At 50.9% G+C, this 57,671-nt stretch carries 47 protein-coding genes and 1 pseudogene; 42 read left to right on the top strand and 6 right to left on the bottom strand.

The features are described from left to right. Positions 1-116 precede the first annotated feature (116 nt). The 15 genes from DXB00_RS02845 to DXB00_RS16595 all read left to right on the top strand — a co-directional run bounded on the left by DXB00_RS02845 (position 117) and on the right by DXB00_RS16595 (position 16,860). A complete protein-coding gene (locus DXB00_RS02845) occupies positions 117-1,058 on the top strand; it encodes a magnesium transporter CorA family protein (protein WP_116704996.1) in 942 nt (313 codons plus the stop codon). Positions 1,059-1,146: 88 nt separating this feature from the next. Continuing rightward, positions 1,147-1,854: a DUF4830 domain-containing protein gene (locus DXB00_RS16950; protein ID WP_243107144.1), complete on the top strand. Its 708-nt coding sequence runs from the start codon at positions 1,147-1,149 to the stop codon at positions 1,852-1,854. Beyond that, the gene (locus tag DXB00_RS02830) at positions 1,815-2,534 is read left to right on the top strand and encodes a pseudouridine synthase (protein ID WP_118728976.1); all 720 of its coding nucleotides are present in this window, start codon (positions 1,815-1,817) and stop codon (positions 2,532-2,534) included. Before DXB00_RS16950 ends, DXB00_RS02830 begins: the two co-directional genes overlap by 40 nt. Before the next feature lie 224 nt (positions 2,535-2,758). Continuing rightward, positions 2,759-3,850, top strand: a complete 1,092-nt coding sequence (locus DXB00_RS02825; RefSeq protein WP_117554966.1) for a PucR family transcriptional regulator — start codon at positions 2,759-2,761, stop codon at positions 3,848-3,850. A 208-nt stretch (positions 3,851-4,058) separates the two neighbouring features. Continuing rightward, complete coding sequence (gene ftsE / locus DXB00_RS02820) at positions 4,059-4,739, top strand: cell division ATP-binding protein FtsE (protein ID WP_110436343.1); 681 nt, start codon at positions 4,059-4,061, stop codon at positions 4,737-4,739. Next, positions 4,736-5,623 (top strand): permease-like cell division protein FtsX, encoded by an 888-nt coding sequence (gene ftsX / locus DXB00_RS02815; protein WP_118360337.1) that lies wholly within the window; start codon positions 4,736-4,738, stop codon positions 5,621-5,623. The genes ftsE and ftsX overlap by 4 nt, the downstream gene beginning before the upstream one ends. Positions 5,624-5,652: 29 nt before the next feature. Continuing rightward, positions 5,653-6,897, top strand: coding sequence for a murein hydrolase activator EnvC family protein (locus DXB00_RS17615; RefSeq protein ID WP_119214489.1), 1,245 nt, complete (start codon positions 5,653-5,655; stop codon positions 6,895-6,897). 61 nt (positions 6,898-6,958) lie between these two features. Beyond that, positions 6,959-8,122: a S41 family peptidase gene (locus DXB00_RS02805; RefSeq protein ID WP_118728973.1), complete on the top strand. Its 1,164-nt coding sequence runs from the start codon at positions 6,959-6,961 to the stop codon at positions 8,120-8,122. A gap of 130 nt (positions 8,123-8,252) precedes the next feature. Then, positions 8,253-8,726 carry a transcription elongation factor GreA gene (gene greA, locus DXB00_RS02800; RefSeq protein ID WP_117489347.1) on the top strand — a complete coding sequence of 158 codons (474 nt, stop codon included), beginning with the start codon at positions 8,253-8,255 and terminating at the stop codon, positions 8,724-8,726. Between the two features lie 55 nt (positions 8,727-8,781). Beyond that, positions 8,782-10,287 carry a lysine--tRNA ligase gene (gene lysS, locus DXB00_RS02795; protein WP_199677250.1) on the top strand — a complete coding sequence of 502 codons (1,506 nt, stop codon included), beginning with the start codon at positions 8,782-8,784 and terminating at the stop codon, positions 10,285-10,287. Positions 10,288-10,970: 683 nt separating this feature from the next. Further along, positions 10,971-11,297 carry a hypothetical protein gene (locus DXB00_RS02785; protein WP_119214488.1) on the top strand — a complete coding sequence of 109 codons (327 nt, stop codon included), beginning with the start codon at positions 10,971-10,973 and terminating at the stop codon, positions 11,295-11,297. Between the two features lie 68 nt (positions 11,298-11,365). Further along, positions 11,366-12,193 carry a ParA family protein gene (locus DXB00_RS02780; protein WP_119214487.1) on the top strand — a complete coding sequence of 276 codons (828 nt, stop codon included), beginning with the start codon at positions 11,366-11,368 and terminating at the stop codon, positions 12,191-12,193. Next, positions 12,147-13,085 (top strand): ParB/RepB/Spo0J family partition protein, encoded by a 939-nt coding sequence (locus tag DXB00_RS02775; protein ID WP_119214486.1) that lies wholly within the window; start codon positions 12,147-12,149, stop codon positions 13,083-13,085. The genes DXB00_RS02780 and DXB00_RS02775 overlap by 47 nt, the downstream gene beginning before the upstream one ends. Positions 13,086-16,011: 2,926 nt before the next feature. After that, positions 16,012-16,602, top strand: a complete 591-nt coding sequence (locus DXB00_RS16940) for an S-layer homology domain-containing protein (RefSeq protein WP_243107142.1) — start codon at positions 16,012-16,014, stop codon at positions 16,600-16,602. Positions 16,603-16,710: 108 nt separating this feature from the next. After that, entirely contained in the window at positions 16,711-16,860 is a 150-nt protein-coding gene (locus DXB00_RS16595) for a hypothetical protein (protein ID WP_199677249.1), read from the top strand. A gap of 194 nt (positions 16,861-17,054) precedes the next feature. Here DXB00_RS16595 and DXB00_RS02765 read toward each other — a convergent pair whose 3' ends face one another. Next, complete coding sequence (locus DXB00_RS02765) at positions 17,055-17,666, bottom strand: stalk domain-containing protein (protein ID WP_119214485.1); 612 nt, start codon at positions 17,664-17,666, stop codon at positions 17,055-17,057. A gap of 120 nt (positions 17,667-17,786) precedes the next feature. On the opposite strand from DXB00_RS02765, the gene DXB00_RS02760 reads away from it, so the two are divergent. From DXB00_RS02760 to DXB00_RS02720, 8 genes and pseudogenes are all read left to right on the top strand, one after another. Then, on the top strand, positions 17,787-18,506 hold the full coding sequence (locus DXB00_RS02760) for a hypothetical protein (protein ID WP_199697247.1): 720 nt from the start codon (positions 17,787-17,789) through the stop codon (positions 18,504-18,506). After that, the gene (locus DXB00_RS02755; protein WP_119214484.1) at positions 18,503-19,054 is read left to right on the top strand and encodes a hypothetical protein; all 552 of its coding nucleotides are present in this window, start codon (positions 18,503-18,505) and stop codon (positions 19,052-19,054) included. Before DXB00_RS02760 ends, DXB00_RS02755 begins: the two co-directional genes overlap by 4 nt. Positions 19,055-19,068: 14 nt before the next feature. Then, positions 19,069-19,521 carry an HTH domain-containing protein gene (locus tag DXB00_RS02750; protein ID WP_119214483.1) on the top strand — a complete coding sequence of 151 codons (453 nt, stop codon included), beginning with the start codon at positions 19,069-19,071 and terminating at the stop codon, positions 19,519-19,521. Between the two features lie 2,119 nt (positions 19,522-21,640). Next, positions 21,641-27,101, top strand: a pseudogene (locus DXB00_RS02740) (helicase-related protein). A 12-nt stretch (positions 27,102-27,113) separates the two neighbouring features. Next, entirely contained in the window at positions 27,114-27,608 is a 495-nt protein-coding gene (locus DXB00_RS02735; protein WP_118285600.1) for a hypothetical protein, read from the top strand. Positions 27,609-27,694: 86 nt separating this feature from the next. After that, complete coding sequence (locus tag DXB00_RS02730; protein WP_118285599.1) at positions 27,695-28,024, top strand: DUF3848 domain-containing protein; 330 nt, start codon at positions 27,695-27,697, stop codon at positions 28,022-28,024. Next, positions 28,024-28,851 (top strand): DUF3991 domain-containing protein, encoded by an 828-nt coding sequence (locus tag DXB00_RS02725; RefSeq protein ID WP_330427910.1) that lies wholly within the window; start codon positions 28,024-28,026, stop codon positions 28,849-28,851. The genes DXB00_RS02730 and DXB00_RS02725 overlap by 1 nt, the downstream gene beginning before the upstream one ends. Before the next feature lie 103 nt (positions 28,852-28,954). Continuing rightward, complete coding sequence (locus DXB00_RS02720) at positions 28,955-29,686, top strand: DUF3846 domain-containing protein (protein WP_118285597.1); 732 nt, start codon at positions 28,955-28,957, stop codon at positions 29,684-29,686. Between the two features lie 180 nt (positions 29,687-29,866). Here DXB00_RS02720 and DXB00_RS02715 read toward each other — a convergent pair whose 3' ends face one another. Both DXB00_RS02715 and DXB00_RS02710 read right to left on the bottom strand, forming a co-directional pair. Further along, positions 29,867-30,586, bottom strand: a complete 720-nt coding sequence (locus DXB00_RS02715) for a Fic/DOC family protein (RefSeq protein WP_110436359.1) — start codon at positions 30,584-30,586, stop codon at positions 29,867-29,869. Beyond that, positions 30,579-30,782: an antitoxin VbhA family protein gene (locus DXB00_RS02710; protein ID WP_110436360.1), complete on the bottom strand. Its 204-nt coding sequence runs from the start codon at positions 30,780-30,782 to the stop codon at positions 30,579-30,581. The genes DXB00_RS02715 and DXB00_RS02710 overlap by 8 nt, the downstream gene beginning before the upstream one ends. A gap of 55 nt (positions 30,783-30,837) precedes the next feature. Here DXB00_RS02710 and DXB00_RS02705 point away from each other — a divergent pair, with 55 nt between their 5' ends. From DXB00_RS02705 to DXB00_RS02620, 19 genes are all read left to right on the top strand, one after another. Continuing rightward, positions 30,838-31,161, top strand: a complete 324-nt coding sequence (locus DXB00_RS02705) for a plasmid mobilization protein (RefSeq protein ID WP_118285596.1) — start codon at positions 30,838-30,840, stop codon at positions 31,159-31,161. A gap of 1 nt (position 31,162) precedes the next feature. After that, complete coding sequence (locus tag DXB00_RS02700; protein ID WP_243107141.1) at positions 31,163-32,131, top strand: relaxase/mobilization nuclease domain-containing protein; 969 nt, start codon at positions 31,163-31,165, stop codon at positions 32,129-32,131. Next, positions 32,128-32,580 (top strand): DUF1682 domain-containing protein, encoded by a 453-nt coding sequence (locus DXB00_RS16935; protein WP_243023503.1) that lies wholly within the window; start codon positions 32,128-32,130, stop codon positions 32,578-32,580. Before DXB00_RS02700 ends, DXB00_RS16935 begins: the two co-directional genes overlap by 4 nt. Further along, positions 32,522-33,301, top strand: a complete 780-nt coding sequence (locus tag DXB00_RS02695) for a PcfB family protein (RefSeq protein ID WP_110436363.1) — start codon at positions 32,522-32,524, stop codon at positions 33,299-33,301. Before DXB00_RS16935 ends, DXB00_RS02695 begins: the two co-directional genes overlap by 59 nt. Before the next feature lie 2 nt (positions 33,302-33,303). Next, complete coding sequence (locus DXB00_RS02690; RefSeq protein ID WP_243022613.1) at positions 33,304-34,191, top strand: ArdC-like ssDNA-binding domain-containing protein; 888 nt, start codon at positions 33,304-33,306, stop codon at positions 34,189-34,191. A gap of 5 nt (positions 34,192-34,196) precedes the next feature. Next, positions 34,197-34,388 (top strand): hypothetical protein, encoded by a 192-nt coding sequence (locus tag DXB00_RS02685; RefSeq protein ID WP_110436364.1) that lies wholly within the window; start codon positions 34,197-34,199, stop codon positions 34,386-34,388. Next, positions 34,375-36,195, top strand: coding sequence for a VirD4-like conjugal transfer protein, CD1115 family (locus tag DXB00_RS02680; protein WP_118728971.1), 1,821 nt, complete (start codon positions 34,375-34,377; stop codon positions 36,193-36,195). The genes DXB00_RS02685 and DXB00_RS02680 overlap by 14 nt, the downstream gene beginning before the upstream one ends. Further along, a complete protein-coding gene (locus DXB00_RS02675) occupies positions 36,185-36,526 on the top strand; it encodes a glutamyl-tRNA amidotransferase (RefSeq protein WP_110436366.1) in 342 nt (113 codons plus the stop codon). Before DXB00_RS02680 ends, DXB00_RS02675 begins: the two co-directional genes overlap by 11 nt. Positions 36,527-36,586: 60 nt before the next feature. Beyond that, entirely contained in the window at positions 36,587-37,423 is an 837-nt protein-coding gene (locus tag DXB00_RS02670) for a hypothetical protein (RefSeq protein WP_110436367.1), read from the top strand. Positions 37,424-37,436: 13 nt separating this feature from the next. Beyond that, a complete protein-coding gene (locus tag DXB00_RS02665) occupies positions 37,437-37,802 on the top strand; it encodes a PrgI family protein (RefSeq protein WP_118285593.1) in 366 nt (121 codons plus the stop codon). Further along, positions 37,795-40,134 (top strand): VirB4-like conjugal transfer ATPase, CD1110 family, encoded by a 2,340-nt coding sequence (locus DXB00_RS02660; RefSeq protein ID WP_118684101.1) that lies wholly within the window; start codon positions 37,795-37,797, stop codon positions 40,132-40,134. Before DXB00_RS02665 ends, DXB00_RS02660 begins: the two co-directional genes overlap by 8 nt. A gap of 36 nt (positions 40,135-40,170) precedes the next feature. Then, a complete protein-coding gene (locus DXB00_RS02655) occupies positions 40,171-40,779 on the top strand; it encodes a hypothetical protein (RefSeq protein WP_147358396.1) in 609 nt (202 codons plus the stop codon). 269 nt (positions 40,780-41,048) lie between these two features. Next, a complete protein-coding gene (locus DXB00_RS18095) occupies positions 41,049-42,023 on the top strand; it encodes a CHAP domain-containing protein (RefSeq protein WP_442861359.1) in 975 nt (324 codons plus the stop codon). A gap of 158 nt (positions 42,024-42,181) precedes the next feature. After that, on the top strand, positions 42,182-42,412 hold the full coding sequence (locus DXB00_RS02645; protein WP_118285591.1) for an LLM class flavin-dependent oxidoreductase: 231 nt from the start codon (positions 42,182-42,184) through the stop codon (positions 42,410-42,412). Further along, the gene (locus DXB00_RS02640; RefSeq protein WP_199677244.1) at positions 42,391-43,020 is read left to right on the top strand and encodes a recombinase family protein; all 630 of its coding nucleotides are present in this window, start codon (positions 42,391-42,393) and stop codon (positions 43,018-43,020) included. Before DXB00_RS02645 ends, DXB00_RS02640 begins: the two co-directional genes overlap by 22 nt. Positions 43,021-43,321: 301 nt before the next feature. Continuing rightward, positions 43,322-46,192, top strand: a complete 2,871-nt coding sequence (locus tag DXB00_RS02635; RefSeq protein WP_158574424.1) for an S-layer homology domain-containing protein — start codon at positions 43,322-43,324, stop codon at positions 46,190-46,192. 13 nt (positions 46,193-46,205) lie between these two features. Further along, complete coding sequence (locus tag DXB00_RS02630) at positions 46,206-49,781, top strand: S-layer homology domain-containing protein (protein WP_119214481.1); 3,576 nt, start codon at positions 46,206-46,208, stop codon at positions 49,779-49,781. 58 nt (positions 49,782-49,839) lie between these two features. After that, on the top strand, positions 49,840-53,010 hold the full coding sequence (locus tag DXB00_RS02625) for an S-layer homology domain-containing protein (protein ID WP_119214480.1): 3,171 nt from the start codon (positions 49,840-49,842) through the stop codon (positions 53,008-53,010). A 325-nt stretch (positions 53,011-53,335) separates the two neighbouring features. Further along, a complete protein-coding gene (locus tag DXB00_RS02620; protein ID WP_119214479.1) occupies positions 53,336-55,132 on the top strand; it encodes a sensor domain-containing diguanylate cyclase in 1,797 nt (598 codons plus the stop codon). 427 nt (positions 55,133-55,559) lie between these two features. Here DXB00_RS02620 and DXB00_RS02615 read toward each other — a convergent pair whose 3' ends face one another. The 3 genes from DXB00_RS02615 to DXB00_RS16775 all read right to left on the bottom strand — a co-directional run. Continuing rightward, complete coding sequence (locus DXB00_RS02615) at positions 55,560-56,744, bottom strand: tyrosine-type recombinase/integrase (RefSeq protein WP_118285582.1); 1,185 nt, start codon at positions 56,742-56,744, stop codon at positions 55,560-55,562. 82 nt (positions 56,745-56,826) lie between these two features. Further along, positions 56,827-57,018 carry a helix-turn-helix domain-containing protein gene (locus DXB00_RS16255; protein WP_158574641.1) on the bottom strand — a complete coding sequence of 64 codons (192 nt, stop codon included), beginning with the start codon at positions 57,016-57,018 and terminating at the stop codon, positions 56,827-56,829. A 420-nt stretch (positions 57,019-57,438) separates the two neighbouring features. Continuing rightward, positions 57,439-57,671: hypothetical protein (locus tag DXB00_RS16775; protein ID WP_207665891.1), on the bottom strand; the 233-nt coding region annotated here is incomplete at its 5' end.

The following is a 57,671-nucleotide window of genomic DNA, read 5'->3' as shown; positions in this document are numbered from 1 at the left end:
ATGAAATCCATATTAAAGGAGAGTGATCACCGTGAGTACGGACCCTGGAAGTAGACAGATGAATATTACTCGCGGTGGCATTTTCGAGGAGTGCCGCTGCTGAAAGGCGGTATAATATGGTTGAATTTTTCAAAACGGTGGACGGCCGCATCACAGAAGTGAGCGAATTCACCGAGGGCTGCTGGGTCAACATGGTGCATCCTAGCTCGGACGAGCTGGAGCAGATCGCGCAGGCGGCTCAGGTTGAGGAAGAGTTTGTTCGCGCGGCGCTCGACCCAGAGGAAAGCTCGCGTGTCGATACCGAGGACGAGCAGCTTCTCATGATCGTCGATATCCCGATGGTGGAGAAAAGCTCGGTCGAGGACGGCGGACAGATGTTCACCACCATTCCTATGGGTATTGTTGTAGCGCAGAATGCGGTCATCACGGTTTGTCTGGAGGACAGCATCATCTTGCGCTCCATCGCGGAAGGCGCGGTAAAGGGCGTGCATACCTCACTCAAGACGCGCTTTGTGTTCCAGATTCTGCTCCGCATCGCGGGCCGGTTCCTGAAAAACCTGCGTATGATCGAGCGCGACTTTACCCGCATCGAGAAGCGTCTGTACGACTCCCTCAAAAATGAGGAGCTCATCCAGCTGCTCGGCCTGAGTAAATCGCTGGTTTACTTCTCCTCGTCCCTCAAGGGCAACGAGGTTACGATGGAAAAGGTGCTGCGCGGCCGCGTGCTCAAGCTGTATGAGGACGACCGCGACATTCTGGAGGACGCGCTGATCGAGGTCCGTCAGGCCATTGAGATGGCGAATATCTATTCCAACATTATGGCGGGCACGATGGATGCTTATGCTTCTGTCGTTTCCAACAATCTGAATATTATCATGAAGGTTTTGACCATCCTGACCATCATCATGACGATTCCGAATATTGTGTTCGGCTTCTTCGGTATGAATATCGGTGAAGGACGGATACCGGGCGACTGGGTCTGGTGGATGCCGCTGGCTATTACAGTGGTCGGCTGCTTCTTTGCATGGTGGATGCTGAAGAAGAAAAATCTGGACTGATACAAGCTGCGCTTCCGAGAAATACTCGGAGGCGTTCTTTTTGCCTTCTGTACACATAGGATAAAGTAAAAGCAGGAGGGACAATGCCATGATCGTTTTTGCGGCAAAGGTATCGGTGAGGAAAATCGTAGTGGGCGTGCTGGCGGTCGGGCTGGTGCTGGTCGGCGCGGCAGCACTGCTGCCGAAAACGGCAGAGGCGGATACCGCGGTCAGCGCTGAAGGTGCAGCGCTCAGTGCAAAGCTGAAAACGAACGAGGACCGGGTAGCTCTGCTGACCGCCTGCGGATGGTCGGTGGAGAACGAACCGGTCGGCACACAGGAGGTGCAGATACCCGACACCTCGACGAGGTATATGAGCAGTACAACGCTATTCAGCAGGCGCAGGGACTGGATCTTACGCCGTATCAGGCAAACGCGCCACGCTGTATACCTACGCGCTGACCGCCTATCCTACCGGAGAGCAGGGCGTGACCGCCAACCTTTTGGTGCGCAGCAACCGCCTGATCGCAGCGGATATCACATCCGCGCAGACGGATGGATTTGTGCATGGCCTGCTGGATATGCCGCAGACCTGACAGTGGTTGACAATGACTTTCGGAAATTGCATAACTGTGCAATTCAACGAAAAAGTTATCATAGGTTTATGGTATCTATTGGTAACTTTCGGGGGATTGCACTTTTTTTGCATTTAGCTATTGTGCAATTTGCGAAAAAGTGTTATCCTTATAAAAGAAATGTATTGGCGGAGGGGACAAAATGCCACAGATGCGATTGGACAAATTGCTGTCCCACCTGAACTGCGGCAGCCGCAAGGAAGTGCAGGCACTCATTCGTGCGGGACGCGTCTCGGTGGACGGCACCGTGCAGAAGGATCCGGCGTTTAAGGTCGATCCCGACCGGTCGCAGACGGCGGTGGATGGCACCGTGCAGCGCTACCGCGCACAGCGGTACTATATGCTCAACAAGCCGATGGGTGTTATCACGGCAAGCCGCGATGAGCGTCACGATACCGTGCTTGAGCTGTTTCCGGCCGAGCTGCGACGCGGCCTGTTTGCGGTGGGAAGGCTGGACAAGGACACCGAGGGACTGCTGCTCATCACGGACGACGGCGCGCTCAGCCATGCGCTGATGAGTCCGAACCGCCATGTCGAAAAGGAGTACGAGGCGGTCGTGGACGGCGCACTGGCAGCGGATGCAGTCTTGCGTTTTGAACAGGGCATGACCCTGCGGGACGGCACGGAATGCAAGTCGGCGAAGCTGGAAATCCTCGAGACCGAGCCGGAGCTGCGCGTGCATGTGACGCTTAAAGAGGGCAAATACCATCAGGTCAAGCGCATGATCGCGGCAGTCGGCGGTACGGTAACGGCGCTCAAACGCCTGCGGCTGGGTGGTCTCTGGCTGGATAAAATACTCGCGCCCGGCGAATTTCGGGAACTGACACAGGAGGAATTGGAAAAACTTACCTCGCAAACTTGAAAAACTTAAAAAATCTACAAATTTTTTTGAGTTTTTTGTACAAAAATGCGCGGACATGTGATATAATGACTTAAAATGTATAGGGAACTTTTGGCGTTCTTGTGAAGAATGTCATAGGCAGAATCACCATTAGCGGTGAGAACACCATAAAGAGTAAGCGTTTCGGCGAACGGATGCGGAGTAAAGCGCCGGGGCGCGTGAAAAAGACGGGAAAGGTGATGGAAATGGCTTCGAGATTGTTCCAGTCGATTGTTTTGCAGATGAAGGATACGGTGGATCGTACGATCGGCATTGTTGACGCAAGCGGTGCGGTCGTAGCATGTACCGATCTGCCTCGTATCGGTGAAATGCGGGAGGAAGCAATCACTGAGCTGGGCTTCGCCGGCGAGATCGTTCGTTTCGGCGGTTATACTTATCATACAACGGGCGACCGTGCGTCGCGTCTGGAATACGCTGTATTCGTACAGGGCGAGGACGAACTGGCGCGCAGTATCTGTTCGCTGGTTGCGGTTTCGATCAACAATATCAAGACGCTGTATGACGAAAAGCACGACAAGGCTACCTTCGTAAAGAATATCATTCTGGATAATATCCTGCCGGGCGATATTTATATCAAGTCCCGCGAGCTGCACTTCGGCAACGATGTGCCGCGCGTGGTATTCCTCGTGCGCCAGCAGGCGCCGGCTGATGTTGCCGCGATCGACGTGGTAAACGGCATGTTCCCGGACAAGCAGAAGGATTTCGTGCTGCATATCTCCGAGACGGACATCGTTGTTGTCAAGGAGGTCAAGGCAGGCAGTGAGATCAAGGATCTGGTCAAGCTGGCAGGCTCTATCGAGGAGACGCTGCTCAGCGAGCTGTCGGTCAAGTGCCTGATCGGCATCGGCTCGGTATCCTCTCAGATGAAGGATATCGCAAAGTCCTTCAAGGAGGCTACGACCGCAATCGAGGTCGGTGCGGTATTCGACACCGAGAAGAACATCATCAGCTTCGAGAATCTGGGCATTGGCCGTCTGATCTATCAGCTGCCGATCACGCTGTGTGAGATGTTCCTGTCCGAAGTATTCCGCAAGGGCTCGATCGACTCGCTCGATCAGGAGACGCTGTTCACGATTCAGAAGTTCTTCGAGAACAACCTGAACGTGTCCGAGACGTCGCGCAAGCTGTTCGTACACCGCAATACGCTGGTGTACCGCCTTGAGAAGATCAAAAAGCTGACCGGTCTGGATCTGCGTGAGTTCGATCACGCGATCGTATTTAAGGTAGCGCTCATGGTTCGAAAATACCTTGCAAGCCGCGAAGAAGGTACCAGATAATCGCTGTCTGTTCATAAAATCTACACAGAAAAAGCGTAAATTGTGCAATAATGCCACAGTTTGTCGGCTTGCACATAAACATGATATCTGTTATAATAGACAAAGGTGTATATGTTTACACCTTTGTCTTTTTTGTTTGCTAGAAGGCGAAAATGCCCAATCCGGGGCATTCGCACGCCTTCTGCGTTGGCACCGAGGAGGATTGCCTGTGATACGAATGAGTGAAGCCACCGTGGTTTACGAAAACGGGACCCGGGCGGTGAACAAGGCGAGTCTGCGTGTAGACGAGGGAGAATTTGTCTTTCTGGTCGGCGCGTCCGGCTCGGGTAAAACCACGATCATCAAGCTGCTGACCGGTGAGGTTCGGCCGAGCGAAGGCCGCGTTATCGTCAACAACTACGATATCGGCAGAATGAAAAAGCGGCAGATTCCGTATCTGCGCCGTACATTGGGCGTTGTCTATCAGGATTTCCGCCTGATCAACACCAAAACCGTTTACGAGAACGTCGCATTTGCCATGCGCGCCATCGGTGCCAAGGGCAAGGCCATCAAGCAGCGCGTGCCGTATGTGCTCGATCTGGTCGGCCTGGCCGACAAGGCGCACGAGAAGCCGATGAATCTTTCCGGCGGTGAGCAGCAGCGTGTCGCAATCGCGCGTGCGCTGGTCAACAACCCGCGCCTTATCATCGCGGACGAGCCGACCGGCAACCTTGATCCTGCGCGTTCGCTGGAGCTGATGACCCTGTTTGAAAAGATCAACGAGCTTGGCACGACCGTGCTGATCGTAACGCACGAAAAGGGTCTGGTAGACGAATTTGAAAAGCGCGTTGTTGTGATCGACAACGGTGAAGTCATCAGTGATCAGACAGGTGGGTATTATCAGATATGAGATCAATCGCTTACTATTGGAAGGAAGGCCTGCGCAACATTTTTAAGCACGGCTTCATGTCCGTGGCGGCCGTGGTGATCATGGTCGTAAGCCTGCTGCTGACGGGCACGGTTACGCTGGTGGCCTACAACATTACGAATAACATTACGAGACTGCAGCAGTCCAACCAGATTGTAGTCTGGATTGACGATTCGCTCACCACGCGTGAGGCGAAAACGCTGCAGACGCAGTTCGAGAAGATCGACAACATTGCGTCGATCGCCTTCGAGGACCGCGATGTCGCGCTGGAGCAGTACCGCAAGGAGCTGGGCGACGACGCAGACATCCTCGAGGATTACAACGCGGACAACAATCCGCTGCGCAACAGCTATGTGTTTACCCTGAATGATTCTACGCAGGCGGACGCAACGATCAAAGAAATCGAAGCGGTTGACGGGGTTGCAAGCGTACGCGCGGATGAGGATGTTATCCGCAAGCTGATTCAGATTCAGCGCGTGTTCAACATGATCGCGGCGGCGATGATCGTCGGTCTGGCCGTTATCTCGATCTTCATTATCTCCAACACGGTAAAGCTGGCTATGTTTGCCCGCCGTGAGGAGATCTCCATCCAGAAGATGGTCGGCGCGACCAACTGGTTTATCCGCTGGCCGTTTGTCATCGAAGGCATGGTGCTCGGTCTGGTTGCCGGCGGACTGGCATTCCTCGCGGAATGGGGTCTGTACACCGAGCTGTATAACGTGGCAGGTACGGTTTCTCTGTCCTCGTTCCATCTGCTCTCGTTCGATGTGCTGCGCTGGTGGGTGCTGGGCGTGTACGCAGGTGCAGCCGCACTGTTCGGAATCGGCGGCTCGGTAACGAGTATCCGCAAGTTTATGGATGTATAACGACTGCATAAAGGAGCGAATGTTTCAATATGATGAAAAAGAAAACCGTGCGCCTGATTTCCTGCATTATTGCGGGCATCCTGGTCGCAGCGATGGTGTTCTCGATGATTGCCTCCGGTCTGGTTTATGCCGGTGCGGTGAGCAGTAAGGAACTGAAAAGCAAGCTGTCCGATCTGGAGGATCAGAAGACATCGGTCAAGGCGGAGCTGGATAGTCTGGCAGGCAAGGTGGATGAGGTTGCAAAGACCCGTGCCGCCCTGCAAAAAGAGATCAAGCTCACCAAGGAAGAAATTACGACGGTAACCGCGTATATCGACCGCCTGCAGGACCAGATCGACGTCAAGACGACCGAGCTGGATGCTGCGATCAAGGCGCTGGACAGCAAGAAGGAGCGTTTTTCTGAGACTGTCCGCACGACGTATGAGCAGGGCGAGACCAGCTATCTGGAGGTTCTGCTGAACGCGTCCAACTTCTCTGATCTGCTCAGCCGTCTGGAGATCGTTTCCGCGATTATGGACGATAATAAGAAGATCGTAGCGGAGTACACCGCTGCCAAGGAGAATATTCAGCAGAAGCGCGATGACCTGCAGGCCACCCAGGACGAGCAGGTACAGTATCAGGAAAACCTGAAGTACAAGGCTGAGGAGCTGAAATCCAGCGAGGAGCAGCAGAAGGCACTGCAGCAGAGCCTGCAGGCGTACCAGAAGGAGCAGAAGGCCGAGTACGAGCGCATCACCAGCGAGATGGACACCGTAAGTGACCAGATCGCAGAGCAGTCCCGCAAGGAAGCTGCTGCGGCAGCAGCAGCGGCTGCTAAGAAGAAGGGCGGCAGTTCGTCCTCGAGCACGACCACCACGACCAGCAGCGGCGCGACCCGTTACAGCGGCACGTTCACCTGGCCGCTTCCGGGTTACACCAATAATTCGAGTGCCTATGGCTGGCGTGTACATCCAATCTTCGGTACCCGCAAGTTCCACAAGGGCGAGGATATTCCGGCACCGACCGGCACACCGATCGTAGCAGCCGCATCCGGCACGGTTACTACCGCAGGCTGGGTTTCCGGCTACGGCAACTATACGGTCATCAATCACGGCGGCGGCGTCATGACGGCTTACGGCCATCAGTCTGCCATCCATGTTTCGGTTGGCCAGACGGTTTCCGCCGGTCAGACCATCGGTCTGGTAGGCTCTACCGGCAACTCGACCGGTCCGCATCTGCACTTTGAGGTGTATGTAAACGGTTCGACGCAGAACCCGATGAGTTACTTCAACTAACGCAATTACATAAAAGGGGAGAGTGTAACGCTCTCCCTTTTCTCGTGGAGGAGGACAAACCATGAAAAAACTGCGGGAGAGACAGGTCTCTCTGCGGATAGCGCTGACCATGTGTGCCGCGGCAGGCGCGATAACGGCAGTCATCTGCCTGATTTCCACCGGCTGGAACACCAACGAGGTCGGGAAAAAGCTGCGTGAGATCGACCGGCTGGTATCGGACAAGTACGTTGGTGAACTGGACGCGGACAATGTTGCGGATTATGCTGCGGCAGGCTACATTACCGGTCTGGGAGACAAGTGGTCGTCATATATTCCGGCGGAAAACTACGAAGCCTACCGCATGAGCGGTGAGGGCAAGGGCTGCGGCATCGGCGTTTCGGTGACGAGCACCGAGACGAGTATTCGCGTTACGCTCGTGTACGATGATTCGCCTGCGGCGAAGGCCGGCATCGAAAAGGGCGATTACATTCTCGGTACGGGAGATCTGACGACCGAAAAGGACGGTTCGAGTGCGGTTATCAGCGCGATTTCCGGCAAAGAGGGAACCGATGTGACCGTCACGGTCAAGAAGGCAGACGGCTCCGCCAAGGAGCTGACCATGCAGCGTGCCGTTGTCACGCAGAAGATGGCATGGGGAAAAATGCTGAATGATAAAATCGGCTACATCCGCATCGAGAATTTCCATGACGGCTGCGCCGATCAGTTCAAGACGGCGCTGCAGTCGCTGACCGACAGCGGCGCACAGTCGCTTGTCATTGACGTGCGCCACAACGGCGGCGGTCGTGTCAAGGAGATGAGCGCGGCACTCGATCCGCTGCTCGGCGAGGGCACCATTATGACGCTGCGCATGAAAAACGGCTCGGAGACCGTTTACACCTCGGATGCAGACCGTATTGACCTGCCAATCGCGGTGCTCATTGACGACCAGAGCATTTCGGCAGCAGAATTTTTCGCGGCGGCGCTGCAGGAGTACGACCGCGCAACGCTCGTCGGCACGCACACCACCGGCAAGGGACGCGCTCAGCGCACCTACCAGCTGAGCGACGGCTCGGCGGTCAATCTGTCTGTCGAGGAATACTTTACGCCCAAGGGCAAAAGCCTTGCAGATGTCGGCATTGTGCCGGACATTGAGGTGAAGCTGACCGATGAGCAGACACAGAACTTTTTCTTCCTGACGCCGGAAACCGATCCGCAGCTTCAAAAAGCGATGGAAACTGTGGGATAATCGAGCACTCCGGCAGAAAATCGGACAGAAAATGGTCGAATCGCTTGACATGGCATTGGTGCTTAATTTATAATATAGTGTACTGTACGGCTCGAAAGCCGATGACACTGAGTAAGAAGGGTTTGCAAACATGGCAAAAGAAATTAAACTGACACAGGAAAGTCTGGACGCATATAAGGACGAACTGGAATATCTGAAAACTACCCGTGCGGATGAGGTTGCAGAGCAGCTGAAGGAAGCACGCTCTTTCGGCGACCTGTCCGAGAACGCCGAGTATGATGAAGCCAAGAACGAGCAGGGCAAGCTGTATTCCCGCATTGCCGAGCTTGAGGAGATCATCAAGCACGCAGTCGTTGTAACCGGCGACAGCTACGCTGCAGACGAGGTTTCTCCCGGCTGCCGCTTTATTGTTAAGGATCTTGAGGAGGACGAGGAAGAGGAGTACCACTTCGTCGGCTCTCAGGAGGCCGATCCGATGGACGGTAAGATCTCCGATGAGTCTCCGTTCGGTAAGGCTATGCTGGGTAAGAAGGTCGGCGATGTTGTTGAGGTCGAGGCACCGATCGGCATCGTAAAGTACGAGATCATCAAGATCGAGAAGTAATTCGATTCGTCCTAACGGACGTTAAATGTAAATCTATATGAAAGATGGGGAAGATATGGCAGAACAGCATCAGGCGCAGGATCAGCACGAGCAGACCGCGGAGGAACTGCACGAGCTGAAGCGCATTCGCCGCGAAAAGCTGGCAGAGCTGCAGGCTGCGGGCAAGGACCCGTTCCAGCAGGTGCGCTTTGAGCGCGATCATTATACCACCGATATTCACGAGCATTTTGACGAGCTGGAAGGCAAGACCGTCCGTCTGGCAGGCCGCATGATGTCCAAGCGCATCATGGGCAAGGCTTCCTTCTCGGATATGCGCGACCGCTACGGCCGTCTGCAGCTTTACATCAAGCGCGACAACGTAGGCGAGGACGTATACAAGGGCTACAAGAAGTTCGATATCGGCGATATCATCGGTATCGAGGGCGAGGTATTCCGTACCCAGAAGGGTGAGATTTCGGTTTCCGTAACCGAACTGACGCTGCTCTCCAAAAACCTTGCACCGCTGCCGGAGAAGTGGCACGGTCTGAAGGATACCGATATGCGTTACCGTCAGCGCTATGTTGACCTGATCGTCAACCCGGAGGTACGCGATACCTTTGAGAAGCGCTCCGCTATCGTGCGCGAGATCCGCAACTTTATGGATTCCCGCGGCTTTATGGAGGTTGAGACCCCGTGTCTGAACACCATTCCGGGCGGTGCTGCGGCTCGTCCGTTCATCACCCATCACAACGCGCTGGATATTGATATGTATCTGCGTATTGCGACCGAGCTGCACCTCAAGCGCCTGATCGTAGGCGGTCTGGAGCGCGTATACGAGATCGGCCGTATTTTCCGCAACGAGGGCATGGACACCAAGCACAATCCGGAGTTCACCACCATCGAGCTGTATCAGGCTTACACCGATTACCACGGCATGATGGATATTACCGAGGACATGGTAATCCATGTCTGCGAAAAGGTTCTGGGCGGCACCAAGGTGATGTACCAGGGCACCGAGATCGACTTCACCAAGGGCTGGAAGCGCATGACCATGGCCGAGGCGGTCAAGGAGTACGCCGGCATCGACTTTATGGCGCTCTCTCCGGAGGAGGCGCTCGAGGCTGTCAAGGCCAAGGGCCTCGAAATCGAAAAGGGCAAGGAGAGCTGGGGCGACCTGATGAGCCTGTGCTATGACGAGTACGTTGAGGAGAACCTCATGCAGCCGACCTTCATCACTGATTACCCGGTTGAGATTTCTCCGCTGGCAAAGCGCAAGCCGTCCGACCCGCGTCTGACCGAGCGCTTTGAGTGCTTTGTTTACGGCCGCGAGCTGTGCAACGCATTCTCCGAGCTGAACGACCCGATCGACCAGAAGGAGCGCTTCGAGCGTCAGGTTGCTCTGCGCGCCGCAGGCGACGAGGAAGCCGGCATGATGGACGAGGATTTCATCAACGCGCTGGAATACGGTATGCCTCCCACGGGCGGCATGGGCATGGGCATCGACCGTCTGGTTATGTTCCTGACCGACGCGGCATCCATTCGCGACGTTCTGTTGTTCCCCACAATGAAGCCGCTGGACTGATTGAGGGCGTATAAGTTAGAATAACCGCGTATAAGCGAGATTTAGCAGATAGCTTACACCATAACTTACACCAAGTTACCACAGGTTTACCACAAATGAAGCGGTTTGAATGTGCAAATTCCTGTGAATTCATGTAAGTTTTAGCTATTTGATACGGCTTCTATCGCAATGTGCGAATTAAATTAGGGCAATAGACCCGTCGAGAAATCGACGGGTCTATTTTTTTACCCATTTGAGGTTGTGCAGCGGCAGTACTGAGTTGATATTTACTTGTGCAATTCTAACAAAAATAAAAATATTTTTTGGGAGGGGTTAATTTGGGGGCTATTCGTGCTGCGGTAGAGAAGTGAGAGGTCAAACAAAGCCTCCCGTAAAACTGAATAACAGTCATCAGGTACGTTACCTGCACCGAGGGAAACCTCAAGCTGTTATCGACGGTGCGCCATGATTCCGGAAACGGAGGAGCGATCAAACTGATTCGATAGAAAGCCGGACTGCTACCGGCGGAGGCAATGAAAGGTGCAAGGGATAATGATACTTCCGTAATTCGCGGCCCGGTCATAATGAAGGCGGGGAGGTGAGATGCCTATGGAGCTGGTTCGCAGCCAGCCGCCTGATGATGCCCGGCACACGGGGCAGAGAGAAAAACAGTGTGCGTACATAACGAGAAGGAGGACGATGTTATGAATGAAGAATTAGAACTTGAAAAGCTGAACGATCTGGCAATCCATTATCCGGTGTACCTGATTGATGCAGCGGCAGAACACTTTAACGGCGATGAATGTAAGCTGGAGGCTATCGCGGTTGTGCTCAGCGGTCTTGATGCGCTGTGTATGCCGAGTAGCGCACTGCTGTTTGTTCAGGTGCTTTCCAGAATGATGAATCTGGAAGTTGAACTTCCGTCTGAACTGATGGACGATCCATACCTCTGCGCATGGTTCATGCGGAGATTCACCTGCTGGCTGGCGGAGTATTTGGAGGACTACTTCGAACTGTCGGAGGACGAGTGAGCGCTCAGGCGCTCACATACATAGCTGCCTGATTCAGACAGCTTAAAATGAGAAAGGAGGAAACCAATATGGAACAATGCAGAGTAATCGCAATTACCAATCAGAAAGGCGGCGTTGGAAAGACCACCACAACGGTAAATCTGGGTGTCGGCTTGGCGAAACAGGGAAAGCGAGTGCTGCTGATTGACGCAGACCCACAAGGCAGTTTAACAATCAGCCTTGGAGAGCGTAATCCGGATCAGCTGAGTGAAACACTCTCTGATGTAATGGAATGCGTCATCAACGATAAGTCGCTACCGGAGAACTTCGGATTGCTGAGAAGTACAGAGGGCGTTGACCTGATGCCTGCGAATATCGAGCTGTCCGGTACAGAAGTCGGCTTGTTCAATGTGATGAGCCGAGAGTATGTGCTGAAAAGCTACATTGATTCGGTCAGCAAAAACTATGACTATATCCTGATTGACTGTATGCCGTCCCTTGGCATGATGACCATCAATGCGTTGGCAGCGGCAGACAGAGTGATTATCCCGTCGCAGCCGAGTTTTCTGTCAACGAAAGGTCTGAATCAGCTGATGCACTCGGTTGCCAAGGTCAAACGCCAGATCAATCCACGTCTGAACATCGACGGCATCCTATTGACGATGGTGGATAATCGAACTAACAACGCAAAAGCCATTTCTACGGCGCTGAGAGCTGCTGTAAGCGATCGAGTCAGCGTCTTTGATACGCAGATACCCTTTTCCGTCCGTGCTGCTGAAAGCGCCCAGGAAGGGCAAAGCATCTTTGCCTATGATAAGGGCGGAAAGGTTGCGGCTGCGTATGAGGCGGTGACGAAGGAGGTGTTGGAGCATGAGTCGAAAGAAAGACATCGATCTCGATCTGACGGGGTTCGCTGAACTGTTTATGAATGATGAGGGACGAGCAGAAAGTCGCTTGCCTCGCATCTATGATATCCCCTTATCTGAGATCGACGATTTCCCGAACCACCCATTCAAAGTTAAAATGGACGAGGACATGAACCAGCTTGTGCAGAGCGTGAAAGAGCGCGGCGTTATTACACCGATTACGCTCCGCCAGAAAGAAGATGGCCGGTATGAAATCGTATCAGGGCATCGACGACGAAAGGCTTGTGAACTGGCCGGTCTAGAGCGCGTTCCCGCAGAAATCAAGGAATTGTCCAGAGATGAAGCGATCATTCTGATGGTGGAATCCAATTTGCAGCGCTCAATCATTCTTCCGAGTGAAAAGGCGTTCAGCTACAAGATGCGTCTGGAGGCGATGAAGCGACAGGGACAGAGAACGGATTTAACTTCTGTGCCAGTGGCACAGAAGTCTACTTCGAGAGAAACACTGGCAAAGCAAGTTGGTGAAAGTCAAGATCAAGTTCGCCGCTATATCCGTCTGACAGAACTAATCCCCGAACTTCTGGACATGGTTGATGAGAACAAGATTGCGTTTCGTCCTGCGGTGGAGCTTTCCTATCTGACGGAAACGGAACAGCATAATCTTCTGAACAGCATCAGCTACAATGATGCCACGCCATCACTCCCGCAGGCCATTCGGCTCAAAGAGTTCTCCAAAGCTGGAAAGCTGAGTGCGGAGGTCATCGAAGCGATTCTTGGTGAGGAAAAGCCAAACCAGAAAGAGAAAATCAGCTTTAAGGCAGAACGGCTGCGTCCGTATATTCCCTCGACAGTGCCGCTGGAGAAAACCGAGGATTATATCATCAAGGCGCTGGAGTATTATCAGCGTGTACAGGAGCGCAAGAAAAGAGAACAAGCAAGATAACCGCAATCATGGGGGAAGTGCGCCCATTTGCGGGATAACTTGTTTTTCTTCTTTCCCCCTCTCGCACTCTCCCCTTTAGTAAACCACCTGTATTACTACCTGAGAAGTAAGTATAGGGGCAGCGAAACCGCAAAGGAGGTGGTTGCCATGTAGCAGCTGGACAAAAGAAAAGAGCGGCAGACTTTCCTCCACAGCAAAGGCTGTGGATTTTTTGTTGCCGCAAATCAATTCATACGGAGGTATCTCAAATGAAAGCAAGAACGAAAAAGCTCGGCACGAGAGCCGTTGCCATGCTGCTTTCGGCAGTGACGGCATTTTCGCTGTTTCCTGTTTCGGCTGGTGCGGCACAGGTAAACAGCTATCACGATCCTGCGGAAAACTGGATGCAGGCTTCCGGTCGAACGAATGAGCTGGATGTCAATGCGGTTGTAACGCACGAAACCTTCAACTGCGGTGTTTGTGGAAAGCCGACTTCTTTCCGCGCATTCCGCACTCCTGAGTACAGCAAGGATGGCCGGACGGCAATGAACCGCAATGTAAAGTATTCGGATGGAACGCTGCTCGGCGGTGCCGGGACCGGCACAATTCTGGATGGCATTCCCGGTCAGAACGCGACCTATACGGGGTATCACTGGACAAAGGCGGTCTGCGATACCTGCGGCACGGTTAACAGCAATATGAGTATTAACGACTATGGTTTCGGTAAGAATGTTTACTGGCTGTATGACTGCGCGGAACGATTTATGCAGGAACTGCCCGAACAGAAAACTTATGCGTATGCAGACAGCACCTATCACAAGGTCACGACCACCGGCGGCGAGTATTGTGCGTTCTGTTACGGCACAAATCACACCAAGAGCAGTGTCCTGGAGCGGCATAACATGGAGAAAGAAATCCTTCCTCAGCCTGCACATGGCCGGTTTGCCATTGTGGAGAAGTGTACGGACTGCGACTACGCAAAATACGAGTATGTGGGCGCGAAGTCCGTTGTTGCCAGCTACTACGGTGTTGTGGACGGAGCACCGCACACCATCAGCGTGACAGACCTTTCTGATGCTGGTGTGCGTTCGGAAATCCGCTATGGCGACAGCGCAGACAGCTGCACGATGACCAGCGCGCCGAACTATACCGACAAGGGACAGTACGATGTGTATTACCAGATTACCTACACCTATCAGGGCGTAGAGATGACCGAGAACGGTGTAGCAAACGTTTGGCTGCATGATGAAACCACTAAGGACGACGGTAAGTGCAGCTGCGGCTGCTCTGACCCGAACTGCGGCTGCGAGGATAAAAACTGCGGCGGCAACTGCTGCACCGATAAAGGTTGCGGAGAAAAGCATCATTTCACGCTGCTGGATTCCGTAAAGGCCGGCTGCAAGACGCTGGGTTATGATCGCTATTTATGCACAGCCTGTGGAAAGATCGAAAAGCGCGATTATGTAGATTCTCTGGGGCATGCATGGCAGAGTGTAAAGATTCGCGAAGCCACCTGCGAAACGGAAGGCAAGCTGCTGGAAATCTGCTCTCGCTGTGGTGAAATGAAAGAAACGGCAACGTCCAAGGGTGAGCACAAGTTTGAAACCCATTCGGTTGCGGCTACCTGCACCAATCCCGGCTATACCGTTCGTGAGTGCTCGATTTGCGGAGAGCGGCACATCGAAGATATTACTGCGACTCTGGCACACAAGTACGAAGACCATGTGATTCCCGCCACCTGTGAATATGGCGGCAAGACCATTCATCGCTGCGATGGCTGCGGCAGTGCATTCGTAACAGATTATACGGAACCGCTCGGCCATAGCTGGGACAAGGGTACTCTGGTGACGAATGCGACCTGTACCGGTGAGGGCGTGATGGAATATCACTGCGTTCGCTGCGATGAGCACAAAATCGAGGGAAATGCTGCTGCCGGTCATGTTCCCGGTTCTGCGGCTACCTGTACGGAGCCTCAGCTTTGTACAAAATGCGGTGCGGTTCTGAATAAGGCACTGGGCCATGACTATAAGACCGAAATCACTAAGCCGACTTGCACGGAGATGGGTTACACCATGAAGACCTGTACTCGCTGCGGCGATTCCAGCAAGACCGAATATACCAAGGCAACCGGTCACAAGCCGGGTGACTGGATCATCGACAAGCAGCCTACTGCGGACTCCGAAGGCAGCAAGCACAAGGAGTGTACTGAGTGCGGCGAAAAGCTGGATACGCAGCCAATCGAGAAAATCTACAACAGCGGTACGACTGACAGCAAGGGCCAGGCTGTTGTGGGCGGTTATCTGGTGACGGTAACGGATACGGAGGATAAAACGCCTGTTTCCAATGCGTCCGTGGTGCTGAACAAGGACAACAGCATTTCCATCCGTCTGCCGAACAGCAGACTGCTAGACTATGATGACCAGACCACTGTTCTGGTACAGCTGGTAAAGGATAAGAGCGCCGTTCAGGGTATGCGTATCGCTGTGACCGACAAAAATGATAACTATGCAGCAGATCAGACCGGCAAGGCCGGTCAGATTACGGTTCCCATTGAAAACGGAAAGACCAACGAGGATGGCAAGGTTACGGAGGGTTATGAGGATGCAGATCGTGACCGATGGACGCTGACGATCAAGGTGGTTCACACTGACACCGGACGTCCGATTCAGGGTTCTGAGGTATCCATTGGCAAGACAGGCAACATTACGGTTGAACTGCCCAAGGGCGTTGATATGGACGGCAAGCATCAGGTGACGGTGATTGTAACCGACCCGAAGAAGGTGCCGCAGAAGAATATCAATGTGATCGTGAAGAACGATCTGGCGATAAGGCCACCGGCAAGACTGATAAGAACGGTGAGGTTACGGTTCCCGAAGTCGAGAAAACGGAACATCACAGCGCTTATGTCGTTGGCTATACGGACGGTACGTTCGGACCGGAACGCAACATGACCCGAAGCGAAGCAGCGGCGATTTTTGCACGACTGCTGGCAGATAAGAATGGGGACAACATTTCCCCTGTGGCAAAGACCAAGTTCAGTGATGTGCCTGCGTATGCATGGTACAGCGGCTATGTGAAATACCTGAACAACAACGGTGTGACCTATGGCCACAGCAAGACTATTTTTGCGCCGGACGAGCAGATTACCCGTGCCGAGTTTACAACTATGGCGGTCCGCTTCTTTGATGTGTACGGCGATGGTGATGCTGAAATCATGGAGCAGTTCAAGAGCTTTGATGATGTGAGCGACGGCTACTGGGCGGCAGAGTATATCAAGGCCGCTGCAAAGCATGGCTGGATCACCGGCTATGGGGACGGTTCGTTCCGCGCTGACCGTCAGATTACCCGCGCAGAGGTTGTAACGATTGTGAACCGTCTGCTTGGCCGCGAAGCGGATCTGGATTATGTCAGCGATAATCTGCGGAAGCTGAATACCTTCCCGGATGTTAGCCGCCGTTACTGGGCATACAGCGATATTCTGGAAGCAGCAAACACACACAATGCCATTCTGGGCACTGAGGAAAGCTGGTACAAGTAAGGCTTTCCAGTGGTCTGTCAATCGACAGGCCACATACATACCGTTTGCATATTTGCAAACACTTCTTACGGCATATATGATGAAGTCAAGAGAAAGGAGTGCTTGCAAATGTTCAAACGAGAGAATACAGTTCAACTGGAGATCACATATAAGGAATTGCAGATGCTCCGGAGATATCTGCTCATCTGGAGAAATAAGCTGCTGGCGCAGGGACATATTACCGATCCGGTTGATGAACTGCTGGTCAAACTGGGCTGAAAAGTGAATAGACTTACATACATCGGCTGCTGCTTGTGCAATGGCCGATGTTCTTTTATCCAGAAGGAGGGTTGAAAATGAGAAAGCGTGTAATCTGCGGCACAGCAGCAGCGATTATTGGCGCGCTGCTGTGGCACTGGTGGAGAGAGTAGAACAACACCCTGTCCATAGCGGACAGGGTGTTGCCATGAGAGTTATTTGATCCAGACAGCGGCAGGGTCGAAGTTGCTGAATGTGCAGCCGGACTGTGCAAAGGCAGTGCCGAGATTATAAGAACCGAAGCTGAAGTACATGGTAATTTCAGAACCATTGGTCAAAGACTGCGCATCCAGAGCCATCTGTTCTGCCTGTGCTTTCAGATCGGCACCATTCATCGACTTCCACCAGCTTTTGAAATCGTTCATGGAAAGTGATCCGGAATAAACGGCGGTAAAGATATGCTCGTTACCGTATCGTGTGACCGGCTTTTCCGTGACCGTCCACTGAGCGGGAAAACTGCCATTGTGATTGGCAGCCTGGGCAGCACTGCTGACGGTGGCCATATTCCGTGCGGCATCATAACCGACGGTCAACTCGTAAGCTTCCGCCAGCGCACGAACTGGTGCATAGGTCGTGCCGTTGTAAGTGAAAACAAGAGCATCACGGCCTTGGGCATCTTTAGGCTGAAAGATCTTGCCGTTGACCATGACCTGTGCCGGCTGGACATTAAGTGTGATAAGACCGCTGGATGCAAAAGCGGAAACAGTTGCGGAACTGATCAGCAGCGCCGCCAATGCACCGGAGAGAAAGTATGTAATGCGTTTCATGGGAATACCTCCAATTCATATTGATAATCACAGTATAGAGTCAGAACTGCACAAGCACAAAGGTGCGGGTACATACACTGCAAACAGCGTATGAAATCACATAAATGAGGAGGACAGACGATGAATGTTGAAGTAAGACCTGCGACCAAAGCGGAGCAGATGTACTGCTACACGCAGTCTGACCAGATTATGGGGCAGACCGGCTACATCGGTCATTTGCGGGCAGATATGGGTGACAGCGGCGAGCAGTTCTTTCACAACTGGACCAGCCATTGCGAGAGGCTGTTGACACCGGAGTTTGATGCCGAGTTTAATCAGGTGATCCGGCAGTTGAGGGAAGAAGATGGTTTTCTGAAAAGCAGAGCGGCGGTTTCAGCGTACTGTTACCGTCAGATCGACAGTGCGATTGACCTTTCCAGTCAGGATTTTGCGTTTCGCGCGGATACGAAAGATTATTCCTATCTCCTGCGCCTGAATCCCCAGAAGGGAATGTACACGGTTTACTGCTATTGCTACCAGAGAGAATTCCTTGACCATCATCTGAAACAGGCGGAAAAGGGTATTCGATTTATCACATCGAATTATACGGAGTTGTTTCGGATACCGGACGGCGGGAAAATTCGTATCTTGCGGGAGGACGGGACCCATATAGACAAGGTTTGCAGGTACATCGACGATTACCATGTGGAAGTCGGTTCCGGCTGGGACTCGCTATTTCATATCTGCCAGTTTGCCGAACAGATGGAACGCTGCCATAATACTGTGCTGCCGCTGGACACGATGGAGAACTCCACACGAAATACACGCAGCCGCCCAAAGGATCGGGGTGATGCACGATGACAGAGCCGAAGTATCTGATTTGGAGTAACTACTCGTTAGATTACGAGGATTGGCGTGAGGATCTGGAGGCAGAGTATCCGGAACTTTCCGAACAGGAACGAGAGGAAAAGATGTATGAACGGAATGGCGAATATCTGGACGATGAACGCATGAACCTCGATATTCAGCTGGACAAGCCGATTCTGGTGATTGTCGATCTTGGCCTTTGGAATGGACGTTACAGCGGCTATAAGGAAATCAAGAGCGGCAACATCAAGGACTGCCTGTCCTCGGAGTGCGACTATGTGACCTGGTATGTTGACAAGCTGGGTGATATGCGCTGTGATGCGGTCCACCATGACGGTACCAACCATTATCTCTATCGCACCTATAAGAATGGCGTCAGCGATGCGCAGATCGAGAATCTGAAAGAGAAAATTTATCGCGGCACCGCAACAAGAGCGGATATTACGCGCGTAACCCGACGGCTGGGCGATGAGATCGGCAAGGTCTACGGATGGGACTTCCCGAAACAGAGCCTGTCAAGTGTGCAAAGGGATGCGCGATGAGGAAGGAGGAGCGTATGGATAAGAACGCAGCACTGTGCGTGTATCTGAAAAAATATCATACCGGAAAAGGAAAGGCTGTTCCAAGCACTGAGCTGGAGCAGCTTTTTTCTGTGAATGGGCGTAGTCTGCGCCGCAAGATCAATCGCTTGCGTCAGGATGGCGTTCCTATTTGCAGTGACCGGAGCGGATACTACTTTGCAGCAAATCAGGAAGAAGTGAATGCAACAGTCTTTCGTTTGACTGGACTGGTGACGAAAATATCCAATGCCCGGACAGGACTGCTGTATTCTTCGCTTTTGGGAGAGCTGCCGCTTCCCATTGAGGTGACAATTCAGATTGATGATGGAGGAGGTGAACGAGATGCCGAACAAGTATCAGGTGATCACGGAGATGGAGGCGGAACATCTGCGGACTTTGACAGTGAATACGGATCACTATATGGACTTTTTGACCACTGCGGCGAATAATTTCAAATATTCGTTTCAGGAGCAGCTGCTGATTTTCGCACAGAAGCCTGATGCGACAGCCTGCGCCGAAGTCAGCTGGTGGAATAAGCATGGCCGCTGGGTCAACCGTAATACCAAAGGCATTGCGCTGCTGGTCGATACGGATGCACCGTATAAGCTGCGTCATGTGTTTGATGTATCCGATACCAACAGCAGAGTAGGCAAAGAAGTTCCCATCTGGAAGATAGAACAGAGATTCATTGAGCCAGTCAAAAATGTGTTGGCAGAACGATATGAGGTTGATGCCCAAGAGTCACTGGAGGATTGCCTGCTCAATGTGGCAGTCACATTCGTTAATGATAATTATCAGGATTATCTGGCAGAGCTGATGGAGGCAAAAGCGGGCAGCCTGCTGGAAAAGCTGGACGAGGACAATACACGCCTACAAATGCTGACCGCACTCGGTTACAGTGTCGGCTATATGCTGCATATCCGTTGTGGACTTCCGGGCAGAGCATATTTCGGAAATTCTCTGGACAAAGTCTGCAATTTTAATACGCCGAATGTTATTTCTATTCTGGGCGCAGCAGTCAGTGATATGTCTGAGGTTCTGCTCCGCGATATCGCATTTATTGTACAGGACTTGCAGCGCGAAGAACGAAAACAAAATCGCACATTTGAGGTTTCTTCGGACAGCCGGTATGATGTGAGCAGAACAGCAATAACAGAAGGGAGCGTTGAATATGGAATTGACTTATCACAAAGAGGGCGAGTATTACTTGCCGGATCTGATCGTGCCGGAGGCACCGAAAACTGGGAAGTATGGAATGCTGCGGCGGAAGTTTCTGAGGGAGAACCGGAACGGGACGTACACGGCGATGCTGCTGACCGGCAAGCTGAATCCGCATTTGGAGGAGATCGACCGGCAGGCGAACGAGATGATGGAAACGCTGACCGCGCAGATGGCGAAGCAGGAGGGCGTGAGCGAGAGCCTGAAAGCGGAGAACCAGATGAGGTGGGTCGGATTGATGAACAATATTCGGGCAGCAGCGGAGGAGATCGTGCTGACGGAACTGGTGTACCGGTAACGCGAGATACTGGCGCTGCCATGATGCAGGCCGTTGGTCTGACCGGACTGGAGGTCTTTCACGATGAGTGGTACAAGGACTCCAAGGTGCCGTATTACCACTCCGATGAGGAAAAGAATGAACTGCTGCGTACCAGTGATGCGCTGAAAGACCATCGAACAGAAATCGCTTCATTTTTTGCTGACCATGAGGACAATAATGAACGTGCAGATTTTATCAAAACGTTCTTTGATAACACGTTCACCGAAACGATACTGAGCAACGGTCAGCGGGCAGGCTACCGAGCCTATGATACGGGGCTTATGATGTGGCGAGGTTCGGCAAATGACCCGGAGCAGAGAGTGATTATGAAGTGGAGCACGGTTGCAGACCATATTACCGGAATGATCGTGCTGCATGAGTGGCTCTCGCCAGATGAAGCACTTTTGCCCAGTGAAAATGAACAGCTATCACTGATTGATGAAGCCGAGTCGAAAAAAGACTCGGCTTTTGTCATGCCGCAGGAGGCCATTGACTATGTACTCAGCAGCGGAAGCGGTTTTGAACACGGAAAACGGCACATCTATCAGCAGTATCAGAAGCAGGAAGGCAGGGAAGCCAATGTTCAGTTTCTGAGGCGGGAATACGGTATAGGCGAACATTCAAATGCCATTCCCGGTTCAAACTACTGGCTGCAATATGATTCCAATGGACTGTATATCGGCAAACTGCGCGATGACGGCAGCAAGGCGGTCAACCTGCCATGGAAAACTGTTGAGAAGCGCATTGGTGAGCTGATTGCACTGGGACGGTATCTGAGCAAGGCGGAAATTGAGCAAATCCGTGCGGAACAGACTGAACAGAACACGGAGCAACCAACTGCCGTCGTAATCAATGATGAAGAACTGGTACAGAGGCATTACTCGCTGGGAGATAAGGTCTATCTGGGTATCAAGGAATATGAAATCCTTGCAATCGATGATCATTCGGTACGGCTGTATGACCCGGAGTATCCGTTGTTCAACGAAGAACTGAGCCGCAGTGATTTTGACCGGCGCATTGCAGAGAATCCTATGAATGACCAGCCGAAAGAAAGCAGTGGCGAACAAACAGCAGATGTAAAACCGCTGGCTGTTGGTCGATTGGACTATCTGGACTCGAACGGACACGTCGGGGAACAGGTGGAATATGATGACGAAACCCAGCTTGTCGAGCAGATCAAAGAGGACGCGGATATAGGTGCGCCGTTTACCATTACCTTGTATCGTGACCCAAACGGCAATACCATTTCACAGGATTTTCTTGCAGACCTGGGAACACCGCCAAAAGGCTTTGCAGTTGTGGACTACGCAGAGGGGCATAGAGAATATCTGCTGAACGAAAGCATACGCATGGTCAACCTTTACGCGTTGGAGAGTTTTGAGGAGGAAGCGGATTTCAGCGACTTGACCGCAGTGCCGCTGGCGTACAGCACAACGGGTGACGGCGAGCATAGTATTCAGGTGGATGTAGATCTTGAGAACAGTCGTATGCTTTATGCGGTGGACAATGAAGAAATTGCCCGGATTCAGTTTGCGGATTTGGGTGACCTGAATGAGTCCCTTGCAAATATGACATTCGATGAACTCATTGCCTTTGGTGAAAACGAGTATGCCGCACAGCGCCAGAAGCCAGAGCAACCGAAGGGAACTCTGCTTACAACACCAGCTGCAAGGAAAAAGGAGATAGCGGCACCGCTGACACTGCTGCCGGAAATTCCGGATGCAGAACGCGCAGAGTACCATATTTCCAATGATATGCTGGGTGTCGGAACGCCGAGGGAGCGATATGCACGAAATATCCGTGCCATTACCACGCTGAAAAAAGTGGAGGCCGAACACCGGCTGGCAACGCCACAGGAGCAGGAAGAACTTGCTCAATACGTTGGCTGGGGTGGGCTGTCAGACTGTTTCGATGAGCGCAACAGCCATTATGCCGAGTTGAAAGCACTGCTATCCGATGACGAGTACGAAGCCGCGCGGGAATCAACGCTGACAGCGTTCTACACGCCGCCGGTTGTGATTCGGTCAATGTATCAGGTTTTGGAACGGCTTGGATTCCAGCACGGTAATATTCTGGAGCCATCCTGCGGCATTGGCAATTTTATCGGTATGCGTCCGGATCATCTTGCAGACTCAAAAATTTACGGTGTGGAGCTGGACAGCATCAGCGGACGCATCGCGCAGCAGCTTTATCAGAAATCTTCCATCGCTGTTCGCGGGTTTGAGAAAACAGATCTGCCGGACAGCTTTTTTGATGCCGCCATTGGCAATGTGCCGTTTGGCACTTTTAAGATTGCGGACAAGCGGTATGACAAGTATAACTTCCTGATCCATGACTATTTCTTCGCCCGCACCATGGATAAGGTGCGGCCCGGCGGTATTATCGCGTTCATTACCAGCAAAGGCACGATGGATAAGGAAAATCCGTCTGTACGCAAATATCTTGCACAGCGTGCGGAGCTGCTGGGAGCAATCCGACTGCCCAATAATACGTTCAAGGATGCAGCGGGAACAGAAGTCACCTCAGACATCCTAATTCTCCAAAAGCGTGACCGCATGATCGATCAGCTGCCGGCATGGGTTAGCCTTGGCGTTGATGCAAATGGTTTGCCCGTGAATCAGTACTTTGTAGATAATCCGAATATGGTGCTTGGAATCATGCAGGAAGTGAGCGGACCCTACGGTCCGGAAACAGCCTGCCTTCCGATTGACGGCAGCAGTCTGGAAGAACTCTTGACGGATGCAATTCAGAATATCAACGGGTCTGTGATGGAATATGAAGTCGATGACCCAGAAAGTGAAGAGGAAGATCGCTCTATCCCGGCTGACCCAGCTGTACGCAATTTCAGTTTTACCGTTGTGGACGGCGAAATTTATTATCGGGAAAACAGCATTATGCGCCCGGTTGAATTGTCTGTAACCGGCGTAAATCGGGTCAAAGGGCTGGTTGCTATCCGTGAGTGTGTCCGCAAGCTGATCGAATATCAGACGGAGGATTATCCAGATGCGATGATTCAGCAGGAACAGGGTGAGTTGAATGCCCTGTACGATGCATTTGAGAAGAAGTATGGGCGCATCAATACCAGAGCAAACAAATCTGTTTTTGCTGATGACAGTTCCTTCTGCTTGCTTTCTTCCTTGGAAGTGCTGGATGACGAGGGAAACTTCGTGCGCAAGGCAGATATATTCAGCAAGCGCACAATCCGGCAGCACACGGAGATTACCAGCGTTGATACCGCCTCGGAAGCTCTGGCAGTTTCTATGGGCGAAAAGGCAAAGGTGGATATGCCGTATATGATGCAGCTGACAGGTAAAACGGAAGAAGAAGTATTTGCAGATCTCAGTGGTGTCATTTTTCGGAATCCGCTCTATGAGGAGAACTGCACTCAGGCGAAATACCTGACCGCAGATGAGTACCTTTCGGGCAATGTGCGTGAAAAACTGGCGGAGGCGCGGAAACTGGTAGAAAGTGAGCCGGTATTTGCAGCGAATGTGACCTCGTTGGAAGAAGTTCAGCCAACGGACCTGACTGCAAGCGAGATTTCTGTTCGTCTTGGCGCAACATGGCTTCCGGAAGATGTGGTGCAGGAATTCATGTATCAGCTGCTGGACACGCCGTATTACGCACAGTGGAAAGTGAAGGTGCATTATTCCCGCTACACCGGCGGGTGGAATGTAGAGGGCAAGTCCTATGACCGCAGCAATATCAACGCGACCAGCACCTATGGTACAGATCGCGTGAATGCCTATAAAATCATTGAGGAAACGCTGAATCTGCGAGATGTGCGGGTGTTTGACTATATCGAGGACGAAAACGGCAAGCGAGTGCCTGTCCTGAATAAGAAGGAAACTGCAATCGCACAAGGCAAGCAGGAACTGATCAAGCAGGCGTTTCAGGACTGGATCTGGAAGGACCAGCCGAGAAGAGAACGGCTGTGCAGGCTCTACAATGAGCAGTTCAACGCATTGCGCCCTCGTGAGTATGATGGCAGCCATTTGAACTTTGTGGGTATGAACCCTGAAATCCAGCTGCGGCAGCACCAGTTGAACGCAGTTGCACACATTCTCTACGGAGGCAATACGCTGCTGGCACACGTTGTGGGGGCAGGGAAGACCTCGAAATTGTTGCCGCAGCTCAGGAGAGCAAACGGCTTGGATTGTGCAGAAAATCGCTGATTGTTGTGCCGAATCACCTGACGGAACAGTGGGCGGCAGAGTATTTGCAGTTGTATCCTTCTGCCAACATTCTGGTTGCAACAAAGAAGGACTTTGAAACAAAGAATCGCAAGCGCTTCTGCGGCAGAATTGCAACCGGCGATTTTGATGCCATCATTATTGGCCACAGTCAGTTTGAGAAGATTCCTATGAGCATGGAGCGGCAGCGTTATATTCTGGAGCAGCAGTATCATGAAATCATGGATGGTATCCGCGAACTGAAAGAACAGAAAGGAGACCATTTCTCAGTCAAGCAGCTGGAACGCTCGAAGAAAATGGTGCAGGCAAAACTGGACAAGCTGAATGATCAGAGCCGTAAAGATGACCTTATAACTTTTGAAGAACTGGGTATTGATCGGCTGTTTGTGGACGAGGCACATTACTATAAAAACCTCGCCGCATTCTCTAAGATGCGGAATGTGGGCGGTATCAGTCAGACGGAGGCGATGAAATCCAGCGACCTGTATATGAAAATTCGCTATCTGGACGAGATTACCGGTGGCAGAGGGACGGTGTTTGCGACAGGTACTCCAATCAGCAACAGCATGGTGGAGATGTACACGATGCAGAAATATCTTCAGTATGGAACGCTCAAAGAGAAAAACCTGCTGCACTTTGATGCCTGGGCAAGCACCTTTGGCGAAACTGTTACTGCCATTGAACTGGCACCGGAGGGGACTGGGTATCGAGCGAAAACACGCTTTGCCCGGTTTTATAACTTGCCGGAGCTGATGTCGATGTTTAAGCAGACGGCGGATATTCAAACGGCGGATATGCTCAAGCTGCCGGTACCGAAAGCAAATTATCACAATGTTGTGCTGAAACCGTCGGCGTATCAGGTGGAAATGGTAAAGGACCTCTCGGAACGAGCTGAGCGTGTGCGTAATCGTATGGTTGATTCCAGCGTAGACAATATGCTGCTTATCACTAACGATGGCCGCAAGCTGGCGCTGGATCAGCGACTGATGAACCTATGCTGCCGAACGATGAGAATGGCAAAGTCAGTGCCTGTGCAAAGAATGTATTTGAAATCTGGCAGAAAACTGCGGAACAGAAATCAACACAAATGGTGTTCTGCGACCTGTCAACGCCGCATAACGATGGAAATTTCAATGTCTATGATGGCATTCGGGATAAACTGCTGGATATGGGTATTCCCAAAGATCAGATTGCCTATATTCATAATGCAGCCAGTGAAGCGCAGAAGAAGGAACTGTTCGGCAAAGTCCGCAGCGGCGAAATCCGAGTGCTGATTGGCTCAACGCAGAAAATGGGTGCCGGTACGAATGTGCAGAAGAAGCTTATCGCCCTGCACCACGTCGATTGCCCGTGGCGACCGTCCGATTTACAGCAGCGCGAAGGCCGCATTATCCGGCAGGGCAATGAAAACCCGGAAGTTGAGATTTACACTTATGTAACGGAGAATACCTTCGACAGCTACCTCTATCAGATGGTTGAGGGCAAGCAGAAATTCATTGGTCAGGTTATGACGTCCAAAGCACCGGCAAGGTCGGCGGAAGATATTGATGAAACCGCGCTGTCGTATGCTGAGGTAAAAGCACTTTGCACCGGAAATCCCTATATCAAGGAAAAGATGGATCTGGACATTGGGGTTCAACGGTTGAAAATGTTGAAAGCAAGCCATTTGAGCCAGAGATATGCGCTGGAGGATAAGATTGCAAAAGTGTTCCCGGATCAGATCGCAGCACTGGAGCAGAAAATCAGCGGATATAGAAGTGATATTGAACGGCGAGAAACGCAGACATTGCCAAATGAGGACGGCTTTTCTCCAATGGAAGTCGAGGAAACCACCTATATCGAAAAGAAAGCTGCGGGCAGTGCGTTGCTGGCAGCGGCGCATAACATGACAAGCCCTGATGCGATTCCAATCGGAACGTATCGGGGTTTTGCTATGATCCTCTCGTTTGACACCTTTGCAAAGGAGTATCGACTGAATCTGAAAGGCCAGCTCAGTCATCCGATTTCTCTTGGTACAGACCTGTTTGGCAATATCCAGCGCATTGATAATATGCTTGCCGGATTGGAGAGCGATCTCCGGCAGTGCGAAGCACAGCTGGATAATGCAAGGGTTCAACTGTCCAATGCCAAGGCGGCAGTGGACAAGCCGTTCCCGCAGGAAGATGAACTGAAAACCAAGCTGGCACGACTGGATGAACTGAACATTCTACTCAATCTGGATAAGCGGGAGAATGAAATTGTGGACGGCGAACCCGATGAGGGGGAGCCGAAAGAAAAGAAACGCGAAATGGAACGATGAGGAGATGAGAGTTTGACAACAGCAATGAGTCTCGGCCTGCTGTTTATCGCTAAGATGGCAGACAACGCCTTGAGCACCGTAAAAACGATTATGATTCAGAGAAACCGGAGTCTGCTGGCAGGCGTAGCAATTGCGCTTTCCAGCTTTCTTTATTTCTGGATTACACGCAGTGTGGTTCTGGCAGATAGCATGTTGACTACGCTGACTGTAGCAGTGGCCAGTGGTGTTGGCTGCTTTTTGGTCAGCGGCATCAATAACAAGCTGTCCAAGGATCGCACCTATGTCAATGTGGTGATGTCTGATGATATGGCAGCGATGCAGGACTTTCGGGATTACCTTGCCAAACACCATATTACCAATGTTGCGTCAGATAGCTATACGCTGGACTGGAATCGCAAGACGCTGACCGTAACAGCATACGCAGAAACCAAGGAGCAGAGCCGAATCATCAATTCATATATGGAGAACTCGGATACCAAATATAAACGGGTGATTCATAAAGCCTGAATGAACTTGCGTAGGGGAATCTCCTCCCCTACCCTACATAGCTGCTTTCGTATCAGCTGTGAATTGAAATTAGGAAGGTGATGAAAATGAACAACGAGGAACTGAATACTGCGCTCTATCAGAAGATGGAGCGTGAGCAGGACAAATATCGCAAGTGGCTCGTTCAGTGTCCGCCAGAGGAAATTCTTTCCCATGCTTATGAGTATGTTGTGCGCGAGGATATTCTGATGTCTATGGAAGAATTGAATCTGCCGGACGATCAGGCGATGGCACTGCTCAAACAGCGTGGGCCGCTCGACGACGTATTCAAGGATTTCAGCAAACTGGAAACCGACTACATGGAAACGGTGCGCGGTGCGATCGAGTCGTTTGCAGAGCGGAAAGCGGCAAAGGACCGGAACTGGGAGGCGAGGTAATGCCGGTTGTATCAAAAGAAGAAATCGCCAATGCCAGAAAGATGGATCTGCTGTCATACCTCAGAGCGTATGAACCGGGCGAGTTGGTGCGCTTTTCGGGTGAAACGTACTGTACCAGAACGCATGATTCGCTGAAAATCAGTAACGGAAAGTGGTATTGGTTTTCGCAAAATATCGGCGGTCGGTCGGCGCTGGATTATCTGGTTAAGGTGAAGGAGATGTCGTTCCCGGAGGCAGTGAAAATGCTCAACGGGCAGGCTGTTCAGCCGATATGCTACGAGAAACCGCCGCCTGCCCCGAGAAAGCTGCTTTTGCCGTTATTGGACACCAATACAAGCAAAACAGAGGCGTATCTAAAGAGCCGAGGAATCCATCCGCAAATCATAGCATATTGCATTCAACACGGATTGCTGTTTCAGTCAGAGAACGCCAATGATGTTATTTTTGTCGGATACGATACCAAAGGAACCCGGCGTTATGCAGCGCTGCGCTCCATGACTACGGATTACAAGGGTGAGGCAACCGGCAGTGATAAGCACTTTTCCTTTGCACTGGTTGCGGATGACAGACCAGTTAGAGAGGTTCATGTCTTTGAGGCCGCGATTGATGCCATGAGCTATGCATCGTTGAAAATCATGTATCACAAAGACTGGAGAAAAATCGCGTATCTGTCGCTGGCAGGCGTGTTCGCGAGTAAACGGGCGAATGTAGTGCCGGTAGCGCTGGAGCAGTTTTTGAAAGACCACTCGCAGATTACGAAGGTGGTTCTGCATCTGGATAATGACCGGGTGGGTCGCAAGCGGCGGAAAGTATTATGGGCGGCTTAGATAAGAAGTATACGGTCCTGAACCGCCCGCCGCGAGCCGGAAAAGATGTGAACGATTATCTGCGAATGGAGATTGTAAATCGGAATGGAAAGGAGCGAGAACGATGATGGACATTATAATCTATCAGATCAATTTGAGCAGAGATGACGACCGGGTTGCGTACTTGGGACTTTCTCAGCTTGATAAGTTTCAGGGAAGTTCGGAAGTAAACAGTGGGATTTACGATAAGGTGTTTGAGGGAGCGGTTGAGGTCGATACGCTGGAAGGCGTATATCAGATGTTCAACTGTGACTGCCCGGAAGATTTTCAGGGACACTCGCTGTCGGTTTCTGATGTGGTCGAGATTGTTAACGGTGAAAATGCTGGCTTCTATTTCTGTGACAGCATTGGCTTTCAGCCTGTGAAGTTTGAGCCCGAACAGACACAGAAACTGGATACGAGAACGATGCGAGTTGTTCTGGTGGAGCCGGGCAAGGCAGCGCGTGTTGCAGAGATTGATGGTTCTCTAGAAGGAATGCAGAAAACGGTTAGCGGTTATATTCAGGCGGTCTATCCGTTTGAAGAAACTGTGTGTCTGGTCTGCAATGAGGAAGGCAAGCTGCAGGGACTTCCGCTGAACCGCGCCTTGCGGGATGAAGACAATCGCATCTATGATATTGTGGCGGGAAACTTTTTTGTGTGCGATTGCAGTACGGAGAACTTCAAGAGTTTGAGCGAGGAACAGCTGAAGCGCTACACCGAAAAGTATAAGCGCCCTGAACGATTTGTGCAGATTGATGATCAGATTCTTGCAATTCCGATGCCGGTCAAATCGGATAAGGAACGGGAGCGCTGAAAAAGGCAGAATACCGAACTGCCGTAAGAGAGCATAGCGGTATCGGTCTAACAAGCAACGGATTTGATTGTGCAAATCCAGCTTGACAGGGGCGAGAACCCCTATGACCCCTATTGGCTCTAACAGAATGAATAAAAAAGGAGAACGCAGGCTGTCGTGGGAAATGACAGTCTGCGTTCTTCAAGTTTCACGCTTGTAATGTGGTAGAGGTTTGTAGGGCTCTCTCTGATATTTGGAATAGCGGTCTGACGATGGGGAAATCGAGTTGCAGAGCGTTTCAACATCATAGTGAATGGGTGCGCTTTGAACAGCATCTAAGAGGATTCGTTCCAAATGCTCGTATTCAGATAATTGATCCAGTGATGCCATGACGAAAGAATCACGGACGTAACCAGCACTGGCGGCGAGCAATTCCTGATCCATGAAATAGCCGTGCTGCTCGACAAAAAAAGTCATCATCATTACTACGGTATGAGTATTGCCCTCGCGGAAAGGATGAACCTGCCAAATACGAGGGAAGCATCGACTGATAGCACTTACAAATTGCTCACGAGTCAGACTATCCCAATTCGGCTGGTATAGTGCGGAAAATGCACTTTCCAAATCATTGGGAATTTCCTCATCATTGCTATACCAAACACTGCGACCAGCTAACAATCGCTCACGCTTTTCAATGTTGATAATGCGGTATTTGCCAGCCCAATCATATAAATCGCCAAAAAGAAAATGGTGGATTTCACAGAGACCCGATGGGGTGAAGTCATGAAAACCGCGTTCGTACAGGAGCATCATGTTTGCCCGACTTTGCTCTGCCTCGATTCGATCAAGTGTGTTCTCATCTTTAATGCCTAACGAATTACGGAGAACAGGCACATCGTCATACAAGTATAAATCAGCCATTTTGGTGTACCTGTGATGCAATCTTTCGATGAAAAGACATTAGTGCGGATTTCATTTGTTCGCCAGTAATCTCGCCTTTCGCCCAGCTAAGAGAAAGCATCCGGGCATAATCAGAAACTGGTGCACCTTCGATTGCATTAATTGCATCAGCGGTCTTTACTGCCGCAACACGTCTATTAAACTGCTGTGTAGTCATAAAATCAACTCCTGACCACAGTATACCATGCTGACAATTAGAAAGGAAGAAAAATATGCGTAAGAGAAATTGCCGTGTAGAAATCTATTTTACCAAGGACGAACTGGAGAGCCTGACCAAGAAGGTTCGCAAGTCCGGCCTGTCCCGTGAGAGCTTTTGCCGCCACCTACTGAATGGCGCGGAGATCAAGGAAGCGCCTTCTGCAGACGTGCCGATGCTGATCAATGAGGTGCGTCGCGTTGGCTACAACATCGATCAGATCCTGCGCATGGCGAATGCGCGCGGCATGCTCGATGTACCCAAGCTGCGCGAAGCGCTGACGGAGAACCGCAAAGTTGAGAAGATGATTACGGCGGCATATACGATGCCGGAAGACTGATATGGCAGTCACTTCAATTTGGCCGGTCAAGAGTCGCTTGGACCATGTGATCAATTATGCGCGAAATCCGGCGAAGACAAGGGAAAGATCTTTGGTGGCACAAGCTTCACTTCATGCAATTGACAACGTGATTGAATATGCGGCGGATACAATCAAGACGGAGGAACGCGCATATGTTTCGTGCCTGAATTGCCGAGAAGACGATGCAGCAGCGCAAATGATGGAAACGAAACGATACTGGGGAAAACCTGATGGGCGGTTGTGCTTCCATGGGTATCAGTCTTTTGCGGAAGGTGAAGTGACAGCGGAAACCGCCCATGCAATCGGAGTGGAATTAGCAGAAGAATTGTGGGGAGAACGATTTGAAGTTGTAATTGCTACACACTGCAACACAGGCCATTACCACAATCATTTTGTAATCAACTCGGTTTCATGGGCAGACGGCTATAAGTTCAATAATTCGAAGTCGGATTATGCCGAGATGAGAAAAATATCAGATCGCTTATGTCGAGAGCATGCAATTTCTGTGATTGATGTGCCGAGCGGCAAAGGAAAACACTACGCACAGTGGTCTGCCGAAAAGAATGGCAAACCAACGTACCGCAGCATGATTCGCGCTGATATTAACCGGGCAATCCGGGCATCGACTACGGAACGGGATTTTATCCGCATCATGCAGGAGATGGGGTATGAACTGAAGACGCGCGGAAAGAGTGGTGAGCCGCTCAAATACCCCGCAATCAAGCCGCCGGATGCCAAAGGATATTTTCGCTTTCACAAGCTGGGCGAGGAGTATTCGCTCGATGCGATTAAAGATCGTATTTTGGACAACATCTCAAAGCAGTATCCGTTTCCTGCTGTAGAGCATCATGCACCACGTAAATATCGAGTGCGCGGAAACGTGCGCAGATCAGTGACAGGCCTTCAAGCCTGTATTTTCGATACTGTTATGAACTGCATATTCTGGTGAAGCATCCGACATCCGTAAAGCGGGTGTCTTTTTTACTGAAAGAGGATGTTACCAAACTGGATCGACTGGATGCGCAGACAAGGCTTTTGGCAAGAAACCACATCCGTACAGGTGAAGATTTATCTGCATATCAATCAAATGTAGAAGCTGCGGTACAGGCACTCGTTGGAAAACGACATGAATTGCGAAATGAACTGAAATGCGTTAAACGCAGAAATGGTGTTGATGATGCAGTCAAGGCACAGATTAAGGACCTGACTGCGGAGATCAGAGCGAAGCGAAAGGAGGTGGTTTTATGTAGTGAAATAGCAAAGCGTTCCGAACAAGTGCGAGAGAAGTTGGAACGGCTGAATAAACAGAAGAAACTGGAACGAAAGGAGCGAGATGAGCATGAGTTATTCGGGCGACGCGGCAGAACAGGTCGTGAGAATGTCGCTGGAAGGGGCTGAAGTTGCCGCCAAAATCACCGGTGCAGGCGCGAAACAGGTCGCTGTTCTTCTGTATGCCATTCTGCGTGAACAGAAAAAGACCAAGGGTAAGACGCGGCTGACGAATATGCTGCGAAGCGGCAAAGAACTGAAAGTCTTTGCTGTGAAGGACACTGATCTGAAGCAGTTTTGCGAGGCATCCAAGAAGTATGGTGTGCTGTACTGCGTGCTGAAGGACAGGAATGCTGATGACGGTATTACGGATGTGATGGTTCGAGCGGAGGATGCAAGCAAGATCAACCGCATTTTTGAGCGTTTTCAGCTTGCAACGGTTGATATGGGCAGCGTTAAGAGTGAAATCGAACGCAGCCGCCGCGAGAAAGCCGCAGAGGAATTTCCGGAACCGGAGCGCAGCGCAGCCGAGTCGGATAAAACGGCACAGTTGGTAGATTCCATGTTGCAGAAACCGGACAAGGAGCAAGAGGGGCATACACCAAACCCCGCACAGGCTCGGACGACAAAATCCCCTCAGTCCGAGCCTATCTCAAGGCCCAGCGAACGAAGCGAGCGGGATATCTCTAATCGAGAACGGGTACGGCCATCTGTACGGCAGGAACTGAAAGACATTAAGGCAGAGCAGGCTGCGAAGGCCGCAGAGAAAGCGAAGGACCGTGCTGAGAAAATGCCTGCGACTGAGCATCATGCCCCAAAGAAGAAGCGCAGGAAGAGAAAGGAGCGTTGAGCATGGAAAACAATGACGGTCTGGTTCAGAACAGCAATGCTGAACCTTTTGATAAGGAAAAATGGGCAAAACAGAAACGTGAGGAGCGCAAAGTTGTCTATCAAATGATTGACGATGCAGCGGTCGCGGCAGTCAGCAGCGGTGAGAAGTTTCAGGCGTTTCTGAATATTCAGGCGCAGTTTGACCGGTATTCTGCCAGTAATGCGCTGCTGATTGCCCATCAGTGTCCGGATGCGACGCAGCTGGCAGACTTTGCTGCCTGGAAGAACACTGGTGTTCACATCAAGAAAGGGGTTTGCGCCATCAACCTTCTGGAACCCGGACAGGAATATACGAATCAGGACGGTACGGTAAAAACCTCTTACAAGGTGAAAAAGGTGTTCGATGTGTCGCAGACAACGGCTTTGCAGAAGCATGAGACGTTGGTATCCCATGATAAAAAGTTGCTGCTGAATGCGCTAGTTGATCATCGGCCTTGCGAAATTGAGGTTTCGGATGACCTGCCGGAACGAGTGAATGTACTGTATCAGCCAGCGGACAGCAAGATTTACGTTCGTCAGGGCACGGATGCAGAACCGCTGTTTCGCGGACTGGCACAGGAAATTGCAAAGGTCCATCTGAAACAGAAAAACCTGACCTGTTGTAACCCTGCTTTTACGGCATATTCGGTGGCATATGTGCTGTGTCGGAAAAATCAGCTGTCCTGCGAGACGTTTCGTTTTGACCGAATGCCAGCGGAGTTTGGCGGTATGGACGCCAAGAGCGCCAGACAGGAGCTTAGTACGATCAGGCGTGTTTCCAACGTGATGATTGGTGATATGAACCGAGTGCTAGATACACATGACCGGAAACAGCCGCAAAGAGAGAACGCCAACAGAGAGGAACGGTGACAAAGATGGCATCTGATAAGAAAGTTGTAACGCTGGAGGAACACGAGCAGCGGCTTATGGTGCGCGGTCTGGCAGATTACCGAAACGATGCAATCCGGGATGGTAAGCCGACGGACGATATTGATGACTTGCTTCTCAAAGTGATCGACGCACCGCCCAAACGGAAACGGGGGCTGTGGCGGAATGAAGCAAGATAAGTTTTCGCCAGTAAGCCTGATCTGCTATGCCTGCGGTTGCATACCGGTCATCTGGATAGCGCTGTTGTTCGCTCCGTATTTAGATGATGGATTGATCGGTTTGATTAAGAATGCCGGTGCCGCATTTGCAAATCCGTTTCATATCATGCTTTGTAGGGATAGTCTCCGAGCTGTCCTTATTTTTCTACTGATTTACGGGTTGGCTTTGGCGGTATTTCTCTCGAGTGACCGAAATTACCGCAGGCGCGAGGAGCATGGTTCAGCACAGTGGGGTTCTCCAAGGGAAATCAGTCGAAAGTATGCAAATAAGGCTGCGCCAGAAAATAAAATCCTGACGCAGACTGTTGCAATCGGACTTGATGGTCGAAAGCACCGACGAAATCTGAATATTCTGTGCTGCGGCGGCAGCGGTGCTGGCAAGACGCGCTTTTTTGCAAAACCCAATGTGATGAATGCGAATACCAGCTTTGTTTGTCTTGACCCAAAGGGCGAACTCCTGCGCGATACAGGCAATCTTCTGAAATCCAAGGGCTATGAAATTAAGGTGATCGATCTCATCAATATGGAGAAAAGCCACTGTTACAATCCGTTTGTCTATCTGCGGAATGATAATGATATTCAGCGCCTTGTGACGAACCTGTTTAAGAATACCACACCTAAAGGCAGTCAGTCGCAGGACCCTTTCTGGGATCAGGCGGCGCAAATGCTTCTGCTGGCTCTAATTTTTTATCTTCATTATGAAGCTCCGGAGGACGAACAGAACTTCCCCACGGTGATGGAGATGATTCGAGCGGGTGAAGTGCATGAGGACGATGATGGTTTTGTTTCGCCGCTGGACGAACTGTTCGACCGACTGGAGATGCGTAATCCGGAGCACATTGCCCTGAAATATTATCGCAACTACCATTCTGGCAGCGGCAAAACGCTGAAATCCATTCAAATCACACTGGTTGCCAGACTGGAGAAGTTCAATCTGGAGTCCCTTGCTGGTATTACGCAGACCGATGAAATGGAGCTATGGAGCGTAGGCGAGAAGAAAACGGCTGTGTTTGCAGTGATTCCGGATAATGACAGCAGCTTCAATTTCCTTGTCGGTATGCTGTACACGCAGCTGTTTCAACAGCTTTACTACCAGGCAGACATTGTTCATGGCGGCAGACTGCCGGTTCATGTGCATTTTGTGATGGACGAGTTTGCAAATGTCGCCCTGCCCGATGAGTTTGATAAGCTGCTGGCTACGATGCGCAGCCGTGAGATTTCAGTGAGCATTATTATCCAAAACCTTGCACAGCTGAAAGCATTATTCGAAAAACAGTGGGAAAGCATCGTGGGCAACTGTGATGAGTTCCTGTATCTCGGCGGTAACGAGCAGTCTACGCATGAATATGTGTCCAAGCTGCTCGGCAAGGAAACGATTGATACGAACACCTATGGACAATCCAAAGGTAGAAACGGCAGCTACTCGGTCAACTGGCAGATCACAGGCCGAGAGCTGATGACACCTGATGAAGTGCGTATGCTGGACAACCGCTACGCACTTCTTTTTATACGCGGTGAGCGACCGGTCAAAGACTTCAAATACGATGTTTTGAAACATCCGAATGTGAAACTCACCACAGACGGCGGTATGGAGCCTTACCAGCATGGACAGGACACACGCAGTATCGCATCTGTCGTACTGGACGCTGAACTTGCTAAAAAGGCAGAGAAACTGACCGTTTCCAGTCAACATGACTTCTTGCTTCTCACAGAAGAGGAGCTAGAAGAACATTTCAAGAAGATGGAGGAAAAACAACATGAAAAATAAAAATGAAAACCGGAAGCCGGTGCCTGACAAGGTGAAAAAGGGCTTCCGTCGCTACTGTACGGCGGTGATGGCTGCGGCAGTGCTCTGCTGCTGCACCGTCCCGGCGTTTGCGGCAGACGATCCGCTGGCAGTGATCAACAACCTGAGCAATTTTATTTTCGGCCTGATTCGCGCTGTTGGTCTGATCCTGCTTGGCTGGGGTATCGTGCAGGTAGGTCTGTCGCTTCAGTCCCATGACCCCTCTCAGCGTTCTAACGGCTTTCTGACACTGGCAGGCGGCATTGTCATCACCTTTGCCAAGGAAATCCTGACGCTGATTACCGGCGGCTAAGATACGTTATCCAACAGTTTGGGGCAGGCATGATGCCTGCCCCGGAAGGAGGTGCTTGAAGTGTCGGATAACTGGGTCGTACAAAACCTGACCAATGCGCTGGAAACATGGAATGATAAGCTGTCAGAGATTTGGCTGCTCATTACGCAGTCGCCAGAAAACTTTAAGGGCGGCGCGATTTGGAGTGTGATCGTCAGCATTCATGGCGCACTCCAGGCGATTGGATATGCGCTTCTGGTGGTTTTCTTTGTGGTTGGCGTGATGAAAACCTGCGGCAGCTTTGCGGAAATCAAGAAGCCTGAACACGCAGTAAAGCTGTTTGTGCGGTTCGCCCTTGCCAAAGGACTGATTTCCTACGGCATGGAATTGATGCTGGCTCTGCTCAATATTGTACAGGGCGTTATTTCTTCGATTATGAATGCCGCAGGATTTGGAGGAGCACAGCAGACGGTATTGCCACAGGAGATTATTACAGCCGTAGAAGAATGCGGCTTTTTTGAAAGCATTCCTCTGTGGGCCGTCACGCTGATCGGCGGACTGTTCATTTGGGTGCTGTCTTTTGTGATGATTCTAAGTGTTTATGGGCGGTTTTTTAAGATGTTCATGTACACGGCAATTGCGCCGATTCCGCTGTCCAGCTTTGCAGGAGAACCAAGCCAGAACATCGGTAAGAGTTTCTTAAAAGGTTATGCTGCGGTTTGCCTGGAGGGAGCGATTATCGTCCTTGCCTGCATTATATTCAGCGTATTTGCAGCATCGCCGCCGGTGGTTGATGTGGATGCGGCAGCAGCATCCATGGTATGGAGTTATATTGGCGAACTGATTTTCAATATGCTGATTCTGGTTGGCTCGATAAAAATGGCAGACAGAATTGTGCATGAGATGATGGGACTGTAAGGAGGGAAAGGCATTGGAAGTTAAAATCAATCGAGAGATTCGGAACTATACCGAATCCATGTTCTTCGGACTGTCTATGCGGCAGTGCGTGTTTACAGTGCTTGCAGCTAGTGTAGCGATTCTGCTGTACTTTGTCCTCAAACCGTATGTCGGCACAGAAACGGTTTCATGGATGTGTATCCTTGGTGCTGCCCCGTTTGCTGCTATGGGATTTGTGACATATCACGGTATGACGGCCGAGCAGTTTGTATGGGCATGGCTGCGGTCAGAAGTGCTGGAGCCAAAAGTCATTCGATTCCAGTCGAATAATATCTATTATGAAGCGTTAAAGCCTGAGCTGGAGAAGAAAGAGAAAGAGGGAATGAAGAACCATGATTAAGAGTATTCGTACCATCATGAAGCAGGATAAGGAACGCTACAAGGTACCTCGCAAAGTGCAGGATGTCATCCCTATCAGGCGCATCTGGCCGGACGGTATTTTTCAGGTGGGCAGCAAGTTCACTAAGATGTATCGGTTTACGGATATTAACTATTTGGTGGCCTCCCGCGAGGATAAGGAGAGTATGTTCCTGACCTATTCGGAACTGCTGAACAGTCTGGACAGCGGCGCGACTACCAAACTGACGATTTATAACCATCGTCAGAACCGCGCCAGCTTTGAAAAATCCATTCTAATGCCGATGAAGGAGGACGGACTGGACCAGTACCGCAAGGAATATAACCAGATGCTGCTGGACAAGGCTACGGGCGCAAACGGTATCATGCAGGAGAAATACCTGACGGTCTCGGTAGCCAGAAAGGACGTGGAGGAAGCAAGAACGTATTTTTCACGCATTGGCGCTGACCTGTCGGCACATTTTGCAGCGCTCGGTTCCAAGTGTATGGAACTGACGGCGGCAGAACGCCTGCGTATGCTGCATGATTTTTACCGTGCCGGTGAGGAAACTACGTTTGACTTCGACATTAAGAGCATGGCGAGAAAGGGCCATGATATTCGGGATTTTATCTGCCCTGACTCCATTGAAAAGAACAAGGATCATCTGATTCTGGGCGATCAGTATTGCCGGGTGCTGTTTCTCAAAGACTATGCCAGCTACATTAAGGACAGCATGGTTACGGAACTGACTGACCTGAACCGCAATATGATGCTTTCCATTGATATTCTGCCCATTCCGACCGATGAGGCAGTGCATGAGGTGGAGAGCCGCCTGTTGGGTGTGGAAACAAACATTACGAACTGGCAGCGCCGCCAAAATGCAAACAACAACTTCTCTGCTGTTGTTCCGTATGATATGGAGCTTCAGCGCAAGGAGAGCAAGGAATTCCTTGACGACCTGACCACCCGTGATCAGCGCATGATGTTCGCAGTGCTGACAATGGTGCTTACGGCAGATACCAAGGAGCAGTTGGACGCAGATACAGAAACCGTACAGGCGATTGCCCGAAAGCATATGTGTCAGCTGGCTGTGCTGAAATATCAGCAGCTTGATGGACTGAATACAGTGCTGCCAATCGGCTCTCGCAGGATTGATGTTTTTCGAACGCTGACAACGGAAAGCCTTGCAGTGTTTATGCCGTTCAAGGTACAGGAAATCCAGGATAAGGGCGGCATCTTCTTTGGAGAGAATGCGATTTCGCATAATCTCATCATGTGCAATAAAGCGAACCTGCTGAACCAGTCTGCATTTCTGTTGGGTGTGCCTGGCAGCGGCAAATCGTTCAATGCAAAGGAGCTGATTACGTTCCTGATTCTGAATACCGATGATGATATCCTGATCTGTGACCCGGAAGGAGAATATGCGCCGCTTGCGGAAGCAATGGGCGATATTTCGTCTGTGATTCGTGTTTCGGCTGGCGGTAAGGACAGACTGAATGCCATGTACATGGTTGATGGCTACGGCGAAAACAACCCGATTGTAGTGAAATCGCAGTTTATCATGTCGCTGGTAGAGCGTATTGACCCGAACGGTGTCGGTCCGCAGCAGAAGTCCATCATTGACCGATGCGTTGCGGCGGTGTATCAGGAAGCGGAGCAGTCCGGCACAGTGCCCACGCTGTCAACACTGCGTGAAATGCTGCTCGATCAGCCGGAAGAAAAGGCCAAGGACATTGCGCTTGCACTGGAGCTGTTTACCACCGGTTCTCTGGATATTTTCGGTCATAAAAGCACGGTCAATCTGGACAAGCGGGTGGTTGTGTTTGACATTCATGGACTGGGTGAACAGTTGAAGCCGATCGGCCATCTGGTCATTACGGATACCATGCTGAACCGCGTAACGCTCAACTGGAAACGCGGCAAGCGCACGCATGTATTCATTGATGAGTTCCATGTCATGTTTGAAAACGAGTTCAGTGCGGCCTTTTTCAATTCGGCATGGCGGCAGTTTCGAAAGAGAAATGCGTACCCGACCGCTATCACGCAGAATGTGGAGTATCTGCTGGATTCCGTTCAGGCAAGTACCATGCTCTCTAACTCGGAGTTTATTGTCATGCTCAATCAGGCAGCATCCGACCGTGAAAAGCTGGCGCATTTGCTGAATATCTCGAATGAGCAGATGAGCTATATCACCAACGCAGATGCAGGCTGCGGCCTGATTAAATATGGCAGCGCACTGGTGCCGTTCATCAACCGTTTTCCGCAGAATACGAAACTGTATGAGCTGATGACGACCCGACCTGGTGAGGGTCAGTTTGCACACGGGCAGGAGTAATCCTGCCCGTTTCTGCGTATGGAGGTGAGTAGGAAAATGCCAAAGATCAAGACAAGAGAAAAGGTGCAAGGCATTAAGACGTTGGATAAGGCGGCGGTTGCGGGAGAACGCATGAAGGAGGTATATATCCGTTCCAAAGAACAGTTTACAAATTTGACAGATGACCGTTCGGAAAATCCCAATGCCTATGCTGGGGACAAGGTGCAACGAGCAGCGGAAAATGCGGCGGAAGATACTGCTCGTGTTGCTGCGGCTGGTGCAAAACTGGCAGTGAAAAAAGGAACAGCGGCAATCAAGCAGCGCAGGGAAAGATATGCGGAACCGATGCAGGAGCCGGCGATGCCCAATCAGCCATGGGGTGAAAATGACATCACACCTCAGAAACAATCGCAACGGCAGGCTGCAATTCGTGCACAACAAGTGAAAACGAACCGGAAAACTGCCGGAAAAGATGCTCCGAGAATAAAAATCGGACAGCAGACTGTGAGTAGAGTTTCAAATGACCCGGTGGAACAGGGACGTACATTGGCAAAGAGCAAAGCTGCCAAGAAGTTGAAATCTGCTCGAATCAAAGAGCGGCAGTCTGCGATTGCAGGTTCAGATCGGACTATTAAACCTGCCGAAACGAGTTCCATGATTGCGTAGTGCATGGTTCACAGCATAGTGCAAATCCAGAAAAAAGCGTCATAAAGTCGAGAGAAACAGTATTGCACAGCAGCAAAACTGCTGCAAAAGAGGCAATTTCGCCTAAGACAACTCGGTTGAGAATCAAGACTGCTGCACGAAGGGTGCAGTCAGCCAGACAAACAGCGCAGTATGCAACTGCGGTTCAGCATCGTTCGGCGGAGGCTGCAGTGAAATCTGCTGAAATTTCGGCCCAGACATTTCGAGCAGCGACAAAGCGGACGGCAACCATGTCTAAACGAGCGGCAGAAGCCACGAAAGAGGTGCTTAGGGCAATTATTGCCGGTATGCGGTCGATGGTTGCGGCTCTGACTGCCGGCAGTGGAGTGACCTGCATGGTGATTGTTGTTGTGTGCTTGATTGGCATGATGGCAGGCTCCTGCTTTGGTATCTTTTTCTCAGGCGAAGACAGCGGCACTGGCATGACCATGCGGGACGCAGCACGAGAAATCAATCAGGAGTATAACGAGAAGATAGAAAAAATCAAAACAGACAATCCCTATGATAAATTGATCCTATCCGGTTCGAGAGCCACATGGCCGGAAATCCTTTCGATTTATGCAGTAAAGACCACATCCGACCAGAGTGATGGTCAGGAGGTGGCATCAATGAATGATATGAAGCTGGAGCTGCTGCGTAAGGTCTTTTGGGATATGAACAGCATTTCCTATCGTGTGGAGCGCCATACAAAAGGTAGCGGCAAAGATAAGACAACGGTAGTATATCTGTACATTACAATTTCGCATAAAACTACTGACGAGATGGCAGATCAGTATCATTTTAATGCTGACCAGAAAAAGCAGCTGGCAGAATTGTTGGATGAGAAGTATCGGTCGCTTTGGAGTTCCGTACTTTACGGTATCGGAACAGGTGATGGTGAAATCGTGACAATAGCGCTGTCGCAGCTTGGTAATGTGGGTGGTCAGCCTTACTGGAGCTGGTACGGCTTCACATCACGTGTGGAGTGGTGTGCTTGCTTTGTCAGCTGGTGCGCGAACGAGTGCGGCTATATTGATGCGGGAGTGATTCCGAGCTTTTCGCTGTGCAGTGATGGTTCGGACTGGTTCAAGGCACGCAGTCAGTGGCAGGAGCGTGATTACGAACCGTGTGCCGGTGACATTATCTTCTTTGACTGGGGCGGCGATGGCGTACCGGATCATGTGGGTATTGTCGAAAAAACGGAGGCGGTACGGTGTACACCGTAGAAGGTAACTCTGGCGATGCCTGTCGGGAGAATAGCTATCCAGTAGGCGATGCGCGAATTTATGGGTATGGAGTGCCGATGTATTCATAATGATGAAAAATTCGACACCCAGTGTTAAGTGCAATACTGGGTGTCGGATAACTTGTATGGGAGGATAACATGAAAAGAGCAAATGCAAGAAACTACGGACACGAGGTAAAGGGATATATCATTGCAAATGGTATGACATTGACGTGCATGGCTGCACAGCTCGCTGAAAAGTACGGGCGGAGCAGCTGTATGCAGAACCTGTCCGGTAAACTGCGTCGCGGCACTTTCAGTTATACTGAAGCTGTCGAGATTGCTGATATTCTCGGCTATGATATCGTATGGAAGAAAAGGAAGTGTTGACAATAGCAGAGATTTACGGATATGTCCGAGTTTCAACGAAAGAACAGAATGAGGACAGGCAGATGATTGCACTGAGGGAATTGGCTGTGCCGGAGAGAAATATCTTTATAGATAAGCAATCGGGTAAAGATTTTGAACGGCCACAGTATAAAAAACTGCTGCGTAAAATGAAAAAAGACGATCTTCTCTGCATCAAGAGTATAGACCGTCTGGGACGCAATTATGAGGAAATATTAGCACAATGGCGGATTCTTACGAAAGATAAAGGCATCGACATTATGGTTTTGGATATGCCACTGCTAGACACCCGGCGCGGAAAGGATCTGATGGGAACCTTCCTCAGCGATATCGTATTACAAGTGTTGTCCTTTGTTGCGGAAAACGAGCGTATTAATATCCGCCAGCGGCAAGCGGAAGGTATCGCGGCTGCAAAAGCGAAAGGGGTTCGCTTTGGGCGACCCCCGAAACCTTTACCCGGAAATTTTGAAGAGGTGTATCGACGTTGGGAAAAAGGCGAAATAACAGGCACAGCCGCAGCGCGAGGATGCAGAATGCCGTTGTCTACCTTTCGCAACAAGGCATTTAAAATCAAACAAAGTATAAAATGAATTTAACCGAGAATGCGAGAATGTGTACTTTTTTGTTAGTCAAAGTAGACATTGTACATAATAAAGGTTTAATAGTAGTAATTCCTATGAAACCGTGCTATAATAGAGAAAAATTATAGGCAGTGAAGATGCCAAAAAGTACACCTTTTGGCATCTCGCAACTGTCATTGCACTGAAGGAGGACAGAACAGCATCAATGCGGCGGACGAAAGAACTGCCGCGCAAGATCAGAAACCTGTCAGAATATCGCCTTATTGGTCTTATCTTGGCAGGTATTACTATGTGTAAAGGAGCATTTGATGTGAAAACGAAATTATTGTCATGGCTGTTGACACTGAGTCTGCTCATGACCATGCTTCCGACTGCTGCGCTGGCCGCTGCGGCTCCCGGAACAAGCAGCGGTACAGTTATATATGTATCCGAAACCGGCGATGATTCAGCTGTCGGCGACGAGAACGCACCCCTTAAAACAATTGGTGCGGCATTTACGAAGGCAGCTGACGGAGATACGATCTGCCTGCTTTCTGATATTAAACTAGTTGGAAATCTTGTTCTGACCGGTGATAAATCAGTAACGCTGGCGGGCAAAGCCGATGAAACTGCAAAGAAGATTACCTATCAAAAAGACACTTCTACTGACCTTTATATGATTGAGGTTGGTGTTGAAAACGGCACAGCTACAGCGACGAACCTCACGCTTGAAAATATGACGATTGATGCTGAGGCACAGGATATTCGCTGCATCCGTGTTTGCCCTGAAAGCCAGCTCACATTAGAAAACGGTGCAACGGTCTGCAACGGACGTGCAGTTCATCGGAGCGGTCATTCAGGAAACACAGGAACAAATGACTGGGGCGGCGGTATCGTAGTTGATAGCACTGCAAAGCTGATTATGAATGATGGCTCCGCCGTAACCGACTGTTTTGCTGAACAGGGCGGCGGCATCTATCTCAGCGGCGAGATGGAGCTGAACGGCGGTATGCTTAGCGGAAATACCGCAGTTGGTGATTACTTTGATACTGACCATACACAAAGTGCCCATGGCGGTGCAATTCTGATTCGTGCAAATCGTGCTGACTATGATGAGAGTTATGATGCTCCGGCTAAATTGACTATGACCGGCGGAAACATTCAAAACAATAAAGCGGCAAGTGACCGAAGTGCTTTTGGCGGTGCGGTTGCCATTCTTGGTACACCAAAAAATTCTGTGGATTTGACCAACGAATTTATTATGACCGGGGGTACGATTTCCGGCAATACAGCCGGATACGGTGGTGCGATCTCTGTTTATGCGGCTGATCGCTATTGGAACGGCAATGCAAGCGTCAAGATTTCCGGTAATGCGGAGATTACCCAAAATACAGGCCGTAATGGCGGTGGCGCGATTGCTCTGTGGACCAGTAAAGCAGATGATTACTCCAGCACCGTAGAAATGAGCGGCGGTACGATTTCGGACAATAAGACATTCTCTAAGGGCGGCGGTGTTTTCCTGTACGGCAAGGGAGACTCGTTCTACATGACCGACGGCAAAATTTCCGATAACGAAGCTAAACAAGGTGGCGGCATCTTCATCAATGATACAGACGCGGCTGCTTATCTGCTGGGCGGTACCATTCAGGACAATAAGGCAACTGACGGATACCCCCACTATGATGATGCTTCGGAGCGAAGCTATTACGGAAACGCAGTTTACCAGGATGGCAGCCTCTATCTTGACGGCACAAAAGCTAACATCAGCGGCGATATTCGTATCGGCTGCCGCTTTGATACAAGCGGAGGAATTTCCACCAACCGTTTTGTAACTTTGGTCGGCGCATCGGATACGATGAACGATTATGAATTGACTTCTTTTAAAAATGAATCCTTGGATGGCAGAGTAGTTGTTGCCCCCGGTGCGATTACTTATGGCACAGCAACCTATAGCGTAGCAGATGCCGAGCCGTATCTGTCGCATTTTACACACAACCATAAGGGAATTATTTCAGATACTGATTATACGGCAGAAACGGGAACTTCTTCTCAGGCGAAGAGCCTTGTTCTGTACGGAGCAATCCAAAAGTTTTCTGTTACCTACACAGACGGTATCGGCGGCACCAGCTTTGCGGATGAGGTAACCAGCGACCTGCGCCGTGGAACACCCACCCCTGCATTTACCGGCGGAACGCCGACTCGCAGCGGTTATACCTTTACCGGCTGGGAGCCGTCCGTAGCCGCAACGGTAACGGACAATGCCGTTTATACCGCACAGTGGGCAAAGAACAGTTCCTCCTCCCATCATTCGACCCGCTATACGCTGCACTATGAGTCGAACGGCGGCACGGCTTACAAGGATGAGCGCTATTCTTCCGGCACGAAGGTGACGCTCGATAAGACCCCGACCCGCGAGAGTTATACCTTTACCGGCTGGTATGCGGATAAGGAACTGACTCAAAAGATCAGCAGCATCAAGATGACCAGCGAGAAGACCGTCTATGCTGGCTGGAAGGCATCCACTGTGCCGGATATGCTGAACGGCGATGACCACTACGCCTATGTAGTCGGTTACTCCGATGGCACTGTCCGTCCGAACGCGAACATCAGCCGCGCCGAAGTTGCAACGATTTTCTTCCGCCTGCTCAAGAAGGAAGTTCGTGATGGCAACTTGACCACTGAAAATATATTTGCTGATGTAACGAATGGACAGTGGCACAACAAGGCGATTTCCACGATGGCGAAGCTCGGCATCGTCAAGGGCCGCCGTGCGGACCGCTTGGACCCTGATGCCTCGATCACTCGTGCGGAGTTTGCGGCAATCTGCGCGCGCTTCAACACCAAACCGGTTGAGAACAGCAGCAGCTTCTCCGACATTTCCGGTCACTGGGCGGAAAACGAGATCGAGAGAGCGGCGGCGTTCGGCTGGATTTCGGGCTACCCGGACGGCACGTTCCGCCCCGACGCCCGCATCACACGCGCTGAGGCTATGACGATGATCAACCGCGTGCTCTGCCGTATGCCGCAGAGCGAAAGCGACCTGCTGGACAGCATGGTAACGTGGCCGGACAACAAGCCGTCCGACTGGCACTATCTCGCCGTGCAGGAGGCCACGAACAGCCATGACTTCAACCGTCAGGGCGAGGTCGGCGAAAGCTGGACGAAGCTGACGAGCGTCCCCGACTGGAAGCAGTATCAGTAAGGGGGAGAAATTTATGAAAAAACGAATCCTATCAGGGCTGTTAGTAGCGGCAATGCTGCTCACATCATTGCCAACAGCCGCATTTGCGGCGGATGATACGAATGCTGAAGCGCCTGACACCGGTGAAACCCAAACGATCCTACCTCAATCAGAGGAGGATGCGGAGCAGTCGACTGTCACCGCGCCAAGCTATGAAGTATCTACTACAGCTGAACTCAGCAACGCGCTAACGCAGATTGCGGTATCGGAGTCTGGTGAAGCTATGATCGTACTGAAAGCGGATGTCAATGCTCCGGCAGAAAGCAATGTTGCGTCCTTCGGCGCAAACGGCAAGCATATCACCGTTTGCAGCACGGCAGGCAATCTGTTTAAGCTTAATATGGCGAGTCGTGGTATTCTGACCGGTGACTGCACCTTTGATAATGTTGATGTGACCGGCAGCAGACTGTTCTGCAACGGTTATCGGACGATTTTCACCGAAAACGATCAGATCCATTTGAGTGAAACGCTCTACGGCGGCGGTTACAAAAAAACGGTAGCCAGCACCTATGTTGTGATTGCGGCAACCGGTTATATCAACCCGACTTCTTCGAGTGGTTTGCACGACGTGATCGGCGGCTCCTATCAAGGCTCCGTTGAGGGAGATACCTATTTGGAAATCACGGGCGATATTCAAATGCAGAGCGGCAACCATCTGAACCCCGGCTGCATGAAGGGCGACGGCAGCAGCGGCGATGGCAGGAACGTGCCCGATGTCTATGTCGGCGGCAATGCTACGCTGATTTATGACAACAAAAATAGTACCGCTACCGCGTCTCCCTCAATTGAAGGCACATACGGCTGCGAAATGAAGGGGAATGTTACTCTGGATGTTCGTGCAGGCAGTGTAGTGGGCATTGCCGGTACGGAGGAGCCGCTGGAGAAATCCATCATTCGCGGCGATTTGCATATTATCGCAGGCAATCCTGATTATGAGAATACCGATCGGATTCTGCGGTTAGGTAGCAACTGGCCGATTGTCGGCGCAGGCAACCGCTTTGCAACCTATCCCGGTGTTGAGGGCAATTATACGGTAGGCGGCAACATTACAATCGACACCTATGAGAATGTCTGGAGCTGGGATAAGGGTGTAGACCCTACGACTGATCACGACAAGTGGTATGATATTCCTGAAATCTATGGCGCCATCCGTGGCAATGTTGGTGGTAGCATTACTATCAATGCTCATGGTTCTCATGTGGAAAATATCACCGGTGCATCGGATTCTTCGACGGTCGGCGGCGATGTGACCATCAACGCCACGAATGTTGAGCTGAAGAACTACTATTATGAGGACCCGGATTACGATGAGGGCGATATTTATGCAAATTACAGAAGTATAATCAATGGTAAATGCGCCATCAATGTGGATGGCGGCGATGTAAATATCGTTCGGTTGACCAATGGCAAAACGGTCAACGAGGATTCACAGATCACGATTACCGGCAGTCCCAAAATCCGTACTGGCGTACTTTCTACTTCTAATTATGACAAAACCCCGAAGAATGTAGCTGTTACGCTGACCGACTGTACTGCAACAATTCCGTTTATTCAATCATCTACGCATACCCGTGTGATCAACAATTCTGATGTGAAATTAAACGGCTTATGGCTCACAGGCAGTTTGACAGTTGACGAAGGCAGTATTCTCAAAACCGATGATTTAGACGATATGGAACTGTCTGGCAATGTGGTCGTAAACGGTACATGGGAACAGCTTTTTATCAACAGCTCGAGAGCAGCGGCCTATGATGTCACGATTGCAGGGACGATGGCAGTTGGGAAAAGCGGTAAATATATTGGTCACGGTTCAACTCATGTTGCTGGTGATGTGAATTCCTGTGGCATGATGGCGTTGATGAAGCCGTCTGAGTTTGGCGGGAACTATGCAGGCACAAACGCAGAGCTGCGCTTACCGGCAGTCGTGACGAATTACACAGCTGCTGATATCCCGTTGAAAATCGGCGGTCTTTCCACCGGCACCACCACGGTCAACACGATGGACCCCGCTGACTGGCAGACTCTGAAAAAGCCTGCACTTGGTGACAACTACATTCTTTCCGAGAAAAACACCGATTCTCCCGCGCAGAATGTGTTTGTACTGGGCAATGCCGATGCCGTGGAAGACGGCTGGTTCCTCAAGCGCATGGCCGATGCCGATGGCTCGAACAATTACTATATGTGGCAGGTGGCAAACGGTATCCGCGTCATCTTCGATAAGAACGGCGGCGACACCGAAGCCTCTCCGCGTATTATGTCGCAGGAGAAGGTTGCAGGCAGTGCAAACCATTTTGACCTGCCGACGACCAATCCGACCCGCAGCGGCTACATATTCACGGGCTGGAATACTAAGGCAGACGGTTCGGGCGATGCCTTTACTGCTGCGACCGATGTGACCAGCAATATTACGGTTTATGCCCAGTGGAAGGACAGCACGACTTATTCCGTAACCTACAAGGACGGCGTGGATGGCACTGTCTTTGCCGATCAGACGACCGCTGATCTGCACGTCGGCGATACAACACCGGCTTTTTCCGGTACACCGACCCGCAGCGGCTACACCTTTACCGGCTGGGAGCCGTCCGTAGCTGCAACGGTAACGGACAATGCCGTTTATACCGCACAGTGGGCAAAGAACAGCTCCTCCTCCCATCATTCGACCCGCTATACGCTGCACTATGAGTCGAACGGCGGCACAGCTTACAAGGATGAGCGCTATTCTTCCGGCACGAAGGTGACACTCGATAAGACCCCGACCCGCGAGAGCTATACCTTTACCGGCTGGTATGCGGACCAGGCACTGACGCAGAAGATCACAACCGTGACGATGAACAGCAACAAGACGGTCTACGCAGGCTGGGAGGCTACCGGCGTACCGGACAAGCTCAACGGCGATGACCACTACGCCTATGTGATTGGCTACTTGGACGGCAACGTTCGTCCGAACGCGAACGTCAGCCGCGCTGAGACCGCGACGATCTTCTTCCGACTGCTCAAATCCGACATCCGTGACGGAAATCTGATCGCCGACAACGGATTTTCCGATGTTTCGGACGGCCAGTGGCACAACAAGGCGATTTCCACGATGGCAAAGCTCGGTATCGTCAAGGGCCGCCGTGCGGACAACTTTGACCCCGATGCCTCGATCACCCGTGCGGAGTTTGCGGCAATCTGTGCGCGCTTCAACACCAAACCGGTCGAGAACAGCGGCAGCTTCTCCGACATTTCCGGTCACTGGGCGGAAAACGAGATCGAGAGAGCGGCGGCGTTCGGCTGGATTTCGGGCTATCCGGACGGCACGTTCCGCCCCGACGCCCGCATCACCCGCGCTGAAGCCATGACCATGATCAACCGCGTGCTCTGCCGTATGCCGCAGAGCAAAAGCGACCTGCTGGACAGCATGGTAACGTGGCCGGACAACAAGCCGTCCGACTGGCACTACCTCGCTGTACAGGAGGCCACGAACAGCCATGACTTTGACCGTAAGGGCGAGGTCGGCGAAAGCTGGACGAAGCTGACGAGCGTCCCCGACTGGAAGCGGTATCAGTAAAAAAGTTAAAACGATATACAGGAAATTTAGTACAATAGCGTTATTCGAAAAGGACATTATGAATAAAAGAATTATTGCAAGTATTTTGACGGTTATAATGCTCATGACCATGCTTCCGACTGCTGCTTTTGCGGCAGACGGAGAGAGCACGGAGACAGGTGACTCGACCACCCCGGAAGCCGCCATTTATCTCGACCAGCAGCATGGCGCAGATGATAATGACGGACTGAGCAAAACGACTGCTGTACAGACGATTGAAAAGGCAAAAGAGCTTGCAAATGAAAAGAATATCAATGATATTTGCCTTTCAAGTTTTTATAGGGTCACAGGGACGGAAACTTGGGACCTTGGCGGAAAGACACTGCACCGCTATGGGCTCGGCGGCTATATGATCGAACTCGCCGATGCGTCTGCCTCGCTGACACTGAGTAACATTGTGATTGATGGCGCAGAGTGTACTGTGGATGCAACACACGCTGCGGAAACCGACTCGATCATCAAGGCGGCGAACGGTGGCACTATCGTGCTGAACAGCGGTGCTATTTTACAAAACAATAAGGCGGCTCAGTTTGGTTCCGGTATTTTGGCGAATAACCGCGTCAACATAACGATGGAGGACGGCGCGATCATTCGTAACAATACAAACAGCAACTACGAATTGGGCGGCGGCATTCTGATTGGCAACAGCAGTACCTTCACCATGAACGGCGGCGAGATCAGCGGCAATACGGCAAACGGCGGCGGCGGTGTCGCAATCATCGGCTCAACGATGGTCATGAACGACGGCGTGATCTCCAACAACAGCACCTACCGGACATCCGGTCAGGGCAGTTACGGTGCCGGTGTTTATGTTGCGGATTATGCCAACTCAAGCGGCGGCGATACATTGTTTACAGCTACACCGGCCTCTTTTGAAATGAATGGCGGCAAAATCACCGGAAATAAGGCACTTGACTACGGCGGCGGTGTTGTCACCTTCCCGCAGTACAGTAAGAAAATTACAATCAATATTAACAACGGCGAAATTTCCGGCAATAAGGTTACAGGTGGAAGCGGCGGCGCAGTCGCAGCGTTCTTCGGCGTAACTGAACTGAATATCAAGGGCGGCACGCTAACGGGAAATAGCGCGTATCAATTCGGCGGCGGTGTCTTTCTGTATCAAGCAACGAATGTAACGATTTCCGGCGGTACGATTTCCGAAAACAAAGCCCTTCGGGGTGGCGGCGGTGTATGCTTGCGCGAAGGCTCTGCTGTTAAGCAGACCGGCGGCTCTATTGAAAATAATGTTGCAAAAGTAGGCGGCGGCATTTACAGCGGCACCTATACCATGACAGGCGGTGTCATCAAGGATAATAACAATTCTCTGACCGAGGCAGCACGGCTTTCGACCTTAGGTGACGGTGTTTTTGTAGGAACTGCCTTCAATCTGGGAAATGATGCTGAGATCAGCACGAATAACGATGTCTATCTGACAGCGGGCGACTCTATTTCCAAGGAAGGCCGTTATATCAATGTGATCTCCCCGTATACGGGCGCAAGCACCGCTAAACCGATTCAGATCCACAGTGAAGATCGCACGGTGGAAAATACCGAAATCGGTACGCAGCTTGTTCGTTATACGACGGACGCGGGCGGTGAGACTGCGGCAGCAAAGGCGGACGAGGACGGTATTTTCGTCCCGAGCTGGAAGATGCAGGAGGGTCTGGCCATTGGACAGAGCAAGGCGGCAGGAAAGACCGACTGGATGACCTATGTACCGGCTGTCAAGATCCAGTATCAGTGGGTCAGCACAGATAATCCCACCGATGTAACACCCCCTGCGAATGATTATATCCGTACCGGCAGAGCATATACGGCGAAAGTACAGCAGGATTCCCACCAGGGTTATACCTTTGATGGCTGGTACACGGATACTTCATGCTCGGTGCCGTATGTGGACGGTACGGTTCTGAATGCGGATACGGTTCTTTACGGTCGTTGGACGGCGGCGCACGGCAATCTGTCCGTTACCAAGACTGTAGCCGGGAACAACGGAGATACCTCCAAGGCGTTCAACTTCACCGTGACGCTCGGCGATACCGGCATCAACGGCACATTTGGTGAAATGACCTTTACCGGCGGCAAGGCAATGTTTTCCTTGAAGCACGGCGAGAGCAAAACCGCCACAAACCTGCCCGCAGGGATTACTTACACAGTGAGCGAAGCGGAAGCGGATAAGGATGGCTATACCACAACGTTCGTCAATGCCAGCGGCAGTATCGTGAAAGATGCTACCGTAACCGCAGCCTTTACCAATACCAAAGATAGCTCCAGTGGCGGTGGAGGCGGCAGCCATACAACCAAGTACACGCTGCACTACGAGTCCAACGGCGGCACAACTTACAAGGATGAGCGCTATTCCTCCGGTACGGTTGTGACGCTGGACAAGGTTCCTATCCGTGAAAGCTATACTTTCACCGGATGGTATGCGGATAAGGAACTGACCAAAAAGATCAGCAGCATCAAGATGACCAGCGATAAGACCGTTTATGCAGGCTGGAAAGCAACCGGTGTGCCGGATATACTCAACGGTGACAACCACTTCGCCTATGTGATCGGTTACCCGGACGGTAACGTTCGCCCCCAGGAGAACATCAGCCGCGCCGAAGTTGCGACGATTTTCTTCCGTCTGCTCAAGGCAGAAGTGCGTGATGGCAATCTCACCGCTGAAAATACTTTCACGGATATAACGGATGGACAGTGGCACAACAAGGCGATTTCCACAATGGCAAAGCTCGGTATTGTCAAGGGCCGCCGTGCGGACAGCTTTGACCCCGATGCCTCGATCACTCGTGCGGAATTTGCGGCAATCTGTGCGCGCTTCAACACCAGACCGGTTGAGAACAGCGGCAGCTTTTCCGACATTTCCGGTCACTGGGCGGAAAACGAGATCGAGAGAGCGGCGGCGTTCGGTTGGATTTCGGGCTATCCAGACGGCACATTCCACCCCGACGCCCGCATCACCCGTGCTGAGGCTATGACGATGATCAACCGCGTGCTCTGTCGTATGCCGCAGAGCGAAAGCGACCTGCTGGACAGCATGGTAACGTGGCCGGACAACAAGCCGTCCGACTGGCACTATCTCGCCGTACAGGAAGCCACGAACAGCCATGACTTCGACCGTCAGGGCGAGGTCGGCGAAAGCTGGACGAAGCTGACGAGCGTCCCCGACTGGAAGCAGTATCAGTAATACAACAAGGAATTTTCGGAGCAGTGGCTCTCAAAGAATGACAACATCCCCTCTGCTACTCCAAGACGGCAAATATCTATACATTCACCATGCTTGCGGCATAGTGAGAGTAGAGTTGTTTTTCCCCGTTCAAGACACAGCCAGAGTTAAGGATGTTGCGAACGATTCCTATTTTTCACGGAAAGCTGGGGCATTTGCCCCAGCCTTCTCCAAGCGCTTGACCACTGGTGGAGCGCTTGGAGAAGGTTCTCAGAATGATACCATATATTCCGCGCAAAGAAAGATTTACTGATTGATACAGAGATAGACAAAGGAAATTGCAGATATGGATATTCACAAAAACTTGAATCAGACCACAGAACTGGATAGCGCACGGAACGATCTGTCAGTGGAAAAGAAGCCGCTTGACTGTATTGAAAACCTTGTCATGAACGATGACTTCACAGCAGCGGTCAACTCTGGGCTGACGACTATCCTCGAATATTACGATGCGGATCGTACCTACATATTTGAATTTCAATGGAAGGAAAATCTTACTCGGAATACCTACGAAATTTGCAGAGATGGTATCTCTCCGCAGATTGAGAATCTGCAGACAGTGCCCGTTGATGTAGTAGCACGATGGGTGGATAGTTTTGAGGACCAGGAACAGAATACCATCATCTTTATCGGAGATGTTGATGCACTCAAGGATGATCCTACCCACCGCCTTGAGTATGATTGCCTGCATCCGCAGGGGATCAAGAGTCTTATTGCCGTTCCCATTTTTATAAATGGCAAACTGCACGGCTTTCTTGGAATCGATAATCCCCGTAGCCACATGGATGCGCTGACGTTGTTAACGCAGCTTACTTATATCATTGCAAACGAGCTGCAAAAGCGCCTGCTTACAGAAGCACTGACGAAAAAAAGCTATCAGGACCCGCTGACCGGTCTAAACAACCGCTTGGCCTATGACGAGATGTTGGATCATTTGCGCGGAAAGGAGTTTCCGGTAGGCGTAGGATTTTTGGACATCAATGGGATGAAATGGATCAACGATACGCTCGGTCATGACATGGGCAACAAAGTGATCCAAAAGATTTGCACTATTCTCAACGAGCACATCGAACAGCAGTATATCTACCGCATCAGCGGCGATGAGTTCGTTATGATCTGGCCAGATGTTGATTATAAGGTTTTTATGAGCGCCGCAAAAAAACTGGAGGCGGCGCTGTTTGACGAGAAAAACATTGCATCGTTTGGTTTTGTATGGGGAAAAGAAGAAGATACGGGTATTGCCGTTCGCAAGGCAGAGAAAGCAATGCAGACAGCAAAGAATAAGTTCTACGCCGCAAATGCCGAATTAAAAGATAGTCGCCCCGGCTATCTGGACGCACTATTGCAGGAGTTTCGGGACAGCACCTTTATCCCATATTTGCAGCCGCTTTACAGTATCCAGTATAACCGTGTTTACGGTGCAGAAGTTCTCGTCCGTAAAATCGATCCGCATGGTAATATCCAGGCACCCGTGGAATTCATTGACGTTATGGAGCGTGAGCACATGATCTCTATGGTGGACTTCACAATGCTGCGGCAAGCCTGCGAACTGATCCAGAAATGGAAACCGGTATGGCCGGATATTGTGCTCAATGTAAACTTTTCACGCAACACACTGATGGAGCCAGACTTTCTGGAGCGGATCGATCAAATTCTTTCCGAGACCGGTGCTGACCCGGCGCAGCTTATCTTTGAGATCACGGAATCTTCGCAAAACATTCAGCTGGAATCCCTGTACAGTCTGTTGGATGAAGTGAAACAACGAGGTATTTCGCTGGCAATTGATGACCTTGGCACCGAGGCTTCCTGCCTTGAAATGCTTTATCTGCCGCAGATCAGCGTTGCAAAAATTGATAAAGGTTTGATCGACAAGGCTGAACACATCGACCGTGAACAGCTTGTCATCAAACATGTTGTCGACCTGTGCCACGATTTGAATATGCGCTGTGTGGCAGAGGGTATCGAAACAGACAGCCAGATCGAATTACTGAAAAAACTCGGATGTGATAAGCTGCAAGGCTATAAGATTGGTAAACCCATGCTGCCGGAAGACTTCCTTCGCCAGTTTGGAAATAATCGATAAAATAACAACAGCGACATTAAGCATGCTATCGAAGGATAGCAATTCAAATAATACACGAAAACAGGAAAACGGATTATATTGCTGCATATTCTTACTTTGTCAGTGTCGGCGGCAATGATTTCTTTCAATATTGCTTAAGCTGTTCTGGCGCATTGAGTGTCTCTCTGAGCAAAAAATCCACATCGCACGCTTTTCTTTGTGGGGATGTTTGACGGTTACGAACAAAAACAGGCTGCTTTTTAGCAGCCTGTTTTCGTGTTACGGGAAGTTATGCGTTTTCATCATAGACTTCGATATCACAGTATTGGTGAGCGATCAAACCGCAGATCTATCCCTCTTTTACTAAAACCCCGCACCACATCTAACAATTTCGGCATTTTCCCTTTGTCGTGATACCGAATATATACCAAAGTGGCTTTGAAAATTTTTAGATAGCTTCGAGAAGCGTTACCGCCGTAGTTTCTACGGATTCCAACACATGAATATAGGTGTTATAAGTAACAGATACATTCGCGTGTCCGAGCCACTTGCTTACTACGGTAATCGGGACACCGGCGTTAAGTGTCTGTGTTGCAAAGGTGTGACGAAGCTGGTGAAGCGTGAACGGCTTGCTGATTTCAGCATATTTCAGCACACGATGGAGTACACGCTGCAACTGGTCGTTAGACAGCATATTGCCATTGAGCGACGCTACCACATTCGGACTGCAAATTCCTTTCTTGCGGTAGATGGTGTGCAGGTTTTTCAAAGCGGCAATCGCCTTTGTGTTCAGCGGAACAATGCGGTTGCCGCTTGTCGTTTTCGTGCCCTTGATTTTCGCCTTTTTGTGATTCTTCCGTTCACCGTTTCGGTCGCGGTCGCAGACCATAGACAGGTTCTTGTTCACTGTAACCGTTTTACTGCAAAAGTCAATGTCAGACCATTTCAAAGCCTGCAACTCACCGCAGCGCAAACCGGTATGCACGAGGAACACAATCAGATTCGCGTGCGTAATCAACGGCAGACCGTTCTTTCGCTTCATTACTGCTACCTGCTCCAACGCCCGCACTTCCTCGCTTTCCAGCGCGATGATTTCGCGTTCCGGTTTGAACAGCGTCTTTTTCGGCATCTTCACATTGCGCATGGGATTCTTCGCAATATCGCCCTCGGAATGAGCATACTGAAACAGTTCCGACAAAAGGAAATTGATCTTCTTCACTACACTGTACGAAAGCGTTTTGCTTTTCGCAACCAGCAGATTCTGAATCTCCTCACTGCGGATAGACGCAATCTGAATATCGCCCAATACAGGCTTGATATGATGCAAATAAATGCTTTCGTAACGGTCAAAACTGCTGTTTTCGACAGAGTGCTGCTTGAACGTGTAAAACCAGTTATCTGCATAATCACGAAAAAACACTTTCTTGCACGCAGTCAGACCGCGTGCCGTCTGCTTTTTCCAATCCCGCAGCTTGCGGCGAACCTCAGCTTCGGTCGAACCATAAAGGTACTGCGGTTTCGCCATGGCTTCATCGCGGTATTTTGCTACCCAGCGGCCATCTTTGTGCTGATAAATACTGCCCTCCCCGTAATGACGATTCGTTTTCGTTACTTTTTCTGTTGTATTGCTCATTTTCGCTCCTGACCCGGTGCGGCAGCTACAACAGCTAACATTGTTATTATACGCCATACTCTGCATGGTTCGCAACGTCTGGTTAATAGAAGATTTCACGTCCGCGATTGGCCGCGAACCAGCGGTCAAGTTCTGCTCGAATGGTGATGTAATCACGTCCAACTTTGGTGACGGGCAGAACACCGGCCCGCAGTAAGGCGTTGAGTTTTGACCGGCCGAACGGAAACAGTTCCAGCAGATCATTCTGTGATAAAATTTCGTAATCAAATGACATGTAAAACCTCCATGAAGTGCGAAACCGGAAGAATACACGCAAAGAAGCGGTATTCTTCCGGTTTTATAATGATTTATACTGTTACTGTCAGTCTATTCGGCCTCACCCCCGACTGCGGGAAGCACCAAGCGATCGGCGGCGTACCGATTCCACAGGAATTTCACCTATCCGTTGTCCGACCTCATTGCCTGCGACGTTTTCACGCTCGGACGGTGACTGGTCGGGAGTATCATTATCTTCCGCGCGGGTCATTGCCATGATAGGAGCCACCCACAGTTCACAGCTTTCCGCTGCAGCTCTCCGCGCCGAATTTGTACCTGATGCCTGAGTATGCGGTTGTCAAAGGACATTGGAAATATTTCCTCTTTACTATAACGCCGAAATGTGGTCAATGGAATAGCCCCTGAAAAATATTTTTAATCATGCACAAGATTCAACTTCAGTTTTTGTGCGATATGCTAATATCTTATCAAAACGCCGGTAAAAACCGCTTTTGAGGTGAGGGGAGAGGAACGAAATCCGCGCCGCCCGCGTCTTTCCTCTCCCCCTGCTGCGGTTGATGGATAACTCCCTTGCGGCAGTTACCCACAGCCGCAGCACCCCCTCACCATTCTCGCGGCGGCGAGCGCAGAGAGAAATCTTTTGAAGTCTAT

It is taken from the genome of Butyricicoccus sp. OF10-2, from assembly GCF_003481925.1.
Taxonomy (GTDB): domain Bacteria; phylum Bacillota; class Clostridia; order Oscillospirales; family Butyricicoccaceae; genus Agathobaculum; species Agathobaculum butyriciproducens.
The sequence above is the reverse complement of the archived record's forward strand: the minus strand, read 5'-3'. Positions and strand labels throughout refer to the sequence as shown.

Coding starts and splice junctions, on each gene's coding strand:
- DXB00_RS02845 (WP_116704996.1), top strand. CDS start 117: ATGGTTGAATTTTTCAAAACGGTGGACGGCCGCATCACAGAAGTGAGC.
- DXB00_RS16950 (WP_243107144.1), top strand. CDS start 1,147: ATGATCGTTTTTGCGGCAAAGGTATCGGTGAGGAAAATCGTAGTGGGC.
- DXB00_RS02830 (WP_118728976.1), top strand. CDS start 1,815: ATGCCACAGATGCGATTGGACAAATTGCTGTCCCACCTGAACTGCGGC.
- DXB00_RS02825 (WP_117554966.1), top strand. CDS start 2,759: ATGGCTTCGAGATTGTTCCAGTCGATTGTTTTGCAGATGAAGGATACG.
- ftsX (WP_118360337.1), top strand. CDS start 4,736: ATGAGATCAATCGCTTACTATTGGAAGGAAGGCCTGCGCAACATTTTT.
- DXB00_RS17615 (WP_119214489.1), top strand. CDS start 5,653: ATGATGAAAAAGAAAACCGTGCGCCTGATTTCCTGCATTATTGCGGGC.
- DXB00_RS02805 (WP_118728973.1), top strand. CDS start 6,959: ATGAAAAAACTGCGGGAGAGACAGGTCTCTCTGCGGATAGCGCTGACC.
- greA (WP_117489347.1), top strand. CDS start 8,253: ATGGCAAAAGAAATTAAACTGACACAGGAAAGTCTGGACGCATATAAG.
- lysS (WP_199677250.1), top strand. CDS start 8,782: ATGGCAGAACAGCATCAGGCGCAGGATCAGCACGAGCAGACCGCGGAG.
- DXB00_RS02785 (WP_119214488.1), top strand. CDS start 10,971: ATGAATGAAGAATTAGAACTTGAAAAGCTGAACGATCTGGCAATCCAT.
- DXB00_RS02780 (WP_119214487.1), top strand. CDS start 11,366: ATGGAACAATGCAGAGTAATCGCAATTACCAATCAGAAAGGCGGCGTT.
- DXB00_RS02775 (WP_119214486.1), top strand. CDS start 12,147: ATGAGTCGAAAGAAAGACATCGATCTCGATCTGACGGGGTTCGCTGAA.
- DXB00_RS16940 (WP_243107142.1), top strand. CDS start 16,012: ATGACCCGAAGCGAAGCAGCGGCGATTTTTGCACGACTGCTGGCAGAT.
- DXB00_RS16595 (WP_199677249.1), top strand. CDS start 16,711: ATGTTCAAACGAGAGAATACAGTTCAACTGGAGATCACATATAAGGAA.
- DXB00_RS02765 (WP_119214485.1), bottom strand. CDS start 17,666: ATGAAACGCATTACATACTTTCTCTCCGGTGCATTGGCGGCGCTGCTG.
- DXB00_RS02760 (WP_199697247.1), top strand. CDS start 17,787: ATGAATGTTGAAGTAAGACCTGCGACCAAAGCGGAGCAGATGTACTGC.
- DXB00_RS02755 (WP_119214484.1), top strand. CDS start 18,503: ATGACAGAGCCGAAGTATCTGATTTGGAGTAACTACTCGTTAGATTAC.
- DXB00_RS02750 (WP_119214483.1), top strand. CDS start 19,069: ATGGATAAGAACGCAGCACTGTGCGTGTATCTGAAAAAATATCATACC.
- DXB00_RS02730 (WP_118285599.1), top strand. CDS start 27,695: ATGAACAACGAGGAACTGAATACTGCGCTCTATCAGAAGATGGAGCGT.
- DXB00_RS02725 (WP_330427910.1), top strand. CDS start 28,024: ATGCCGGTTGTATCAAAAGAAGAAATCGCCAATGCCAGAAAGATGGAT.
- DXB00_RS02720 (WP_118285597.1), top strand. CDS start 28,955: ATGATGGACATTATAATCTATCAGATCAATTTGAGCAGAGATGACGAC.
- DXB00_RS02715 (WP_110436359.1), bottom strand. CDS start 30,586: ATGGCTGATTTATACTTGTATGACGATGTGCCTGTTCTCCGTAATTCG.
- DXB00_RS02710 (WP_110436360.1), bottom strand. CDS start 30,782: ATGACTACACAGCAGTTTAATAGACGTGTTGCGGCAGTAAAGACCGCT.
- DXB00_RS02705 (WP_118285596.1), top strand. CDS start 30,838: ATGCGTAAGAGAAATTGCCGTGTAGAAATCTATTTTACCAAGGACGAA.
- DXB00_RS02700 (WP_243107141.1), top strand. CDS start 31,163: ATGGCAGTCACTTCAATTTGGCCGGTCAAGAGTCGCTTGGACCATGTG.
- DXB00_RS02695 (WP_110436363.1), top strand. CDS start 32,522: ATGAGTTATTCGGGCGACGCGGCAGAACAGGTCGTGAGAATGTCGCTG.
- DXB00_RS02690 (WP_243022613.1), top strand. CDS start 33,304: ATGGAAAACAATGACGGTCTGGTTCAGAACAGCAATGCTGAACCTTTT.
- DXB00_RS02685 (WP_110436364.1), top strand. CDS start 34,197: ATGGCATCTGATAAGAAAGTTGTAACGCTGGAGGAACACGAGCAGCGG.
- DXB00_RS02680 (WP_118728971.1), top strand. CDS start 34,375: ATGAAGCAAGATAAGTTTTCGCCAGTAAGCCTGATCTGCTATGCCTGC.
- DXB00_RS02675 (WP_110436366.1), top strand. CDS start 36,185: ATGAAAAATAAAAATGAAAACCGGAAGCCGGTGCCTGACAAGGTGAAA.
- DXB00_RS02660 (WP_118684101.1), top strand. CDS start 37,795: ATGATTAAGAGTATTCGTACCATCATGAAGCAGGATAAGGAACGCTAC.
- DXB00_RS02655 (WP_147358396.1), top strand. CDS start 40,171: ATGCCAAAGATCAAGACAAGAGAAAAGGTGCAAGGCATTAAGACGTTG.
- DXB00_RS18095 (WP_442861359.1), top strand. CDS start 41,049: ATGTCTAAACGAGCGGCAGAAGCCACGAAAGAGGTGCTTAGGGCAATT.
- DXB00_RS02645 (WP_118285591.1), top strand. CDS start 42,182: ATGAAAAGAGCAAATGCAAGAAACTACGGACACGAGGTAAAGGGATAT.
- DXB00_RS02640 (WP_199677244.1), top strand. CDS start 42,391: ATGGAAGAAAAGGAAGTGTTGACAATAGCAGAGATTTACGGATATGTC.
- DXB00_RS02630 (WP_119214481.1), top strand. CDS start 46,206: ATGAAAAAACGAATCCTATCAGGGCTGTTAGTAGCGGCAATGCTGCTC.
- DXB00_RS02625 (WP_119214480.1), top strand. CDS start 49,840: ATGAATAAAAGAATTATTGCAAGTATTTTGACGGTTATAATGCTCATG.
- DXB00_RS02620 (WP_119214479.1), top strand. CDS start 53,336: ATGGATATTCACAAAAACTTGAATCAGACCACAGAACTGGATAGCGCA.
- DXB00_RS02615 (WP_118285582.1), bottom strand. CDS start 56,744: ATGAGCAATACAACAGAAAAAGTAACGAAAACGAATCGTCATTACGGG.
- DXB00_RS16255 (WP_158574641.1), bottom strand. CDS start 57,018: ATGTCATTTGATTACGAAATTTTATCACAGAATGATCTGCTGGAACTG.